Source organism: Azospirillum brasilense, assembly GCF_003349955.1.
Taxonomy (GTDB): Bacteria; Pseudomonadota; Alphaproteobacteria; order Azospirillales; family Azospirillaceae; genus Azospirillum; species Azospirillum brasilense_B.
Map to the genome: position 1 here is coordinate 56,793 of NZ_QLKQ01000004.1, position 55,345 is coordinate 112,137.

Below are 55,345 nucleotides of genomic sequence, written 5' to 3' on the forward strand. Positions count from 1 at the left end.
CAAACAGGCCGTCTCGCCGGTTCCCCGCCCGTGAGCGGCCATTCAAAACGCGCCGGAAGCGCTATTCAAAAATTGGATAGGATGGTCCGTCATTGAATGCCGCCGGCGGGGTGCCGGCGTGCTAGTCCTGACCAGTCGAGGGGAGGTGGACTCCCGGCGCACGGACGGAGGCGGCGATGACGGTGCAGGATCGGCGGACGGCCAAGGTGGCCTTCATCGGCTTCGGGGAGGCGGCGTCGGCCTTCCGCTCCGGCTGGCGGGGCGCCGGGCTGGCGGACACGGTCGCCGCCTTCGACGTCAAGACCGGGTCCGCCGACGCGGTGGTGCGCGCCCGCAAATGGGCGGACTATGTGGCGGCCGGCGTGACCGGCGCCGAGCGGGCGGAGGATGCCCTGGCCGGGGCCGCGCTGGTCTTCTCGCTGGTCACCGCCGATCAGGCGCAGGCCGCCGCCCGCAGCGCCGCCGCCCATCTCGCGCCCGGCGCGCTGTTCTTCGATGGCAACTCCTGCGCGCCCGGCACCAAGCGGGAATCGGCGCAGGCGGTCGAGGCGGCGGGCGGGCGCTACGTCGATCTGGCGGTGATGGCGCCGGTCCATCCGAAGCTCCACAAGACTCCGCTGCTGGTCGCCGGCCCGCACGCCGCCGAGGCCCTGGCCGCCCTGTCCGCCCTGGAGATGAACGCGAAGGAGGCGCCGGGGCCGGTCGGCACCGCCTCCTCCATCAAGATGATCCGCAGCGTCATGATGAAGGGGCTGGAGGCGCTGTTCCTCGAATGCGTGCTGGCCGGGCGCAAGGCCGGGGTGGACGAGGTGGTGCTGGACTCCCTGGACGTCACCTATCCCGGTTTCGGCTTCAAGGAGCGCGCCGCCTACATGCAGGAGCGCGTCATGACCCACGGCGTCCGCCGCGCCGCCGAGATGCGCGAGGTCGCGCGCACCGTCGATGAGCTGGGTTTGGCCGGCGGCATGGCCCGCGCCGCCGTCGACTGGCAGCAGCGTATCGGCGACCTCAAGCTGGACGCCCGCGCCATCGGCGAGAGCGATTACCGGGCGCTGGCCGACGCCATTCTGGCGCGGCTCGACCCGGTCGAGCGGTGACGAACGGTTCGCGCTATTCGGCCCGCGCCGCACGCCGGAAGGCGGCCGGCGTCTTCCCGGTCAGCCTCTTGAAGACGCGGTTGAAATAGCCGGGATCCTGGAAGCCCAGCTCATAGGCGATCATCGCCACCGGTGCGGCGATGTAGACCAGACGGCGCTTCGCTTCGAGCAGCAGGCGGTCCTGCACCACCTCGAAGGCGGAGCGGCCGGCGAGATGCCGGCACAGGCGGTTCAGCCGCGATTCCGTGATCCCCAGCGCGTCCGCGTAGCGCGGGATCGTCCAATGTTCGGTGAAATGGTCCTCGACCAGCGCGCGGAAGCGGGCGAACAGCGCGGTGCGCACGCGCTCCGCCGGGTCGGCGCCGGCCGCCGCCGCGCGCTGGCGCTCCAGCAGCAGCAGGACGCCGCGCAGCAGCCACTCGCACATCGCCGACCGGCCGAGCTGCGGCCAGCGGAACTCCGTCATCAGCTGGTCGAGCAGCGCGGCGACGCGCCCCGCCGCCGCCGGGGCGTCGGTGAAATCGATCAGGCAGGGGCGCAGGAACAGCGCCTCGAACAGCGGCCGGCTCTGCGCGCTGGCCCCGTCGAACAGCATCACCTCGGCCACCGTCAGCACATAGCCGTGGCTGCCCGGCTGGAACTGGAAGGAATGCACCACCGCCGGGGGAACGACGATCACGCAGGGGGCCGCGACCTCCGCCACCCGGTCGTCGATCTGCACGCGCGCCCCGCCGTCGAGCACCGCCACCAGCTGGAACAGCCCGCGGTGGGTGTGGGAGCCGATGCCCCAATCATAGAGGCGGCTGCGGCTTTCGATGTCCTCGATGTGGATGAATTCGGCGTCGGTGAGCCGGGCCTCCTCGCCGTAGAGCGCGAACAGCGGGACCATCCCGGAAGGCGTCTGCGCCAGCCCGTCCGCATGCTGTTCCATGCCGTCCTCCCACGCGCCTTCGTTTGTCGGAAAAGTACAATTTTCCTTCCGCTTCGTCCATTCCGCGAGGCGGGTCGACCCGTTTAGGATGCAATTGTTCGCGACCTGAACGGTTCGCGTCAATCCAAACCAAAAATCGTCAATTGGCCGCCCGCCGCCGCGGGCGTCGGAGGACTGCGCCCGATGTTTCGCTTCGATCCCTACTCACCGGCCGTCGACGCCGACCCGTTTCCTTTCTACAAGACCTTGCGTGACGAACATCCCTGCTTCTGGAGCGAGGAAGCCAACATGTGGGTGCTGTCGCGTTACGACGACATCGTCACCGCGCTGAACGACTGGGAAACCTATTCTTCGGCCAAGGGCAACCTGATGGACGAGATGCCCAACCGCGCCGGCAACACGCTGGGCACCACCGATCCGCCCCGCCACGACCGCCTGCGCAGCATCGTCCAGTTCGCCTTCACCAAGAAGGCCGTGGAAGGGCTGACCGAGCCGGTGCGCGCCTCGGCCAACCGGGCGCTCGACGCCGTGCAGGGGGAGAAGACCTTCGACTTCGTCAGCGACGTCTCCAGCAAGGTCACGGTGGACGTGCTGTTTGGCCTGTTCAATCTGCCGCGCGAGAACGAGCGGATGGTGCGCGACAAGGCCGTGCTGATGGTGCAGTCCGATCCCCGCACCCGCCAGAAGGGGCCGGAGCACCTCGCCGCCTTCCAGTGGATGAGCGAATACGCCAAGGAGCTGGTCGAACTGCGCAAGCGCGAGCCCGGAGACGACCTGATCACCGCCCTGATCCAGGCCGAGGTCGCGGGCGAGAAGCTGGCCGACCGCGAGGTGCAGATGACCATCACCACGCTGATCATGGCCGGCATCGAGTCCCTGTCGGGCTTCCTCGCGATGTTCGCCCTGAACCTCGCCGACCACGCCGACGCGCGCCGCCGGCTCGCCGCCAACCCGGCGCTGATCCCCGACGCCATCGAGGAATCGCTGCGCTTCAACACCTCGGCCCAGCGCTTCCGCCGCTGCCTGCAGAAGGACGTCGAGCTGCATGGCCAGACGATGCGCGCCGGTGATTTCGTCTGCCTCGCCTATGGATCGGGGAACCGCGACGAGCGGCGCTTCGCCAACGCCCATCTTTACGACATCGACCGCAAGCCGAAGGGCCATCTGGGATTCGGCGGCGGCGTCCACGCCTGCCTCGGCACCGCCTTCGCCCGTCTGGCCGCCCGCGTCGCCTGCGAGGAATTCCTGAAGCGCGTGCCGGAGTTCGTCCGGGTGCAGGACCAACTGCCCTGGATGCCCTCCACCACCTTCCGCAGCCCGACCCGCCTCGAACTGGCGGTCGGCTGAACATCTGGGACGACGGCGCGGCTGGGGGAGACTCCGGCCGCGCCGTCGTCCCGGAACACGCTTTTTTAAAAGGAAGTTTCGGTCATGGCGAAGGTCACCTTCATCGAGCACGACGGCCTGGAGCAGGTCGTGGACATCCCGACGGGCTGGACCCTGATGCAGGGCGCGGTGCAAAGCGGCGTCGCCGGCATCGAGGGCGAATGCGGCGGTTCCTGCGCCTGCGCGACCTGCCACTGCTACGTGGACGAGGCGCTCGTCGACTCCCTGCCGCCGCCCAGCGAGACGGAGGAGGAAATGCTCGGCTGCACGGCGTCGGAGCGGCGGAGCAACAGCCGCCTGTCCTGCCAGATCCGGGTGAGCGACGCGCTGGACGGCCTCGTGGTCCGCCTGCCGGAGGCCCAGAGCTGATGGGCGACTCGGCGCAAGCGGACGCGGGAATGGTCGAAGCGGGAATGGTCATCGTCGGGGCGGGGCAGGGCGGCTTGCAGGTCGCCGAATCCCTGCGCGCCGAGGGCTATGACGGTCCCATCACGCTGATCGGGGAGGAGGCTGCGACCCCCTATCACCGGCCGCCGCTGTCCAAGGCGATTCTCGCCGGCACGATGGAGGAGGCGCAGCTCGCCATCCGCGGCGCCGAGTTCTTCGAGCGGCAGCGCATCGCTCTGCTCACTGGCATGCGCGTCGTCGCCATCGACCGCTCCGCCCGGCAGGTGCGCCTGGAGGACGGGCGCCGTCTGGACTATAGCGGGCTGGCGCTCGCCACCGGCGCACGGGTGCGCCGTCTGCCGATTGCCGGTGACGGGTTGGATGGTGTGCTCGGCCTGCGGTCGCTGGACGACGCGCGGCGGATACGCGGGGCGCTCGACCGGGCGGCGCGGGTGGTGGTGATCGGCGGCGGCTACATCGGGCTGGAGGTCGCGGCGGCGGCGCGCAAGCGCGGCCTGGAGGTGACCATTCTGGAGGCCGCGGACCGGCTGCTCGCCCGCTCGGCGACGCCGTTCCTGGCGGGCTTCTACGCCGACCTGCACCGCGGGCAGGGCGTGATGGTCGAGCTGGGAGCCAAGGTCGTCGCGCTGGACGGGGAGGGGGGCCGCGTCAGTGCCGTGCGCACCGCCGACGGGCGCTCGCACCCGGCGGATCTGGTGGTGGTCGGCGTCGGAATCGTCCCCGACACGGCGTTGGCCGAGGGCTGCGGGCTGGCGTGCGACGGCGGTGTCCTGGTAGACGATTGCGCCCGCACCGACGATCGGGCCATCGTTGCGGTCGGCGACTGCACGGCCCGGCGCACCGGCACGGGGGCGCTGCTGCGGCTGGAGTCGGTGCAGAACGCCGTCGAGCAGGGGAAGTCGGCCGCCGCCGCGCTGCTGGGGCGGGAACGTCCTTTCACGGCGGCGCCCTGGTTCTGGTCCGATCAGTATGACGTGAAGCTGCAGATCGTCGGCCTGTCCGCTGCTCACGACCGGATGGTGCTGCGCGGGTCGCCGGAGGAGCGCCGCTTCTCGGCCTTCTATTTCCGCGAGGGCGCCCTGGTCGCCATCGACTCCGTCAACCGCCCGGCGGACCACATGGTTGGCCGCAAGCTGCTGGACCGCAAGGCCGCGCTGACGCCGGACCAAGCGGCCGACGAGACCTTCCCGCTGGCGTCCCTGACGCGCTGATTGCCGTGTCGTGACGCAAAGAAACAGGCCGGTGCAGCGCGCGCTGCACCGGCCTGTTCCGCATGATCCCCGTCCGCCGGGGAACGCATCGGCGGACGGAGACCAACGGAAGGCCCGATCAGACCGCGCTTTCCAGGACCAGCAGGCCGGCCCCGGTGTTGGAGATCGGGATGTGGTAGTTGCTGTGGACCTTCGAGACCCTCTTGCCCAGCGCGCCGCGCATGATCAGCCAGAGGATCAGCTCCGCCCCCTGGGCGCCGGCCAGCCGGACCAGATCGTGGATGGAGTATTTCGCCAGCGCCTCCGGCTCGTCGACGATCTTCTCCAGGCACATCAGGTCGAAGTCCTTGTTGATGAAGCCCGCCCGCTCGCCGTCGAGTTGGTGCGACAGGCCGCCGGTGCCCAGCACGACCACCTTCAGGTCCTTGGGGTAGGACGCCACCGCGCGGCCGATGGCCTCGCCCAGCTTCAGGCAGCGCGCCGGGGTCGGCAGCGGGTGCTGCACCGTGTTGACCGCCACCGGAATGGTGCGGACGGGGCGCTGGGTCTGGTCGGGCCACAGCAGGGCCATCGGCACGGTGAAGCCGTGGTCCACCGCCATCTCCTGGCAGGAGCAGATGTCGAACTCGTCGTTCACCAGCGATTCGATGATGTGCCAGGACAGCTCCGGATCGCCGGGGTAGGGCGGCAGTGGCTTCAGGCCCCAGCCCTCGTCCTTGTTCTGGTACTCCGGGGCCGCGCCGATGGAGAAGGTCGGCATCTTGTCGAGGAAGAAGTTAAGCCCGTGATCGTTGTAGACCACGATCGCCACGTCCGGCTTGACCTCGGCCAGCCACTCGCGGGCCTTGGGATAGCCGTCGAAGAACGGCTTCCAGTAGGGGTCCTCGAAGAGTTCGTTGGCGATGGCGTTGCCGATCGCGGGAATGTGGGAGGTGGTGACGCCACCGACGATCTTGGCCATGGTCTCAGTTCCCCGCCGCCTTGAGCTTCGCCTTGAATTCCTCGACCGTCATGCCGGTCTGCTGCGCGCCGATGTCCTGGACATTCAGGCCGAGCATGCCGATGAACTTGGCGAGGTAGTAGATGTTGCCGCCGGCCGCGAGCAGGGCCAGCGCGTTGCGCTCCCGGATGGCCGTCTTCTGCTCGTCGGTCAGGCCGAACTTGGCGCAGTAGGCGTCCTCGTCGGCCAGGAATTCCTGCCGGGCCGCGGCCTCGTTGAACGAGTAGCACATCTTGTTGAGCGGATAGCCCTTCATGGCCATCCGGCCGTCGAAGATGGTGGTGCCGGGGATCGGCTCGTGGGGTGCGGTCACGGGTGTTTCCTCCTTTTCGTTTCTGTCGCTCGTTTTTGGGCTTATTCGGGCCAGTAAAGCCGCATCGGGTTGTCGACGAGAAGCGCCTTTTGCTTGGCCTCGTCGGTGGCGATGCGGGGGATGACGTCGACCAGATGCCCGTCGTCGGGCATATGCGAGGTCATGTTCGGGTGCGGCCAGTCGGTGCCCCACAGCACGCGGTCGGTGAAGCGGTCGACCAGCAGGCGGGCGAAGGGCACCACGTCGTCGTAGGACGGCGGACCCTGGACGCTCAGCCGCTCGGGGCAGCTCACCTTGCTCCAGACCTTCGGGTTCTCGTCCATCAGGGCGACGAACTTCCGGAACTGCGGGTGGTCCACGCCCTTGGCGATGTCCGGGCGGCCCATATGGTCCACGACGATGGTGGTCGGCAGCTCGCGCAGGAAGGGCGTGAGGTCGTCCAGGTCCGGCGCCTCGAAATAGACCACGATGTGCCAGCCGAATTTTGCGATCTTGTCGGCGATGCCGAGGAAGACCGCCTTGGGCGTCGCGTCCACCAGACGCTTGACGAAGTTGAAGCGCACCCCGCGCACGCCGGCCTCGTGCAGCTCGGCCAGTTCGCCCTCGGTGATCGAGGGGCCGACGGAGGCGACGCCGCGCGCCAGCCCGTTGGAGGCCCTCAGCGCGTCGACCAGCGCCCGGTTGTCCTTGCCGTGGCAGGTCGCCTGGACGATGACGTTGCGCGCGAAGCCCAGCTCGTCGCGCAGGGCGAACAGCTTTTCCTTCGGCGCGTCGCAGGGGGTGTATTTGCGCTCCGGCGCGTAGGGGAAGCGGTCGGCCGGGCCGAAGACGTGGCAGTGGGCGTCCACCGCGCCGGGCGGCGGCGTGTAGGCCGGCTTGCTCGGGTTCGGGTGGAAGGGACGGTAGTCGGCGTCCATGGAAGGCTCCCTTCGGGGAAAAAATCAGTCGGCGTAGACGGTGCCGTCGAACAGCTTGCGGGCGGTGCGCAGCAGGGCGGCGCGGGTCACCGTTCCGGAGCCGTCGAGGTCGAGGACCACGGTCATCTCGCCGGTCGGGTGCTCGACGCTCAGCGTCCGGGTGGCGCCGTCGGGGACCACGGCGAGCGCCGCGGCGGGGGAGCCCGCCAGCGCGCAGGCGGTGGCGACGCTGACCGCGCCGAGCACGCCGATGGAGGCGTGGCAGCGGTGCGGGATGAAGGTCCGGGTGGAGATCGCCCCGCCGTTGGCCGGCGCGCTGACCAGGGTCATCTTCGGCACCGACTTGTCCGTCACGTCGCCCAGATTCATCCGCGGTCCGGCCTGCCGCCGGATCGATTCCAGCCGGGCCTTCAGCGCCGCGTTGCCGTCCAGCTCTTCCCGCGTCTCGTCACCGCGCACGCCGAGGTCGGCGGCGCGCAGCACCACCACCGGCATGCCGTTGTCGATGCAGGTGACCGGAACGCCGTCGATGACGTCCACCACGTTGCCCGTCGGCAGCAGCGCCCCGCAGGAGGAGCCGGCGGTGTCGCGGAACTCGATGGGGATCGCCGCCGCCGTGCCGGGCACGCCGTCGATGCGCGCCTCGCCCCGGTAGGTGACCGCCCCGCCCGGCGTCGGCACGCTCGCCACCGCCACCTGCCCGGTGTTCTCCATGTGGATGGTCACCGGCGTCACGCCGTCGCGGGCGGCGACGAGGCCGCGCTCGATGGCGAAGGGGCCGACGCCGGCCAGGATGTTGCCGCAGTTCTGGGCGTCGGTGACGATGGCCTTGTCCACGAACACCTGAAGGAACAGGTAGTCCACGTCCACGCCCGGCCGTTCCGACCGGCGCACCACCGCCACCTTGGAGGTCAGCGGGTCGGCGCCGCCCATCCCGTCGATCTGGCGCGGGTCGGGCGAGCCCATCACCCGCAACAGGAAGGCGTCGCGCGCCGCCGTGCCGGACGGCAGGTCGTCGGCCAGGAAATACCCGCCCTTGGAGGTCCCGCCGCGCATCCACAGGCAGCGCACGCCGTCAGACATAGCGCAGCCCCTTCGCGGCGAGCGGACCGCGCATGCCGTAGAGGTCGAGGCCGAGTTCGCCGGCGGCGAGCCGCGCCCGCTTCTCCTCCTCCTTGGCCAGCCGGTCCCGCGCCTTCGCCAGCACGTCGGCGGCCTCCTCGCGGCGGACCACGCAGACGCCGTCGTCGTCCGCGACGATCACGTCGCCGGGATTCACCAGGGCGCCCGCGCAGACCACCGGCACGTTGACCGAGCCCAGCGTCTCCTTCACCGTGCCCTGCGCGCAGACCGTGCGGGACCAGACCGGGAAGCCCATGTCGGTCAGCGTCCGGACGTCGCGCACCCCGGCGTCGATGACCAGGCCGGCGCAGCCGCGCGCCTTGGCCGAGGTCGCCAGCAGGTCACCGAAATAGCCGGCATCCGACGGCGAGGTGGTGGCGAGCACCAGGACGTCGCCGGGCGTCACCTGCTCGATGGCGACGTGGAGCATCCAGTTGTCGGCCGGCGGGGCCAGCACGGTCACCGCCGAGGCCGCGAGCTGGGCCCCCGGATAGATCGGGCGGAGGGCGGAGGCCAGCAGGCCCTTGCGGCCCTGCGCCTCGTGCACGGTGGCGACGCCGCAGTCGGCGAGACCGGCGATCACCGCCGGGTCGGCCCGTTCGATGGTTTGGACGACGACGTTCATCACAGCTCATCCACGGTGCGGGGATAGACCGACTGGAAGCCTTCGGCGTAGCGGGCGTTGCGCCCGCCGGCCTGCCCGCCGGAGTTGCGGCGGAAGTGGTTGCCGCGGTTCTGCGCCAGGTTGGTGTAATAATCCCAGAGATGCTCCTGCCCGGCCATGCATTCGATGGCGGCGCGCTTGTTGTCCCACACCTCGGTGATGTCGAGGAAGACGTCCGGCTTCCAGCCCATCTGCTCGGTCTGGTGCGGCTCGAACAGGTAGAGCTGCGGCGCGCCGAGCACCTTCTGGCCCGGATTGTGGCCCCAGGCCTGGGCGATCATCCGGCATTCCATCAGGACCTTGGTCGCGTAGGAATGGTCGGTGTTGTAGGGATCGTAGTGCGAGTGGCTCATCAGGAAGGCCGGCTGCACCTTGCGGATCACGTCGACCAGACGGAACTTGGCCTCGCGGTCGATCTCCAGCGGGTAGTCGCCCAGGTCGAAGAACTGGATGTCGTGGGCGTTTAGCGCCTTGGCGGCGGCCTCGGCCTCCTTGCGGCGCTCCGTCTTCACATGCTCCAGCGTGCAGCCGTCCTGCTTCCACAGCTTGGCGGACTCGCCGCGCTCGCCGTAGGACAGGCAGACGATGGTGACCTCGTAACCCTTCTTCTGATGCAGCGCGATGGCGCCGCCGGCGCGCCACACGAAATCCGCCGAGTGGGCGCTGAGCACCAGCGCTCTTTTGTTCTGTGCCATGAATGTCCGCTCCCAGTCTGGGCATTCCAATTCCGATGGCCCATCATCCGCCGGTCCGGTGGCAAATCCTATTTCGAACTCCCTTCCTTACCATTTGGTTTTGCTATAGACGCGTTTTTCGGTCGGGCCTCGCCATGGGATGCCGGGCGCGGGGACATCTCCGAGGGTGATACGAAGATGTCGCGTCGGGCGTAATCTCATGTCGAATCATGGGGATGCAACATACGGGGCTGTGCTCGAAAGCGCGTTGACGGGTAAGGAAAGGGCTATGTTACCGCCGCCTCGGCGGGGCTCCTTCCCCGCCGGTTAGGCTTATCGCTATTCAAAAAACAAATGGGCTCTTCGACGAACGAATTTCCTCGGCGACGGGCGGGATGATACCCATTCGATCATGAGGGATTAAGGAGCGAGGAGCCGGACCCGCCGCTGCGGGGGGCTCCCGGCCCAGACAAGGGATTTCGGGAGAGGACGCGATGAGGATTTGTGTGGCGGGGGCCGCGGGCGCCTTCGGCGTGAAGCATCTGGAGGCGGTCGCCGCCATCGACGGCGTCGAGGTGGTGTCGGTGGTCGGCGGCGAGCCGGACGACATCGAGGGCTTCGCCAAGGCGCGCGGCATTCCGCATTGGACCAAGGATCTGGCCGAGAGCCTGGAGCGGACCGACGTGGAGGCGGTGATCCTCGCCACCCCGACGCCGGTGCACGCCACCCAGGCGATCCAGTGCCTGGAGGCCGGCAAGCATGTGCTGGTGGAAATCCCGATGGCCGACAGTCTGGCCGACGCGGAGCGGCTGGTCGCGGCGCAGCGGGCCAGCGGTCTGGTCGCCATGGCCGGGCACACGCGGCGCTTCAACCCCAGCCACCAGTGGATCCGCAACCGGATCCAGGCGGGGGAGCTGACGATCCAGCAGATGGACGTGCAGACCTACTTCTTCCGCCGCTCCAACATGAACGCGCTGGGCAAGCCGCGCACCTGGACCGACCATCTGCTGTGGCATCACGCCTGCCACACGGTGGACCTGTTCCAGTACCAGACCGGCGAGGTCGCCAGCCAGGTGCACGCCCTGCAGGGGCCGGCTCACCCGCAGCTGGGCATCGCCATGGACATGAGCATCGGCATGAAGGTGCCGTCCGGGGCGATCTGCACCCTGTCGCTGTCCTTCAACAACGACGGGCCGCTGGGCACCTTCTTCCGCTACATCTGCGATAATGGGACCTACATCGCCCGCTACGACGATCTGTACGACGGCAAGGACAACAAGATCGACCTCAGCGGCCTCACCGTGTCGACCAACGGCATCGAGCTGATCGACCGCGAGTTCTTCGCCGCCATCCGCGACGGGCGCGAGCCCAACGCCAGCGTGGCGCAGTGCCTGCCGGCCATGCGGACGCTCGACCGGCTGGAAAAATCGCTCAACGCCTGACCGGGGAACGCGTCGCCAGCCCCACAGCCCCAGCCTTATGGTTGCTTGGGGCCGCAATTCCCAAAAAAACAAAAGACGGGACGCAAAACAAAAAACGCCCCGTGACGAGTCCCCCGAGGAGGAAACCCATGCCAACCACGCGCAGCGTCGACGTCCAAGCCTTTCTCAACGAGCACCCTTTCTCGCGATACCAGTGGCTGGTGTTCGCGCTGTGCTTCTTCATCGTCCTGCTGGACGGCTTCGACACGGCGGCCATCGGCTACATCGCCCCGTCTCTGACGACGGAGTGGGGCATCGCGCGGCCGGCGCTGGCGCCGGTGCTGAGCGCCGCGCTGTTCGGGCTGGCCTTCGGCGCCCTGTCCGCCGGGCCCCTGGCCGACCGCTTCGGCCGCAAGGCGATCCTGATCGGCTCGGTGCTGGTCATCGGCGCTGCCTGTCTGGCCTCCGCCTTCTCGGGCAACCTGGACCAGCTCGTCATGCTGCGCTTCGTCACCGGGCTCGGGCTGGGGGCGGCGATGCCCAACGCCGTCACGCTGATGAGCGAATATTGCCCGGAGGGGCGGCGCGCCATGGTCACCAACGCCATGTTCTGCGGCTTCCCGCTCGGCGCGGCCTTCGGCGGCTTCCTTGCCGCCTGGATGATCCCGCTGTGGGGCTGGCGCAGCGTGCTGGTGCTGGGCGGGATCGCGCCGCTGGTCCTGGCGGCGGTGCTGCTGGTTCTGCTGCCGGAATCGGTCCGCTACATGGTCGCCCACAACCACCCGGTGGAGCGCATCCGCGCCGTGCTGCGCCGCATCTCCGAGACGGCGGCCGGGGCGTCCGGCTTCGTGATGACCGAGAAGGCCCCGGCGACCAAGACGCGGAACGGCATCGCGGTCGTGCTGTCGCGCGGTTATCTGGTCGGCTCGGTGATGCTGTGGGTCGCCTACTTCATGGGGCTGGTGATCTTCTACGCGCTGATCAACTGGATGCCGATCCTGTTCAAGGACGCCGGGCTGGCGCCGCGCGACGCCGCGCTGATCGCCGCGCTGTTCCCGCTGGGCGGCGTCGGGGCCATCCTGTCGGGCTGGCTGATGGACCGCTTCAACGCCAACCGGATCATCGCCTTCGGCTTCGTGCTGACCTACGGCGCGGTCTACGCCATCGGGCAGGTCGCCGGGAATGTCGGGCTGCTGGTGGTCACGGTCTTCGCGGCGGGCACCATCATGAACACCGCCCAGACCTCGCTGCCGGCGCTGGCCGCCAGCTTCTACCCGACCCACGGGCGGGCCACCGGCGTGGCCTGGATGCTGGGGCTGGGCCGCTTCGGCGGGATCGGCGGCTCGTTCCTGGTGGCCGAGCTGGCCCGCCAACAGCTCGACTTCACCAGCATCTTCGCCATCGTCGCCGTTCCGGGTCTGGTCGCCGCCCTGGCCCTGCTGGTCAAGCAGTTCGTCCATCCCGAGGACCGGTCGAGCGGCACGGGCCGGACCGTCGAAGCCCTGGGGCATTGAACGTCCGCCCCTGGCCCAGACCCTGACAACACCAAGGCGCCCCCGAATCAACGACGAAAAAGCACGGGGGCTTTCAAAACGAGGAGGAAACATGTCCGGAACATTTCGCAAGGCCCTGCTGGGCACCGTTTTCGTCTGCGCCTTGAACGCCGGTTCGGCCTGGGCCGACACGATCAAGGTCGGGGTGATCGCGCCGTTCTCCGGCCCCTTCGCCACGGTCGGCCAGACCTTCAAGCAGGCCATCGAGGTCTATCAGGCCCAGCATGGCAAGACGGTCGCCGGCAACACGGTGGAGTTCGTCTACAAGGACCTCGACCAGGCCAACCCGGCGCAGAGCAAGGCCCTGGCCCAGGAGCTGGTGGTCAAGGAGAAGGTCGGCTACCTCGCCGGCTTCTTCTTCACGCCGGACGCGCTGGCGGTCGCCCCGCTGATCGACGAGGCGAACATCCCCTGCGTGATCTTCAACGCCGCGACCTCGGCCATCACTGAGAAGTCGCCGCGTTACGTCCGCACCTCCTTCACCCTGTGGCAGAACACCGTGCCGCTGGCCGAGCACGTCGCCAAGCAGGGCATCCGCAAGGTGGCCACCGCGGTCAGCGACTACGGCCCCGGCATCGACGGCGAGACCGCCTTCAAGCAGACCTTCGAGAAGGCCGGCGGCAAGGTCGTCGACAGCATCCGCATGCCGCTGAAGTCCACAGACTTCGCCCCCTTCATGCAGCGCATCAAGGATTCCGGGGCGGAGGCCATCTACGCCTTCCTGCCCGCCGGCCCGACGACGCTGGGCTTCGCCCGCGCCTTCAGCGACACCGGCCTGAAAGCGGCGGGGATCAAGTTCTTCGGTCCCGGCGACATCACGCAGGAACCGGACCTGCCGGTGCTCGGCGACGCGGCGGTCGGCATCACCACGACCTTCAACTACAGCCAGGCCCACGACTCCGACCTGAACCGCCAGTTCCTTGCCAAGCACAAGGAGCTGTTCGGCTCGTCCGACATCGTCACCTTCACCTCGGTCGGCGCCTATGACGGCGCGCATGTCATCTACCGCATGGTCGAGGCGACGGGCGGCAAGAGCGACGGGGCGAAGGCGGTGGCGGCGGTCAAGGGCATGGCCTGGGAAAGCCCGCGCGGGCCGGTGCGGATCGACCCCGAGTCCCGCCACGTCACCCAGACCATCTACCTGCGCGTGACCGAGCGCAAGGACGGCAAATTGCAGAACACCGAGGTCGCCGGCTTCCCCGACCAGCCCGACTACGGCTTCAAGGCCGGCAAGTAAGGTCCATCGACGGCCCCTTCCTCCAAGGGAAGGGGCCCGTCCGCGCTGGAGTTCCTGATGGAAACGCTTTTCGGCATCGTGGTGGACGGGGTCGCCTACGGGATGATCCTGTTCATCATCTCGGTCGGCCTGTCGGTCACGCTCGGCCTGATGCGCGTGGTCAACCTCGCGCACGGCGCCTTCGCCATGGTCGCCGGCTACGTCGCCTCCTACGCCGCGCAGGGGCTGGGCCTGCCCTACGCCGTGGGTCTGGTGGCGGCGATCCTGTTCACCGTGCTCGCCACGCTGCCGCTGGAGAAGCTGCTGTACCGGCGCATCTACGGCTCCGCCAACGAGCTGGCCCAGGTGCTGCTGACCATCGGCCTGACCTTCGTCATCGTCGCCGGGATCAACTACCTGTTCGGCCCGACGCTGAAGCGCATCCCGCTGCCGGACGCTCTGCTCGGCACCGTGGCGATCGGGCCGAAGTCGATCCCGGTGCACCGCGCCTTCGTCATCGCCATGGGGGCGGCGACCGTGCTGGGCCTGTGGTGGCTGCTGGAGCGCACCGATTTCGGCATCAAGCTGCGCGCCGCCGTGGACGACCCGAACATGGCCGCGGCGCTGGGCATCCGGACGGAGCGCCTCTACACGGCGACCTTCGCGCTGGGCACCGGGCTGGCGGCGCTGGGCGGCGTGCTGGGGGCGGAGCTGCTGCCGCTGGAGCCCTATTACGCCATCCGCTACATCGTCCTGTTCCTGGCGGTGGTCGCCGTCGGCGGGGCGGGCAACATCCTCGGCTCGGCCGCCGCCGCGCTCGCGCTCGGCATCGTCGACACCGCCGGCAAATACTTAATTCCCAGCTTCGGCGAGTTCTTCTTCTACGCCGCGCTGATCCTGATCCTGTTCCGCTGGCCACACGGCTTCTTCCAGGGGAGGGCCGCCTGATGAGCGGACGTCACATGGGCGCGGTCGCCGCCGACCAGCCTCCGCAGGTCGCGGCGCGCGGTCCCCGGCTGCGCCGGACGCTCGGCGGGGCCGCGGTTCCGCTGCTCGCCGCCGCCGGTCTGGCCGCCTTCTGGCTGTTTCCCAACGACCTCGGCCTGATGACGCGGATCGCCGCGACGGCGCTCTACGTCCTGTCGCTCGACCTCGTGCTCGGCTTCGGCGGCATCGCCACGCTGGGGCAGGCGGCGATGTTCGGCACCGGGGCCTACGCCGCCGGCATCGCCGCCGTGCATCTGGTGAGCGACCCGCTCGTCCTGCTCGCCGTCGGCGGTCTAGCCGGCGGTCTGGTCGCCCTGGTCACCGGCGCGCTGATCCTGCACGCGCGCGGCCTGACGCTGCTGATGCTGACCATCGCCGTGGTGCAGATCGTCCAGGAGGTGGTCAACAAGGCGCGCGATCTCACCGGGGGCAGCGACGGCCTGTCGGGCATCGAGCCGAGCCCGCTGTTCGGCCTGTTCCGCTTCGACATGTTCGGGCGCACCTCCTACCTGTTCGCGCTGGCGGTGCTTCTGGTCGGTGTCCTGGTGGCGCGGCGCATCGTCCGCTCGCCCTTCGGGCTGGCCTGCCGGGGGGTGAAGGAGGACCCGCTGCGCGTCGCCGCGCTGGGCGGCTCGCCGCGCCGCTATCTGGTCACGCTCTACGCCGTCGCCGGGGTGTTCGCGGGGGTGGCCGGGGCGCTGACCGCGGTGACCAGCGGCATCGTCGGGCTGGACAGCGTCAGCTTCTCCTGGTCGGCGGAGGCGCTGGTCATGCTGGTGCTCGGCGGCGCCGGGCGGCTGGTCGGCGCCATCATCGGCACGGTGGCCTTCATGACCATCCATCACGTCATGGCCGCGATCGACCCCTTCCATTGGATGCTGTTCATCGGCCTGTTCCTGATGGGCACCGTGCTGTTCCTGCCGGGGGGCATCGCCTCGCTCGCCGACCGTTTCATCAAGGGGAACCGGGCATGACCGCGCTTCTCGACGTCCAGGGGCTGAGCAAGAACTTCGACGGTTTGCAGGTGTCCGCCGACATCACCCTGGCGCTCCATCCCGGTGAGCGCTGCGCGCTGATCGGGCCGAACGGGGCGGGCAAGACGACCTTCGTCAATCTGGTGACCGGCGTTCTGGCGCCGAGTTCCGGCACCATCCGGCTGGCCGGTCAGGACGTCACCCGCCTGTCGGCCCAGGCGCGGGTGCGCCTCGGGCTGATCCGCTCCTTCCAGGTGGCCCGGCTGTTCCGCTCGATGACGGTGCGCGAGCATCTGGAGCTGGCCGTTCTGGAGCGCGAGCGGAAGACCTTCCGCCTCTTCGCCTCGGTCCGGCGCACGCCGGGTCTGGCCGACGAGGTGGCCGGCCTGCTCGACGGCATGGGGCTGGTCCCGGTGGCGGACACCGCCGTCGGGGCGCTGGCCTACGGGCAGCAGCGTCTTCTGGAGATCGCGCTGGCGCTCGCATTGAAACCGAAGCTCCTGATCCTCGACGAGCCGGCGGCCGGCGTGCCGCATTCGGAAAGCCACCGCATCCTCGACGCGCTGGACCGTCTGCCGGCCGATCTGGCCGTGCTGATGATCGAGCACGACATGGACCTGGTGTTCCGCTTCGCCAAGCGCATCGTCGTGCTGGCGCAGGGCCGCCTGCTGTGCAGCGGCACGGCGAAGGAGATCACCGCCGATCCGCGCGTCCGCGAGGTCTATCTGGGGAGCCGGGCCAATGCGCCGCACTGAAGGAACGCTGGAGATCACCGGCCTGACCGCCGGCTACGGCGAGACCCGCATCGTCGAAGACCTGACCTTCACCGTGCCGGCGGGTGGACGGCTGGCCCTGCTGGGCCGCAACGGCATGGGCAAGACGACGACGCTGGCCACGCTGGTCGGGCAGACGACGCGGCACGCCGGCAGCATCCGGCTGGACGGCGTCGAGCTGGGCGGTCTCAATTCCTCGGCACGGGCGGCGGCCGGGCTGGGCTACGTGCCGCAGACGCGCGACATCTTCCGCTCGCTGACGGTGGAGGAGAATCTGGTCACCGGGCTGAAGGGCCGTCCGCGCTCCGCCCTGGAGGAGGCCTACGCGCTGTTTCCTCGCCTGAAGGAGCGGCGGGGCAACGGCGGCGGCGCGCTCTCCGGCGGCGAGCAGCAGATGCTGTCGGTCGCCCGCGCGTTGCTCGGCCGGCCGACGGTGCTGCTGCTCGACGAGCCGCTGGAGGGGCTGGCCCCGGTGATCTGCGACCAGCTGATGCACGCGCTGGCGCAGCTCACCATCACGCTGATCCTGGTGGAGCAGCAGGTGGACCGGGCCCTGGACTTCGCGCAGAGCGCGGTGATCCTCGAACGCGGCCGGGTGGTGCATGAGGGGGCGGCCGCCGCTCTGCGGGACGACCACGCCCTCATGGAGCGGCACCTCGGCGTCGCTCTGGCGGTGTGAAGGTCTACGGCGTCAGTCGGCGCGGACCGTCCGGTCCGCCGGCCCCGTGCCGACGATGCGCACCCACAGGTCCCGCCACGCCGCTCCCGACGCGTCACGGGGGGTCTGGAAGGTCTCCACCGGACCCGCCAGCCTCCCCGCCGGATCGACGACCGCCCGGATGCCCCAGAAGCCGAGCGACGAGACGCCGGGCATGCCGTAGCGATGGTCGAGCGCCTGGACCAGGGTGCTGCCGGACTCCAGCGGCTGTTCGCGCCAGATGAGGTTGTCCATCGAGAACCAGCGGAAGACCTCGGCCTCCGGGGTCGCCGCGACCGCCGCGATGGCCGGCGAGCGCTGCCGTTCGAAGCGCTCCCATTGGATCTCTCCGTCGCTCAGAACGGAGTGGAAGCCGACCAGCACCGCGTCCGGCGTTTCGGCCACCACCCGGCGCAGCACCGGCTGGAACAGGGTCGGGTAAGCCGTCACCTGGGCGGTGCCGCCGGTCTGCGCCGTGGCAAGCGCCTCGACGCGGTCGTTGATGGCCCAGCCGCCGAGCGTGTAGGCCGTCACCAGGATCAGCGCCGCGCCCGCGATGTCCTGGGCCAGGGCCGCCCGTTTGCGGAGCGCGACGCCGGCCACCAGCGAGACCACCAGGATCAGGCTGTAGATCGGGTCGATGATCGGCATCGCGTTGATGGCGAAGCGCGTGATGGTGAGCGGGTAGAGCCACTGCGTGCCGTAGGAGGTGAAGACGTCGATCACCGGGTGGGTCATCAGCGCCAGGATGGCCAGCCAGATCCAGGCGCGCCGGGCCTCGCCGTCGCCCGACGGGCTGTCGGGACCATGGCGCCGGCGCTGCCAGCGCCAGACCAGCCAGCCGAGCAGAAGCCCGGCGACCGGGCCGAACAGGATGGAATGGGTCAGGCCGCGGTGATGGACCCAGTTGGCGAAGGGGCCGCCGATCCAGCCGGCGGCGACGTCGAGGTCGGGGATCAGCGCGATGCCCGCGCCGACGGCCAGCGCGCGGCGGCCCAGCCGGCGGCGGAAGCCGGCCTGCGCGACCGTGGCCCCGAGAAGCATTTGGGTGACGGTGTCCATGGTCCCTGGCGATGTGGTGATGAACTGGCGTCAGCCGCCGGGGGCGACCGCCAGCATCCGCTTCAACGCGCCGGAGATCTCTTCGACGCGCACCGGCTTGGGCATGATCGCGATGGGGTCCGAAAAGCTCACCTTCAGCTTTTCGGAAATCTCGCCGGTGGCGTAGCCGCTGACCACCACCACGGGCAGGCCGGGTTCCTCGCTCCGCAGGTTGCGGATCAGCTCGTCGCCGGCCATCACCGGCATCCTGAGGTCGGTGACCAGGGCGTCGAAGGAATCGCCCTGCCAGATCCTCAGGGCCTCCTGGCCGTTGAAGGCCGTGGTGACCCGGAACCCCTCGTCCATCAGGCCATGCTCCAGCGCCATGATCGCGATGGCTTCATCGTCGACCAGCAGGATGTGGCGGGGTTCGGTCATGGCGGCTCACCGTACAGAGAAAACACAGTCCCGGGTGCGGGACGATGTGGTCCAGCTCCCGGTACGATTGTAACCGGCGACGCGATGAAAAACAAAGCTGAACGGGCTATGGTTGTTTCCCCGGCCATTTCGGGGGGCTTCTAGCCCTTGTTCGTTCCGCGGGGATGTGTGCATTCTTCCTGCTGGGAACCGGCACGGCGACGCCGGGGGAAGCCTTCACCAAAGGAGGACCCGCGACCTTGAAAATCGGCCTGAGGACGATGCTGATCGCCTGTCTGGGAGGTGTCGGGCTGGCCTTCACGGCCGGCACCGCCGCGATTCTGCAGGTCGAAGCCGGGGAGCGGCTTCAGCGCGTGATCGGTGAGCAGCTGCACCTCTACGCGGGCCAAGTCGCCGACAAGCTCGACCGTGGCATGTTCGAGCGCTACCGCGATCTTCTCGTGGTGACGAGCCTTGAAACCATCCGCGCGACCGACGCTTCCCGCGATTCGCGGCGCGCCGTCCTCCAGAAGCTCCAGGACAGCTATCCGGATTATGCCTGGATCGGCTTCATCCGGCCGACCGGCCTTCTGGAGGCGGCGACGGGCCGTGTCTATGAGGGCATGGACGTGAGCGCGCGCGACTGGTGGAAGCAGGGGTTCGACCGCCCCTATGTCGGCGACGTGCACGACGCGGTGGTTCTGGGCAAGCTTCTGTACGCCAACCGGATGGAGATTCCGCGTTTCGTCGATCTGGCGGCGCCGGTGCGCGACGAGCGGGGGACGCTGACCGGCGTCGTCGCCGCCCATCTGAGCTGGGACTGGGCGTCGGAGGTCGAACGCTCGGTGCTCGGCCAGATTTCCGAGGACGCCGCGGTCGAGGCGATGATCCTCTCCGCCGACGGCACGGTGATTCTCGGGCCCAAGCCCCTGGTGGGCAAGCCGCTGGCCTTCGCGTCGGCGCAAGGGCGGCGCGCCTGGATCGAATCCTGGCCGGACGGGCGCCGCTTCCTGACGAGCGTGGCGCCGACCAAGGGCTACCGGGATTATCCCGGGCTGGGCTGGAGCGTCGTGCTCCGCCAGCCGGTCGATCAGGCGATGGCGCCGGTCACCGAGTTGCGGAACCGGGTGATCGCCTGGGGAATCGCCGCCAGCCTGTTGGCGGTCTTGGTCGGCCATGTTCTGGCGGCGTGGCTGTCGGCGCCCTTGCGCGCGATGTCCAGGGCCGTCGAGGCGGCGGGCACCGACGGCGCGATGCCTGTCCTGCCGCTGACCGGCCGCTACACGGAGGCGGCCACGCTGTCCGGGGCGCTGCACGCCTACGTGAGCGACCTGCAGGAGGCGGACCGGCGGCTCCGCGGCACGGTCGCCGAGAAGACGGTGCTGCTTCGCGAGGTCCACCACCGCGTGAAGAACAACCTTCAGGTGATCTATGGCCTGATGATGGTGGAGATGCGCCGCCTGCCCAAGGGGGACCTGTCGCGGGGCCGCATCGAGGCGCTGGCCGGGCGCGTCACCTCGATGGGGCGCCTGCACGAGCAGCTCTACACCTCCGGCGACCTGATGAACGTCGATTTCGGGACGCACCTGCGCCAGCTCTGCGACTCGCTTCAGGAGCTTCGCCCGAACGAGACGATCGCCATCCACGCCGATGCGGATGACGTGGCCTGCTCCATCGAACTCGCCACGCCGCTCGGCCTGATCGCCAACGAACTCGTCGTCAACGCGCTGAAGCACGCCTTTCCCGAGGGGCGGGGCGGGACGGTGACGGTCCGGCTGCGGGAGGCCGGCCATCGTCTGACGATGACCGTGGCCGACGACGGCATCGGCTGTCCGGACATGCCACCCAAGGGGGGGATCGGCACGACGCTGGTCGACGCGCTGGTCCGGCAGGTCGGCGGCACCATAACCTTCACCTCGCGGTCCGGCTGCGCCGCCACCGTCAGCGTGCCGTTCACCGCCGACGCGAATCGTCCCGTCGCCGTTCACGCCTGATGTGATCCCGGCGTCGGGTGTGTGGCCAAATCATTTCTTGGAAATCCGGACGTTACTGCTCAGTCTTCGCTTGTAAAAGCCGGTGGACCCTCCCATTTGGGACAGATCAAGATTGCTAAGGGGTTCGTTGTTTGCAGCCCCGGCCATCCGCTCTGGGCCTCTTTTTCCCAAAGTGTATTTGATGCCTTCCCGATGACGGGAAGGCCATGGTGTCGGCCGCGGGTCTGCGTGCGCTTTGAGCGCGGCACATCCCGGATTTCAACACAAAACAACAAAGGCCGGCGGGCTTCGTCTTTGCCGGCAAGGGGATTCGCATGACCATCAAGCTTCCGACGACCGGGACGGTCCAGTCCGCCCAGCCCCAGCATCAGCGGCCCGTTCCCGTGGTGGAGCCGGCGTGGGCGCCGGGCTGGCCGCGCCTCACCCCGCGGGAGATTCGAAAGATCGTTCTCGATACCATGGGCTGAGCAGCGGTTCCGTCAAAAAATCCTTTCCACACAAGCCATTGGGGGACAGCCACCCTATGCTCGTCCAGGTTCGCGACAACGATGTGGGGGGCGCACTGCGCGTCCTGAAAAGAAAAATGCAGCGCGAAGGGCTTTTTCGTGAGATGAAGCTGCACCGGCGTTACGAAAAGCCCTCGGAGCGCCGGGCACGGCAGGCGGCGGAATCGGTCCGGCGGCGGCGAAAGCTGCTGCGCAAGCGTTTGCAGCGCGAGGGCTATTGACCGTGGCCACCGATGCCTTAATTTGAGGGACGGCGTCAGGGCCGTCAGCACCCATTCCGGTTCCTCGCCGGACAGACCGTTGGAGACAGGACATAGCTAAACTCTACGATGCGGACCCGGTCCGCGAAGGCCCGCGCATCAATCGGGAAATCACGGCACGCACGGTTCGCCTCGTCGGTGCCAATGGTGAGATGATCGGCGTGGTCTCGCTGCGCGACGCCTTCGACGCTGCGGTCGAGGCGGAACTCGACCTTGTCGAGGTGGCCCCCCAGGCGGAGCCGCCGGTCTGCAAGATCCTCGACTACGGCCGGTTCCGGTTCGAGGAGCAGAAGAAGGCCAACGAGGCGCGCAAGAAGCAGAAGATCATCGAGATCAAGGAGCTCAAGCTCCGGCCGAACATCGATGACCACGACTACGACGTGAAGATGCGGGCGGCGCGGCGCTTCCTCGAAGAGGGCGACAAGGTCAAGATGACCATGCGGTTCCGCGGGCGCGAGATGGCGCACCAGGATCTGGGCATGAACGTTCTGATCCGTGTGCGCGACCAGTTCGAGGACATCGCCAAGGTCGAGCAGATGCCCCGGATGGAAGGGCGCATGATGGTCATGGTCATCGCCCCGCGCTGACCGGCCGACGCGTTCGACAGTCTGTTTGACGGCATGGGGACCGCCCTTCGTGGGGCGGTCCCCATGCGTTTGATGGTCCTGTTTCCGGCACCCGTTCCCATGCCTGCCCCGACGATCCTGCCCCGAGAATGGAGCGGCACCCCCCGGCGCCTTTCGCCAAAGGCCTCGGCATCACCCCAATTATTCACCGGCATCGCTGTACCCGATTGGCACCGGCCCGTGTTTACCAGGGCACGGCTGACCGGGAGTCCTCTCGATGCTGAGCCTTCGCCACGGCCTCGTCGCCTCGTGCCTGCTCGTCCTGCTCTTGTCGGGCGGGGGCCGGGCCCAGCAGCCGGCGAACGCGCCACCCCCAACGGTCACGACCGAGGTGGTGCGCGACCGTGAGGTCACCCCGACCAGCGAATTCATCGGCCGCGTCCAGGCGATCCAGGACTTCGAGGCCCGCGCCCGCGTCGAGGGCTTCATCGAGCAGGTGGCCTTCCAGGAAGGGCGGAACGTCACCAAGGACACGCTGCTCTACGTCATCGAACCGGCCCCCTATCAAGCCGCCGTGGACAGCGCCAAGGCCGACCTCGCCCGCGCCCAGGCGACGCTGCGCGAGGCCCAGCGCGCTTTCCAGCGCGCGCAGGAGCTGCGGACACGCGGTAATATTTCGCAGGCCGACGTCGATCAGGCCCAGGCCGGGCAGGAGACCGCGGAAGCCGACATCATGCAGACCCAGGCCAAGCTGCGGCAGGCGGAACTCAACCTCGGCTACACGCGGATCACCTCGCCCATCGACGGGCGCATCGGCGCCACCGCGATGACGGTGGGCGACCTCGTCAACCCGTCCAGCGGCCCGCTCGCCACCGTCGTCCAGCTCGATCCCATCCGGGTCGTCTTCTCGGTCAGCGACCGCGACGTCCTCCAGGTTCAACGGGCCTCCCCCGATCTCGCCTCCTCCGAAGCGGTGAACCGTTTCGTCCCGGCCCTGCGGTTGGCCGACGGCTCCGAGTATGAGCAGACGGGCAAGGTTTCCTTCGCCAGCAACCGGATCGACCCGCAGACCGGGACCATCCCCGTCTACGCCGATTTCGCGAATCCCAAGGCGCTCCTGCTGCCCGGCCAGTATGTCACCGTCCTGATCCGCCCGGCGAAGACCGAGCGGCAGCCGGTGGTGCCGGTGTCGGCCATCCAGCAGGACCAGCAGGGCAGCTACGTCCTGGTGCTCGACCAGCAGAACCGGGCGCAGCGCCGCCCGATCGAGCCCGGACCGCAGATCGATCAGGTGATCGCCGTGCCCAAGGGCGTCCAGGCCGGCGAGACCGTCATCGTCGGCGGCGCCCAGAAGGTCCGCCCCGGCATGGCCGTTCAGCCCGAACGGGCCTCTCAAACCGCCGAGCAGCCGCGAGGATAGGCGCCCATGCTCTCCGGCCTGTTCATCCGGCGCCCGAATCTCGCCATCGTCATCGCGCTGGTCGTGACCATCGCGGGGGCGCTGGCCATCCTGGCCATCCCCGTGGCGCAGTTTCCACCGATCACGCCGCCCTCGGTGCAGGTTTCCGCCAGCTACCCGGGCGCCAACGCCCAGGTCGTCGCCGACAGCGTCGCCGCCCCGATCGAGGCGCAGGTGAACGGGGTGGAAGGCATGCTCTACATGTCCTCGACCAGCACCGACACCGGCGCCTACACGCTGTCGGTCACCTTCGCGCAGGGCACCGATCCGGATCTGGCCCGGATCAACGTGCAGAACCGCCTGTCGCTCGCCACGCCGACCCTGCCGTCGGAGGTGTCGCGCCAGGGCGTCACGGTGCGCAAGCAGTCGTCCAACATGCTGATGGCCGTCAACGTCTTCTCCCCCGGCGGCCAGTTCGACCCGATCTTCATCTCCAACTACGCCAGCATCAACCTGCGCGACGCCATCGCGCGGGTGCCCGGAGTCGGCGACGCGCAGGTGATGGGCGCGCTGACCTACGCCATGCGCGTCTGGATGGACCCGAACCGCATGACGGCGCTGGGCATCACCGCGGCGGACGTAGTCGCGGCGATCCAGACCCAGAATCTCCAGGCCTCGGCCGGGCAGATCGGCGCCCCGCCGGTCCCCGACGGCCAGCAGCAGCAGCTGACCATCCTCGCCCGCGGCCGGCTGGACGATCCCAAGCAGTTCGCCGCCATCATCGTGCGCACCAACGCGAACGGCGGCGTGGTGCGGCTGGGCGACATCGGGCGGGTGGAACTGGGCGCGCAGAGCTACGGCTCCACCGCCAAGCTGGACGGCGACCCGGCGGCGACGCTGGTCGTCTACCAGTCGCCGGACGCCAACGCGCTGGACGTCGCCAAGGCGGTGCGGGCGGAGCTGGACCGGCTGTCCGGCCGCTTCCCGGAAGGGTTGGACTACGCCGTCGTCTTCGACACCACCGGCTTCGTCAGCGCGACGATCGAGGAGATCGTGCTGACGCTGGGCATCACCTTCCTGCTGGTGGTGGTGGTCATCTACGTCTTTCTCCAGGACTGGCGGGCGACGATGATCCCGACCCTGGCGATCCCGGTGTCGATCATCGGCGTCTTCGCGGTGCTGCTGGTGCTGGGCTACAGCGCCAACACCATCACGCTGTTCGCGCTGGTGCTGGCGATCGGGCTGGTCGTCGACGACGCCATCGTGGTGGTCGAGAATGTCCGGCGCGTGATGGAGGAGCATCCCGACCAGCCCGCCCCCTCGGCCAGCCGCATGGCCATGGAGCAGGTGACCGGCGCCATCGTCGCCTCCACCCTGGTGCTGGCCGCGGTGTTCGTGCCGGTGGCCTTCCTGCCCGGCATCACCGGCCAGCTCTACCGCCAGTTCGCGGTCACCATCACCACCGCCTTCCTGATCTCCGGCATGGTGTCGCTGACGCTGACCCCGGCGCTGTGCGGCCTGCTGCTGCGCCCGCCGACCCCGCCCTGGCGCCCGCTGGCCGCCTTCAACCGCGGGCTGGACGGGGTGCGCGACCGCTACGGCGGCCTCGTCGGCTGGCTGTCGCGCAAGCTGGTGATCGGCATCGCCGCCTTCGCCCTGCTGACCGCGGGGGCCTTCCTGCTGCTGCGCGGCCTGCCCACCGCCTTCCTGCCGTCGGAGGACCAGGGGTATTTCTTCGTCAATGTCCAGCTGCCGAGCGCGGCGTCGCTCAGCCGGACGGAGGCGGTGATGAACGACGTCAACGAGCGGCTGCGCGCGACGCCGGGCGTTGCCCATGTGATCTCCATCGCCGGCTACAGCATCCTCAGCGGCGCCGCCTCCAACGTCGGGCTGCAGATCGCCGTGCTGAAGCCCTGGGGGGAGCGGGGGGCCGACGAGACGGTGGACGCACTGCTGGGCCGGCTGCGGCCGCAGCTCGCCGCGGTGCCGCAGGCGACCATCGCCGCCTTCAACCCGCCGTCCATCCCCGGTCTCGGCAGCACCGGCGGGTTCCAGCTCCAGGTGCAGGCGCTGGGCGGGCAATCGGCGCAGCAGCTCGGCGCGGTGCTGCGCGGCCTGCTGGTCGCCGCCAACCAGGACACGCGGCTGTCGGCGGTCTTCAGCACCTTCAGCCCCGACGTGCCGCACCTGTTCATCGACCTCGACCGCACCAAGGCGGCGCTGCTCGGCGTCTCGCCGGGCGACGTCTTCACCACGCTGCAGGCCCATCTCGGGTCGCAGTACGTCAACGACTTCAACCTCTACGGCCGGGTCTTCCAGGTCCAGGTTCAGGACGCGGCGGAGCACCGGGACGAGGTGGCGGCCATCGACCAGCTGTATGTGCGGAGTTCGTCCGGAGACATGGTGCCGCTGCGCAGCATCGTGACCATCCGCAACACGCTGGCCCCCGACAGCCTCGTCCGCTACGACCAGTTCCTCTCCGCCGCGGTCAACGGCAACCCGGCCCCCGGCGGCAGCTCCGGACAGGCGCTGGCGGCGATGCAGGAGGTGGCGAACCGCACCCTGCCGACGGGCTACGCCACGGAATGGACCGGCCTGTCCTATCAGGAAAGCCGCATCGGCAACCAGACGATCATCATCTTCGGGCTGGCGGTGATGTTCGGCTATCTGTTTCTGGTGGCGCAGTACGAGAACTGGCTGATCCCGCTGGCCGTGCTGCTGTCCGTGGCCATCGCGGTGCTGGGGGCCGGCATCGGCCTGAGCGTCGCCGGCATCGCCAACGACGTCTACGCGCAGATCGGCCTCGTCCTGCTGGTCGGCCTCGCCGCCAAGAACGCCATCCTGATCGTCGAGTTCGCGCGGGAGCAGCGCGCCGCCGGCCACCCGATCATCGATTCCGCGGTGATGGGCGCCCGCCAGCGCTTCCGCGCGGTTCTGATGACGGCTCTGGCCTTCATCCTGGGGGCGGTGCCGCTGCTGGTCGCCACCGGCGCCGGGGCGGCCAGCCGGCGGTCGATCGGCACCACGGTCTTCAGCGGCATGACCGCGGCGACGCTGGTCGGCATCATCTTCGTGCCGGTGCTGTTCGTCGCCTTCCAGCGCCTGACCGAGCGGCTCGTCCCGCACCGCGAGGCGGCGGACGTGCCTGCGAAGACCTCTCCGGCGGAGTGAGTCCGCCACCGGGGCCGTGCGCCGCCTATGCGTCGGACTCCGCGGTGATGCCGTGCTTGCGCAGTTTCGCGTACAGGTTGGTGCGCGACAGGCCGAGGCTGCGCGCCGCTTCGAGCTTGTTGCCCTGCGCGTCTTCGAGCGCTGTGAGGATGAGCGAGCGTTCCAGCTCGTCCATGCTGTCGGCGAGGGGACGCTTGCGCGCCGGCGGTGCCGTGGGCCGGGCGGCGGCGCCGGGAAGGATGTCGGCGAAGTCCCCGGCCAGGATGCGTTCGCCGTCGGTGCGCACATAGACCTGCTCGATGACGTTGGCGAGTTCGCGGACGTTGCCCGGCCAGTCGTGCCCGCGCAGCGCGTCGAGCGCCCCGGGGGTCAGGTCGCGCATCGGCTGGTCGAGGCTCACCGCCATCCGTTCCGAGAACAGCGAGGCGAGGATTTCCAGATCCTCCTTGTGGTCGCGCAGCGCCGGAAGCTGGATCGGGAAGACGTTGAGCCGGTAGTAAAGGTCCGAGCGGAAGGTGCCGTTCCGCATCATCTCCGGCAGCGGCCGGCTGGTGGCGGCGATGATGCGGACATCGACCTTGATGACCTGATTGGAGCCGAGCGGCTCGACCTCGCGCTCCTGCAGCACGCGCAACAGCTTGGCCTGAAGCGGCAGCGGCATGTCGCCGATCTCGTCGAGGAACAGCGTGCCGCCGTGGGCGAGCTGGAATTTTCCGGGCCGGGGCTGGCGGCCGGCCCCGGTGTAGGCGCCGGGCGCCACGCCGAAGAACTCCGCCTCCAGCAGGTTTTCGGGCACCGCCGCGACGTTGACGCCGACGAAGGGACGGTCGGCCCGGTCCGAGGTGGCGTGGATCGCCTGCGCCACCAGCTCCTTTCCGGTCCCCGTCTCGCCCAGCACCAGCACCGCCGAGTTGATCTGGCCCGCCTTACGCACCAGCCGCTTCACCTGGAGCATCGCCGGGCTGAAGCCGACGAGGTTCTCGACCGAGTATTTCGGCGCGCGGCTGGCGGCGAGTTCCTGTTCCATGCGGTCGAGCCGCGATTGCAACTTGTTGAAGCGCTCGGCGATGGGGCGGAGATAGGTCAGGCTGTTCTTCAGGGCGAAGGCGAGGGCGCCGATGATTTCCCCCTGTTCGTCGCGCAGGGGCAGGCGGCTGACCAGCAGCGTGTGCTCGCCGTAGCGCATGATGTCGAGCGGGAAGGAGCGGCCGGTCTCCACCACGTCGCGCATCTGGCTGTGCGGGATGACCCGCTCGACGGGTTGCCCCACCACTTCGGTGAGGGAGCGGATGCCCAGCAGCGCCTTGCGCTTGTCATCGAACCAGACGTGCTTGTCGTTGGACCAGACGATCCGCGCGTCCTTGTCGACGAGAATGGCGCCGTCGATCATCTCGTCGATCATCACCATCAGGGCGCGCGCCGCCGCGAAGTGTTCGTCTGGTCCCGCCGCCATGGCCCGCCTCCCGCCGCGTCGCTTTTGTCAATATTCTGAACACTGTTTGTCAAAATTCAGCACACGACGGAAGCCCTGATTGTGGGGGCTTCAGCGGACGGGTGATCCGATCCCCAGGCAATCCGCCCGTCCGCTTGGCCCAACCCGTTTCCTGGCAACGCTTTCCATCATTGGCACGCCCCTTGCTTTGATTGCACCAAGAAAATATGGGTGCAGCGAACAATTGGTCGAGCGGCAGTCGCAGCGCCATCAGGCAGGGGGGAAGCGGCAAAGGCATGACGCAGCAGCGTGTTGGAATCATCGGTGCCGGGCTGATGGGGCATGGGATTGCCCAGGCCTTCGCCGTCGCCGGGCACCCGGTCGCCATCCATGAGCCCGATCCGGGCCGCCGGGCCGGGATCGTTGAACGGGTCCGCGGCAACCTTGAGACTCTGGGGATGGACAGCGGCGCCGCGGACCGGGTTCGGCCCTGCGAGTCGCTGGAGGACGCGGTCGGCGACGCGGACGTCGTCATCGAAGCGGTCCCGGAGGATCTGCCGCTCAAGCAGCGGATCTTCCTGGCGGTCGAGGCCGCCGCGCCGGCCCATGCGCTTCTGGCGAGCAACACGTCGGTGATCCCGATCACCCGGATCATGGAACCGCTCCGGGACAAGAGCCGTGCGCTCGGCACCCACTGGTGGAACCCGCCGTACCAGATCCCGCTCGTCGAGGTCGTCCAGACCGCCGACACCGCCGACGCGGCGGTTGCCGCGATGATCGGGCTGCTGGCCGCCATCGGCAAAATGCCGGTGCATGTCCGCAAGGACGTTCCCGGCTTCATCGGCAACCGTTTGCAGCACGCGCTCTGGCGCGAGGCCATCGCGCTCGTCCAGAACGGCGTGTGCGACGCCGAGACGGTGGACGCCGTGGTCAAGGCAAGCTTCGGCCGCCGCCTCGCCGTGCTGGGGCCGCTGGAGAACGCCGACCTCGTCGGCACCGACCTGACCCTGGCGGTGCACGAGCATGTCCTGCACGACCTCGACCGGACGCCGGAACCGTTGCCCCTGCTGCGCGACCTCGTCGCGTCCGGGCGGCTGGGCATGAAGTCCGGCGCCGGCTTCCGCACCTGGACGGAGGCGCAGCGGGCCGAGACGCACGCCCGTCTGGCGGCCCACCTGCAGCGGTTGGACGGCGTCGAGCGCGGGTGACCGCGCGCCGTCCCTCCCCATTCGATATCAACCCACTCAGGGAATCTCACATGGCCGCACCACAGAAGGCAGCACAGAAGAAGGTCATCATCAGCTGCGCGTTGACGGGGTCGATCCACACCCCGACCATGTCGGACGCGCTGCCGGTGACGCCTGATGAGATCGTCGAGCAGGGCGTCGGCGCCGCCGAGGCCGGTGCCGCGATCCTCCACCTGCACGCCCGCGACCCCCGCACCGGGCAGCCGACGCCGGACCCGGCGGTGTTCATGCAATTCCTGCCGCGCCTCAAGCAGTCCACCGACGCGGTGCTCAACATCACCACCGGCGGCTCGCTCAACATGACGGTGCAGGAGCGCCTTGCCGCTCCGCTCCAGGCCCGGCCGGAAATGTGCTCGCTCAACATGGGCTCGATGAACTTCGGCATCTTCCCGCTGGCCGACCGCTACCAGGGCTGGAAGCACGACTGGGAGGAGCCCTATCTGCGCAGCACCGACGACTTCATCTTCCGCAACACCTTCCGCGACATCGCCTATATCCTGGAGCATCTGGGCGAGGGCTGCGGAACGCGTTTCGAGTTCGAGTGCTACGACGTCGGGCACCTCTACAACCTCGCCCACTTCGTCGATCGGGGGCTGGTGAAGCCGCCCTTCTTCGTCCAGACGATCTTCGGCATCCTCGGCGGCATCGGCGCGGAGCAGCGCAACCTCGTCTTCATGCGCGAGACCGCCGACCGGCTGTTCGGGACGGATTACGAATGGTCGGTGCTGGCCGCCGGCCGTCACCAGATTCCCTTCACGACCATGGCCGCGGTCATGGGCGGCAACGTCCGGGTCGGGCTGGAGGACAGCCTGTATCTCAGCAAGGGCCGGCTGGCCCGGAACAGCGCCGAGCAGGTCGCGAAGATCCGCCGGATTCTCGAAGAGCTGTCGCTGGAGGTCGCCACCCCCGCCGAGGCGCGCGCCATGCTTGCGCTGAAGGGTGCCGATCAGGTGGCCTTCTGAACCGCGAGGCGCCATTGACATCCAAGACGTCCGAAAGAAAGACCGAGATGCGAAACAGAAACGCCGTCGTCACCGGCTCCACCACCGGCATCGGGCTGGCGACCGCCCGCGAACTGGCCCGCCAGGGCTGCCATGTGATGCTCAACGGCTTCGGCGACCGCGCGGAGATCGACCGGCTGTGCGCGGAGATCGGGGCGCAGAGCGGCACAAGGATCGTCTATTCGGGGGCCGACCTCAGCCGGCCGGAGGAGGCCCGCGCCATGATGGCCGACGCGGCGGCGGCGCTCGGCCCCATCGACATCCTGGTGAACAACGCCGGGGTGCAGCATGTGGCGGCGGTGCACGAGTTCCCCGACGACAAATGGGACCTGCTGCTCGCGGTCAATCTCAGCGCCGCCTTCCACACCATCAAGGCGGCCCTTCCCGCGATGCGCGAGCGCTGCTGGGGGCGCATCGTCAACACGGCGTCGGTCCTCGGCATGGTCGGCGCTCCGCACAAGCCCGCCTATGTGGCGACCAAGCACGGCATCATCGGCCTGACCAAGTCGGTGGCGATCGAGGTGGCCGAACACGGCATCACCTGCAACGCGGTGTGCCCCGGCACGGTGCTGACCCCGATCATCAAGAAGCAGATCGCCCAGCAGGCGCAGGTCACCGGCCTGCCGGAGGAACGGGTTCTCCAGGCCGTGTTCCTCGACCGCATGCCGACCGGCCGGCTGATCCCGCCGGAGGAGGTCGCCGCCGCCATCGCCTTCCTGTGCTCCGACGCCGCCGCGTCGATCACCGGCACCGCGATCCCCGTGGACGGCGGCTACACGACCCACTGACACCCGAACCACGAAGAAAACAACACCCTAGGGAGTGAACCATGCGCAGCACCCGTCTCGCCGGCCTTCTCGCCGGCGCCGCCTTCGCCGCCCTGGCGTCCGGCACGGCCCAGGCCCAGATGTCGGACAACGTCATCAAGATCGGCATGCTGTCCGACCGGTCCGGCATCTACGCCGACATCAACGGCGAGGGGTCGGCGGTGGCGGCGCGGCTGGCCGCCGAGGAGTTCGGCAACGCCATCAACGGCACCAAGGTCGAGATCATCGTCGGCGACCACCAGAACAAGGCGGACATCGCCGCCAACCTCGCCCGCCAGTGGATCGACGTGGAGAAGGTCGACGTCGTCGCCGACGTGCCGAACTCCGCCGCGGCGCTGGCCGTGCAGGGCATCACCAAGGACAAGAAGCGCATCTTCCTGATGTCCGGCCCCGGCTCCACCGATCTGACGGGCAAGGATTGCAGCCCCTATGGCTTCCTGTGGACGTGGGACAACCACGCCGTGGCGTCCTCCACCGCCCGCGCGCTGGTCGAGCAGGGCAAAAAGAGCTGGTTCTTCATCACCGCCGACTACGCCTTCGGCCATTCGCTGGAAACGGAGGCCGCCAACACCGTCAAGACGCTGGGCGGCACCATCAAGGGCAGCGTCCGCCATCCCCTGGCAAGCTCGGACTTCTCGTCCTTCCTGCTGCAGGCGCAGGCCTCGGGCGCCGAGGTGGTCGCCTTCGCCAACGCCGGCGGCGACACCATCAACGCGGTCAAGCAGGCCGCCGAGTTCGGCATTCCCCAGGGCGGCCAGACGCTGGCCGGCCTGCTGCTGAACGTCAACGACATCCACGCGCTGGGCCTCGACACCGCGCAGGGGCTGATGCTGGCGAACTCCTTCTACTGGGACATGGACGACGAGACCCGCGCCTGGTCGAAGAAGTTCGAGGAGCGGACCGGGCGCAAGCCGTCGATGAACCAGGCGGGCGTCTATTCGGCGGTCAAGCATTACCTGAAGGCCGTGCAGGCGGCCGGCACCGACGACGCCGACAAGGTCGCCGCCACGATGCGTGGCATGCCCATCACCGACATGATGATGAAGGACGCGCGGATCGCCGACAACGGCCGGATCTTCAACGACATGTATCTGGCGCAGATCAAGACCCCGGCCGAGTCGAAGGCGGCCTGGGACTACTTCAAGATCCTCAAAACCATTCCCGGCGAGCAGGCCTACATCAACCCGAAGGACAGCGGCTGCCCGCTCGTGAAGTGACGGGGTGATTGTATTCGAAGTCCCCTCTCCCCTCTGGGGAGAGGGTTAGGGTGAGGGGGTTGCGCTTTCGCCGGACGTATCGCCAAGCACATCCCCCTCACCGGCCCTCCGGGCCACCCTCTCCCCAGAGGGGAGAGGGTTATAGAGGCCAAATGCGATAGCTCTGGGTGAGATGACAACCTGACGTGAGGACGGCCGGGGAGCGGGCGCGCTCCCCGGCCAACGGGCGCCATTCCCATATTTTCTTCACGGTTATATACCAAACGTATATAGCGACCGTTGACAGACGCCGGTATGCGCTGTATTCAAACAAACATAGCGAATGGATACGGCCTGATCGGTCCCTGTGACGGAGCCCGCGATGAGACTGCGTGCGTTGGTTGTGCTGGCGATGGGCATCCTTCCGGGTACGCTGCACGCGGAACCCCTGGAATCGAGCCTGCTCGTCCTGACCAGCTACCCCGACGAGCTGGTCTCCCGCTTCGAGGCGGCGTTCGAGCGGGCCAATCCCGGCACGGACCTGCGCGTCCTCTGGAAGACCGGGCGGGAGGCGATGCCGATCCTGCGCGGCGCCGACCAGGGCGGCGTGGACGTCTACTGGACCCCGGCGCTGCGCAACTTCCCATTGCTGCGCGACGAGGGGCGGCTCCGCCCGCTGGACATCGCCTCACCGGGGCTCGATCGCGAGGCCCTGCCGGGCCGCATCGGGGCGCAGACCCTCTCCGACCCGTCGGGCCGCTTCGAGGCGTTCGAGGTTGCCGGTTACGGGATCGTGGTCAACCCGGCCTATCTGGCGGAGCGTGGGCTGCCGACGCCGCGACGCTGGGCCGACCTCGCCGACCCGGCGCTGGCCGGGCACGTCGCCTTCCCGGTGCCCTCGCGGGTCGGCTTCGCCCCGGTGTTGGTGGACATCATCCTCCAGGCCGAGGGCTGGGCGGCGGGCTGGACGCTGCTGCAACGCATCGCCGCCAGCGCGGAACTCGCCGACCGTGGGCCGGGTGTGGGCGACAGCGTGGCCTCGGGGCGGCGCGGCGCCGGGCCGACCATCGACTTCCAGGCGCTGAACGCCCAGGCCGACGGCAAGCCGGTGGAGATTCTCTATCCGGAGCGCACCGCCTGGCTGCCCGCCCACATCGGCGTGACCGCCGCCGCTCCGCACCCGAAGGCCGCCGCCGCCTTCGTCGCCTTCGCCCTGTCGGAGGAGGGGCAGCGGATTATCTTCCACCCGGACATCCGCCGCCACCCGGTCCGCCCCGCGGTCTACCGGGACGCCCCGGCGGGAACCGGCAATCCCTTCGCCGTGGCCGGCGCCTTCGCCTATGAAACGGAGAGGGGCAGCCGCCGGGAGCCGGCGGTCGCCGCCCTGTTCGACGCGCTGGTCACCCGCCGCCAGGACGAGCTGCGCGAGTTGCTGGTGCTGCTGGACGAGGCGCGGATGGCGGCCGCCCGCAAGGGCGATCCCGCGCTTGCCGCGAAAGCGGAGGAGGCGCTGGCCCTCGCCACCGCGGTCCCGGTGACCGAGGACGAGGCCGCAGGCTTGGCTGTTACGGAAGCGCTCGATCAGGACTGGGCGGAGCGCATCGGCAAGGCCCGCGCCGCCGCCACGGACACCGCCCGCGCCGTGCTGGCCGCCGCCAAGGAGCCCTGACCCGTGCGCCGGACCCTCCACGCCCTTCTCGGCCTGTCGGTCGCCCTGTCCGCGACGGCGGGAGCGGCGGTTCAGGCCGCCGCCCCGGCCAACCCGACGCGCGCCGCCTTCGACCAGACCCTGCCGCCGACCGACGAGGCGCAGCGCGTCCAGTTCACCATCGGGCGCATCCTGTTCAACCATGTCTGGACGCCCGGCGGCCCGGACCCGGAGGCCGGGACCAGCGTCGGCCGCGCCCAGGCCGGCGGGCGGGCGCTGGTGCAGAACGGCTTCGCGGGGGAGGGCGGGTTCCACGGGCTGGGGCCGACCTACAACCGGCTGTCCTGCGCCGCCTGCCACATCAAGAACGGGCGGGGCGAGCCGCCGCAGGGCCCCGACGACGCGCTGCGCGCCATGCTGGTTCGCCTGTCGGTGCCCGGCGAGGACGCGCATGGCGGACCCAAGCCGCACCCCGTCTACGGCGACCAGATCAACGACCAGTCGGTGCCCGGCGTTCCGGCGGAGGCGCGCGTCTTCTTCACGTGGCACGAGCGGGTCGAGCGTCTGGCCGACGGCACCGAGGTGCCGTTGCGCGCCCCGGAAATCCGCGTCACCGACTTGGCCTTCGGGCCGCTCGGCGACGAGGTGATGACCTCGCCGCGCATGGGGCCGCCGGTCTTCGGGCTGGGCCTGCTGGAGGCGGTGCCGGAGCGCGCCATTCTGGCGCTGGCCGAGGCGCAGGCGCGCGAGGGCGTGGTCTCCGGCCAGCCCAACCGCGTCCGGGACCGCGAGACCGGGGCGGAGGCGCTCGGCCGTTTCGGGCTGAAGGCCAACCAGCCGAGCGTGCGCCAGCAGATCGCCGGAGCCTTCGTCGGCGACCTCGGGATCACCACGCGCCTCTATCCGCAGCCCAACTGTCCGGAGGCGCAGGACGCCTGCGCCGCTTATGCCACCAAGGACGAGGGGCCGCAGCCGGAACTGTCCGAGGCGATGCTCGACACCATCCATCTCTACACGCTGGCGCTCCAGCCGCCGTCCCGGCGCAACGCGGACGCCCCGGCGGTGCGCCGCGGCGAGGCGGTCTTCGCGGAGGCCGGCTGCGCCCGCTGCCACGCCCCCAGTCTGGAGACGGCGGAGCACCCGCTCCTGCCGGGGCTCGGCGGGGGGACGATCCATCCCTACAGCGACCTGCTGCTGCACGACCTGGGCGACGGGCTGGCCGACCGGCGGCCCGATCACCGCGCCAGCGGGCGGCAGTGGCGCACGGCGCCGCTGTGGGGGCTGGGCCTCGTCCCGCTGATCGCCGACCACCCCGCCTACCTGCACGACGGCCGCGCCCGCAACCCGCTGGAGGCCGTGCTGTGGCACGGCGGCGAGGCCCAAGGCAGCGCCGACGCCGTGCGTGCCTTGCCCACCGCCGACCGCGCGGCGCTGCTGTCCTTTCTCGCTTCGCTCTGATCCACACCTTCCGCTGACGCCCATCCCCTCAGGAGTCCGATGAGACGATTGCTGCTTGCCGCTGCGTCGTCGGCCGTGCTGGCCGCCGCGCAGAACGCCCCCGCCTTGGCTCAATCTGCCGCCCAGTCCACCGCACCCGATGAGCCGGTCTACCGGCTGGGCCAGATCAACGCGACGGCCCAGGCGGCCGGCGGCACCCCGGTCGGCGGTTCCGTCCTGTCGTCGGAGGACATCGCCCGCTTCAACCGCGAGCGGCTGGACCGCGCGCTCGACCTGCTGCCGGGTGTCAGCATCGCCACCACCCGCGGCCCGCGCAACGAGCGCTACGTCACGGTGCGCGGCTACGACCGGTTCCAGGTGCCGCTCTATCTGGACGGCGTGCAGCTCTACCTGCCGGCGGACAACCGCTTCGACCTCGGCCGCTTCCTGACCGGCGATCTGGCCGAGATCCAGGTGGCCAAGGGCTACGCGTCGGTTCTCGACGGGCCGGGCGGGCTCGGCGGCTCGATCAACCTCGTCAGCCGCAAGCCGACGCGCGAACTGGAAGGCGAGTTGCGCACCGGCATCAACCTCGACGCGACGGGCGCCTTCTCCGGCTATCTGACCAGCGCCAGCGCCGGGACGAAGCAGGAGCGCTTCTACGTCCAGGGCGGCATCGCCAAGGTCGAGCAGAATTTCTTCCGCCTGTCCGACAACCACACGCCCACCGCCAACGAGAATGGCGGCCGGCGCGAGGGATCGGAGAGCCGGGACTGGCGGGTGAACGCCAAGTTCGGCGTCACGCCCAACGACACCGACGAGTATTCCTTCAACGTACTGAAGCAGAACGGCTCGAAGGGCGCCCCGCTGCACACCTACGACCCGGCCAGCAGCCAGACCATGCGCTACTGGAAATGGCCGGAATGGGCGGTGCAGAACCTGTCCTTCAATTCGCACACGCAGCTCGGCGACAAGTCCTACGTCAAGACGCGGCTGTTCCATTCGACCTTCGACAACAAGCTCGATTCCTACGACGACCGCCGCTACGTCCGGCAGAGCACGTCGCGGGCCTTCACCAGCATCTATGACGACCGCGCCTATGGCGGCGGCGTGGAGCTTGGCACCGACCTGATCCCGCGCAACACGCTGAAGGGCGCCATCCACGTCCGCCGCGACGAGCACGAGGAATTCCAGACCATCTACGCGCCGCGCTTCCGCGAGCCGAATCAGAAGAGCGTCGAGGACACCTATTCGGTCGCTCTGGAGAACACCTTCCACGCCACCGGGGCGGTGGATGTGGTGGCCGGCGCCAGCTACGACTGGCGCGACCTGCGCAAGGCCCAGGACTGGGACGGCACCAACACCGGCCGCTTCGTCAATTACCCGACGAAGGACATGGACGCGTTCAATTGGCAGGGCGCGGTGATCTGGCGTTACAGCGCCACCGGCGAGACCCACGCCAGCGTGTCCAGCCGCACCCGCTTCCCGACGCTGTTCGAGCGCTTCAGCTCACGCTTCGGCGGGGCTGTGTCGAATCCGGGGCTGAAGCCGGAACGCGCCGTCAATTACGAGATCGGGGCGTCCGAGCAGGTCTTTGGCAACACCCGCCTGGAAGGGGCGGTGTTCGTCAACGACCTGACCGACGCCATCCAGTCGGTCAACATGATCTACAACGGCCAGTCGGTGACGCAGAACCGCAACGTCGGGTCCGGCTTCGACCGCGGCTTCGAGCTGTCGGCGCGCACGCTGCTGTCCGAGTGGCTGGAGATCGGCGGCAACTACACGCTGCTGGTCCGCACGCTCGACGCCGTGGGCACCCCGGAGCCCAAGCCGACCGGCACGCCGACCCACAAGCTGTTCGCCTACGCCGACGTCCAGCCCATCGAGGCGCTGCACGTCGTGCCGTCGCTGGAGGTCTCCTCGACCCGCTGGACCAGCAATTCCGCGCAGACCGCCTACTACCGCACCGGCGCCTACGCGCTGGCGAACCTCAAGGTCTCCTACGAGATCGTCAAGGGGGTGGAGGCGGAGGCCGTGGTCCGCAACATCACCGACCGCAACTACCAGCTCATGGACGGCTACCCGGAGGAGGGGCGCAGCTTTTACCTCGGGGCGCGCTACCAGTTCTGACGCGGAAGAGGCTGGGCTGAGCACGGGGCCTGACCATGGACGTCCTGCGCGCCGGCGATGCGGCGATCCCGGAGGAAAGGGCGGGGCGTGGGCCATGGGCTCCCTGGGCGTTCGCCCTGTCCGCCCTGGCCCATGGCGCCCTGCTGGGTCTGCTGATCGCCACGGCCGAGACACCGGCCACGCCGGTTCCCGAGGCCTTCAGCATCGACCTCGTGCCGGGAAGCGGCGTCGAAGCGGCCGGCGACGCGGGGGGAGGCCCGGACGGTCACGGAGAGTCCGACGCGGAGCCGCCGCCGGCCGCTGCCGCCGCCGAACCGGCGCCGGACCCGGAACCGCAACGGGTCGAGGCCGTTCCGCCTCCCGACCCGTCGCCCCCTGACGGTCCGGATTCCGTTGCGCCGGTTCCGGCCCGCAAGCCGACGGTGAAGCCGGTGACGGCGGCCACCACCCGCGCCTCCTCACCGGCCATCCCGGCACCGGCCACCCCGGCAAAGGACATGGCCCGGAATCGTGACGGGGCCGCCGCCGCAACCGGACCAGCGGCCGGACCAGCGATGGGCAGCGGGATGAACGGCTCCGCTGTGGCGGATGCCGGCGTCGGCAGCGGCGGCGCGGACGCCATGCGCGTCTATCTGGAGGAGGTGCGCCGCCGCCTTCAGGTCCGGCTCGCGGTGCCGGCGGAAGCGCGGCGGCTGCGGCTGGGGGGGACGGTGCTGGTGCGCTTCACGGTGCGGGGTGACGGCAGCGTTCCGGGCGAGTCCATGGCCGTCCTGTCCGGCCCCGGCGTCGCGGTGCTGGAGCGGGCGGCGCTGGAGACGGTCGCCCGGACCGCCCCCTTTCCGCCTCCGCCCAAGCCGGCCACCGTCGAGGTGCCGGTGCTGTTCGCCGTGTCGGTCCGATGAGGTCGTGGTCAGGTGAGGTCGTCGAGGTCCACCCGAAGGGCGTCGGCGATCCGCTTGAGCACATCCACGGAACCGCCCCGCGTGCCGGCCTCGATCTGCGAGACATAGGCCTGCTTGAGACCGGTGGCCTCGGCGAGTTGGGCCTGCGTCATGCCGCGGTGGTCGCGGAAGACCTTCACCGGATGCTCGCCACCCAGCAGACGCTCGGCCACGTCATCGGGGAAGGTTTCCGGTTGTGTGGCCTTGTAGACATCGAAGGCGCGGGTCGCGGTTGCCTCGTCGGCGGCTTCCAGCAATCGTTCATATTCGGCGATGGGCAGAACCGCGAAGGCCGGATTGCCGTTGCCATCCCGGATGATCTGCGCGGAATCAGTCATAGATGCCTCCTCTCGGGCCGATTTCGATGACGATCAGCACCAGCACGCCGGATTCGAGGTCATAAACGATCCGCCAGTCGCCGACGCGGAGCCGGTAGCCGTCCCGGCCCTTCAGCTTCTTCACGTTCCGCGCGTTCGCCGGGTCGGCAGCCACCTCCCGCAGCTTCAGGCGGATCAGCTCCGCCGTGTTGCGCGGCATCCGGCGAAGCGTCTTCAGAGCCGCCGCAGTATAGCGGATCGTGTGCATCGCATAAATATAGCGGTCCGCTATTTACCCATCAAGCGTATCGTTATGTGTCACTGATACTTGGCGTAGACCCAGAGAACGCGGGCGTCCTCGTCCCCGTCCGAGAGCCAGAGATGCGGGGTGCTGGCGTCGTAATACATGGAATCGCCGGCTTCCAGCCGCAGCGGCTCGTAGATCTGGCTGTGAACCACCAGCGTGCCGGAGACGACGTGCAGGAACAGCTCCGCGTCGTACTTGGCCCATTCCGGATAGGCGTCGAGCGAGCGGGCGACGACGGTGGTCATGATCGGGGTCATGACCTTGTTGGTCAGCTCCGGGCAGAGCCAGGCGTTGTTGCAGGTGCCGGTGGGGAAGGGACGGCCATCGCCCGACCGCGTCACCGAACGGCGTCCGGCCACGCGCAGCGTCGGGGTCGGCCCGCCGATGATCGCCGCCGCGTCCATCTCGAAGCCGCCGGCGATCTTCTGGAGGGTGGTGACCGTCGGCGACAGCTCGTTGCGCTCGATCTTGGACAGGGTGGACACGCCGACCCCGGTGCGGTCGGCCGCCTGCTGGAGCGTCAGCCCCAGGCGCTTGCGCAGGTTCTTCAGCCGGACGCCGAGGTCCAGTTCCCCGTCCGCCCCGCTCTGGGAGGCGGAGGTGGCCGCGTCGGGCCGCTCGATCACATCCATTGCCTCGTCCGCCGCCTGTCGTGTCGCGATTCGTCGTACATGCCTGGTCGTCAGGGCGGGCCGCTTCATTGAGGGTCCTCGAACACCAGAACCTTTCCAGGATTCATCATATGGTCCGGGTCGAGCAACGCTTTGATCTGCGTCATCAGCCGATAGCGCGCCGGATCGATGGAGTTGGCGAGCCGTTTGCGGTTGCTGCGGCCGATCCCGTGCTCCGCGCTGATCGAACCATCGCAGGCGAGCGTCGCCGTGTCGACGATCTCGTTGATTTGCGCCGCCGCCGCCTCGAACGCGTCGCGGGAGGGAAAGGCGTCGTGGTCGAAATGGATCACCGCGTGCAGGTTGCCGTCGCCGACATGGCCGACGAACAGCCGCCGCGCCTGCGGGAAGGCCTCGCGCACGCCGCGCTCCGTCTCCGCCGCGAAATCCCCCAGCCGGTCGAGCGCCACCACCGTGTCGTAGGAGACGCTGATGCCGGCCACCTTGTTCGCCTCCGACACCGAATGGCGCAGGCGCCACAGCGCCTCGCGCTGCGCGCCGCTCTTGGGAATCACGGCGTCGGCGACGAGGCCGCGTTCCAGCGCGTCGGCAAGGCACTCCTCAAGAATCGAGGCCAGATCCATGGCGGCGAAGCTGTCCTCCGCCTCGATGAGCACGTACCAGGGGTGCGGCTCCGCGAAGGGCAGGGTGCAGCCGGGGATGTGGTCGAGCACGAGCTGCATCTGGGAGTGCGACATGACTTCGTAGGCGCTGACCCGGTCGCCGAGGCGGGAGCGGACGGCGGCCAGAAGCTCCAGCGCCTGGTCGAGATGGCCGGCGCCGGCCATGGCGGTGGCGCTCGCCTGCGGCTGGGGGAACAGCTTCAGCACCGCCGCCGTGATGATGCCCAGCGTGCCTTCCGCCCCGATGAACAGGTGGCGCACGGCGTAGCCGCTGTTGTCCTTGCGCAGCCGCTTCAGGTCGTTCATCACCGAGCCGTCGGGAAGCACCACCTCCAGCCCCAGAACCATGTCGCGCATCGGTCCGTAGCGCAGCACCGCCGTGCCGCCGGCGTTGGTCGCGATGTTGCCGCCGATCTGGCAGCTCCCCTCCGCGCCCAGGCTGAGCGGGAAGAGGCGCCCGGCCTCCTGCGCGCGGGCCTGCAGGTCGGCCAGGATGCAGCCCGCCTCCACCGTCATGGTGTTGTCCAGCGCGCTGACCTGCCGCACCCGGTTCAGCCGGTCGAGCCGCAGCACCACCGCCTCGTCCGAGAAGGGCGTGGCGCCGCCGCACATGCCGGTGTTGCCGCCCTGCGGCACGATCGTCCCGCCATGCTCGCGCACCAGCAGGACGGTCGCCGCCACCTGCTCGGTGTCCGCGGGGTAGACGGCGCACAGCGCCGTGCCCTGGTAGCGGCCCCGCCAGTCCCGCGTCAGCGGTTCGAGATCCGTCGCCTGCGTGACCACATGGCGCTCCCCCAGGAGCGTACGCAGCGACGTCAGCAGAGCCTGTGGGTCACGCATCGGGCAGGTCCTCGTGGCTTCGGGGCCGGGGTGAAGGGAGCCGGGCTGGCGGTGGGAGGCCGGGGCAAAAATCGGTGTCGCGAACAATCGGCTGGCGCGATCGGACGTTGACGATATTGTCACTCGATGTCTAGCATACGAAAAACTGTTCCCAAAAAGATAATTTTTGTCGGAGCGGCATCCAATGGTCCTATCTTGCGCATCGTGCGGCGTGGGCGTTCTCTTCCATGAAGCGGCGAGATCGCCGTGACCGCGCCGCTCAACATCGCCGAGGCCCGGCAGCGGGCGCGGTCCCGCCTGCCGCGCGGCTTGTTCGAGTACATCGATCGCGGCACCGAGGACGAAACCGGCATCGCCGCGTCCAAGACCGCGCTCGACAATCTCGCCTTCAAACCGCGCGTGCTGGTGGACGTGTCGAAACGGGACGCCGCCACCCGCCTGTTCGGGGTGAGCCAGCCCATGCCGCTGGTGGTGGCGCCAACCGCCGTCGCCGGGCTGGTCTGGTACGACGGCGAGGTGGAGCTGGCCAAGGCCGCCGCCGCGGTCGGCATTCCCTTCTGCGTCTCCACCCAGTCGATCACCTCCATTGAGCGGATCGCCAGGGAATCCGGGGCGCGGCTGTGGTTCCAGCTCTACGTCTGGCGCAAGCGCGAGCGCGCTCTCGATCTGGTGCGGCGGGCCGAACGGGCGGGGGCGGAGGCGCTGGTCCTGACCGTCGACACCGCGGTGACTCCCAACCGCGAATACAACATCCGCAACGGCTTCGGCATTCCGATCAAGCCGTCGCTGCGCGCCGGGCTGGACTGCCTCGTCCATCCGCGCTGGTTCGCCGGGGTCTTCGTCAAATACCTGCGCAACGGCGGCGTGCCGACCTACGCCCACTATCCCGACGAGTTCCGCACTGCGCTGGGCCGGGTCGCCGTTGGGGACGAGATCAGCCTCGCCCAGGATGTGGGGTGGGACGACGTGCGGACCCTGCGGGACGCCTGGCCGGGCACGCTGATCCTGAAGGGCGTGCTGCGCGCCGACGACGCGGAGAGGGCAGCCGAGCTGGGGGTGGACGGCATCGTCGTGTCCAACCACGGCGCCCGCAATCTGGACCACGCCATCCACCCCGCGCGCTGCCTTGCGGACATCGCCGAACGGGTCGGCGACCGGCTGACCGTGCTGGCGGACGGCGGGGTGCGGCGGGGCAGCCATGTCGCCGGCTATCTGGGGCTGGGCGCGCAGGGTGTGCTGCTCGGCCGCGCCGTCCTCTATGGGCTGGCGACCGGTGGGGCGGCGGGAGCGCAGGCGGTGCTGGAGCTGTTCCGGCGCGAACTTCTGACCATCATGGGCTTCCTCGGCGCTCCGACCTTGGCCGACATCAGGGGAACGGTGGAACGGCCACGTTGACGTGTGCTGGAGCGCCGTTTTTATCGGATCGTCCTTTTTTGTCCATTATACGATTTGTTGTTGCAGCGAAGGGAAAAATAAGGTCACATCTCTTTCGTCGGAAGCGGGCGGGGCCGGGATGAAGGTCCCATAAGCGACATTTCATCGTTCCGCTCCCTCCGGCACGGCCCCGGCACCACGCCGGGCGTGAGTTCAGGCACGGATTTCCGGCGCCACGCCGGTCTTTGTCGATTTCATCGAACTCTTTTCATCGTCTTTTTTCCGATCGTCCCAAACCGGCTTCCCGCATTGCGGGGGCAAGGCCGCCCTGCGGCCTCAGCACACCGCCAGGCCATGCTTCAGGCAGCACGCCTCAAACGCCACGCTTAGGAATCCCGAGGACCCCATGGCACTCACCCATTCGGAGATCAGCGGCCTGTTCAGCGCCATCGTCACGCCGCTGACGGTCGACGGTTCCGTCGACATCGCCGGCCTGAAGCGGCTGGTGCGGCACCAGCTCGACGCCGGGGCGTCCGGCATCGTGCCGATCGGCGGCACCGGCGAGTATCCCGCCCTGTCGCGGGACGAGCGCAAGCGCGTCGTCGCCGCCTGCGTGGAGGAGGCCGGCGGGAAGCCGGTGATCCCCGGCGTGCTGTCCACCGGTTTCCAGGACGCGGTCGAGGCCGGGCGCGACTTCGCCGCCGCCGGAGCCGCCGCGGTGATGACCGTCACCCCCTATTACGCCGCCGGCACCCAGGAGGGCATGCGCGCCTATTTCCGCGCCTACCGCGATGCGGTGGACCTGCCGGTCATGCTGTACCAGATCCCGCGCCGCACCACCGTGGCGGTCACCGCCGAGGGCGTGCAGGCGATGGCGGAGGACGGCTCCATCATCGGCATGAAGTTCTCCTCCTACGACATGCCGGAGTTCATCAAGACGATGAAGTACGCCGGCGACAAGATCTCCGTGCTGAGCGGCGAGGAGCCGCTGTTCGCCACCCACGTCGCGCTGGGCGCGCGGGGCGGCGTGCTGGCCTCGGCGACCATCTACCCGCGGATCTGGCTGCGCATCTTCGAGCTGGCGCGCGCCGGCAAGCTGAACGAGGCGCTGGCCGAGCAGACCCGGATCGACCCGGTGGTGAATTCCATCTTCCTGGAAACCAACCCCGGCCCGCTGAAGGCCTTCATGGCGATGGCCGGCATGCCGGTCGGCGGGGTGCGGCTGCCGCTGACCGCGCCGACCGCCGAAACCACCGAGAAGCTCCAGGCCGTCGCCCGGCACGCGCGCGACATCGCGCTCGCCTGACGGCCGAAAGGACCATTTCGGGCGCTCCCTCCCCCGGAAAGCGCCCCAACAACGCGAAGCCGCGGCGGCGGCCGGTCAACGAACACGGAACGGCCTGAGCACAGGTAAAGACACACACGTCACGACACATCCGGTCGGACAGCCCGACGGACCACAAGGGAGACGGACATGGTGAATCGCAGGGAACTGGCTGGGTTTCTGGGCGCCGGCGCGGCGGTCGGGGCTTTCGGGGCCACCATGGCGGCGGGCATCGCCCCGGCCGCGGCGCAGGAGGGCGGCAGCTCCTTCGACCGGGTCCTGAAGGCCAAGAAGCTGCGCATCGGCGGCGTGGCGACCGGCGCCCCCTGGATCATGAAGGACCAGACGACCGGCCAGTGGTCGGGCCAGTTCTGGGACATCGGGTCGGCGCTCGCCGCCGACATGGACGTCGGCATCGAGGTGGTCGAGACCACCTGGGGCAACGCCATCCTCGACCTCCAGGCCAACAAGATCGACGTCATGTTCGGCATGAACCCGACGCCGAAACGCGCCCTGGCTGTCGACTTCACGGTCCCGGTCTACAACAGCGCCCTGGTGGTCATCGCCAAGCCGGGCTTCGAGCCGAAGAGCTGGGCCGACATGAACAAGCCGGAGGTCAAGATCGCCGTGGACGTCGGCTCGGCCCACGACCAGGTGGCCAGCCGCCTCTGCCCGAACGCCCAGATCATCCGCTTCAAGTCGCTGGACGAGGCGACGCTGGCCGTGCGCAGCGGCCGGGCCGACGCCCAGTCGATCTTCTGGATGGGCGGCGTGCGCGCGGTGAAGCGCGACCCGTCGCTGGGCAAGGTGATCGTGCCGCGCCCGATCTTCGGCTCCACCTCCAACGCGGCGGTGCGGCGCGAGACGGACAAGACCCTGCGCGACTTCGTGAACACCTGGATCGTCTACGCCCAGGGGCTGGGCCTGATCCGCGAGGCGGTGGTGAACAGCCTCGCCAAGGTGGACATCGCCATGAGCGACATCCCGGAAGGCATCACCTTCTAAAGCGAACGTCCGTTCGCTTTAGAGTCACATCGCCTCACTCGCCGGCGGGCTTCGGCCGCACGTGCGGCCGGGACCGCCGTCGCGGTCCAAAGCGGATTGCAATCCGCTTTGAAGGAACCTGTCGACGGACCTGGGTTCCGATGACGCACGGCGGCCGGCCCCGCGGGGAGACGGCCGCCGTTCCGAAGCTTTGCAAGCAGGCCCGCCATGTACACCTTCAACTTCGAGATGCTCTGGGGATACCGCTGGCTGTTCCTCAACGGCACGCTGGTCACCATCGGCCTGACGGCCGCCGTCGTCGTGCTGGGCCTGCTGCTCGGGCTGGTCGGCGGGCTGGCCCAGCTCTCGCGCTTCGCGGTGCTGCGCTGGATTTCCTGGGCCTACATCGAGCTGTTCCGCTGCACGCCGCTGCTGGTGCAACTCCTGTGGTTCTACTACGCGCTGCCGATGCTGACCGGCATCCAGATCGACGCGATCACGGCCTCCGTCCTCACCCTGTCGCTCTACGGCGGGTCCTTCTACGCGGAGGTGATCCGGGGCGGCGTGGTCTCCATCGAGGCCGGACAGACGGAGGCCGGGCTGGCGCTCGGCATGACGCCGGCCAAGGTGATGCGGCGCATCGTGCTGCCCCAGGCGGTCAAGCGCATGATCCCGCCGCTGATGAACCAGTCGATCATCCAGTTCAAGAACACCTCGCTGGTCTCGGTGGTGGCGGTGCCCGACCTTCTCTACCAGGGGCAGGTCGCCGCGACGGACACCTTCCGCCCGCTGGAGGTCTACACCATCGTCGCGCTGATCTACTTCGTCGTGCTGGTCCCCCTGACGGCCATCGTGAAGCGGGGCGAAAAGCAGCTCCAGACCGGTCATTAAGGTCCGGGTCACGGACGTTCCCCCGGCGATCCAACGCGAGAGGCCCTTTTCCATGAGCATTCCCAAGATCGAAGTCGCCGGGCTGAGGAAGCAGTTCGGCGAGCTGGTCGTCCTGCGCGACATCAACCTGAAGGTTGATTCCGGCGCCGTCGTGGCGCTGATCGGTCCCTCGGGGTCGGGCAAGTCCACGCTGCTGCGCTGCCTCAACCTGCTGGTGGTGCCGAACGGCGGCCGGGTCCGCATCGGCGGCGACGCCTTCGACTTCGAGACGGGCAAGGCGCTGCCCCGGCCCAAGGCGCAGGCGAAGTTCCGCTCCAACACCGGGATGGTGTTCCAGCACTTCAACCTGTTCCCGCACATGACCGTGCTCGGCAACGTGATGGAGGGGCCGGTCTCCGCCAAGAACATGCCGAAGGCGCAGGCCGAGGCCATCGGGCGCCGGCTGCTCGCCAAGGTCGGGCTGGCCGACAAGGCCGACGCCTACCCGGACCGGCTGTCCGGCGGGCAGAAGCAGCGCGTCGCCATCGCCCGCGCGCTGGCCATGGAGCCGGAGGTGATGCTGTTCGACGAGGCGACCTCCGCCCTCGACCCGGAGCTGGTGTCGGAGGTGCTGGGGGTGATGCGCGACCTCGCCGCCGAGGGCATGACGATGATCATCGTCACCCACGAGATCGCCTTCGCCCGCGAGGTCGCCGACCGGGTGATCTTCATGCGCGACGGCGTGATCGTGGAGGAGGGGCCAGCGCGCGACGTCATCGACCGGCCGCAGCAGGAGGCCACCCGCGCCTTTCTCAGCCACTTCCACACACGCGGCTGAACCCGGGGGCTGACCCGGCGTTATTCCTGTTCGGGCAGTCGGAAGGCGGCGACGGCGTCGCGGAACCCTCCGAGGAAATCCTGCGCGAGGGTGGACAGCGACCGCTGCGCCGAATGCAGCACCGCCATTTCGAAGGTGATGGCCGGCTCGAAGGGGCGGATGGCGACGCCGCGCCCCGCATACTCCTGCGCCGTGAAGGGATCGACGATGGAGATTCCCGCACCGGCGGCGACCATGGCGCAGGCGATCATGGTGAGCTGGGTTTCCACCCGCATGGTCCGAGCGACACCGTGCTCGGCGAACATCGCGTCGATGGAATAGCGCATCAGCGTGGCGGCGCCGAGCGCGATGAAGGCCTCCCCCGCGAAGTCCTCCGGGACCAGCCGCTTGCGCGCGGCCAGGGGATGGTTGCTCGGCACCACGGCGACCGCCCGCACCCGCGGCATCCGCTCGCACAGAACCGTCGCGTGCTCCACCGCCGACTGGCCGAAGCCCAGCTCGCACTGGCCGGCGGCCACCCAATCGAGCACCTGCGGGGAGCTACTGCCCCACAGCGACACGTCCACCCGCGGCCGCTCCTCAAGGAAACGGGCGACGAAGCGCGGCAGGAAGCCGATGGCCATGGCCGGCATGGCGGCCACCCGCAGCGTGCCCGCCCGCCGCTCCTGCAGGTCGCGCGCCGCCTGCTCGATCCGCTCCAGCCCGACGAAGGACCGCTCCACCTCCTGATACAGCGACATCGCCTCGCTGGTCGGCGCGATGCGCGAGCCGCGCCGCTCGAACAGTGTCAGCTTCAGCGCGTATTGCAGGTCGGCGATCAGGCGGCTGACCGCCGGTTGCGAGATGTTCAGAAGCTCCGCCGCCGCGGTGATTCCGCCGGTCAGCATGACGGCGCGGAACGCCTCGATCTGGCGGGGATTGAGCATTCCGGTGCCGTCAAAGGGTGTCAGATGCGTTGCAGCATAACATTCAGTTATAGACACCACAAACAATTCGATTTGACGATTATGCCAGCGGGGCGCGACGCTCCGGGGGTGCGACAAAACGCGCACCGCTGGGAAACGAACCAGAACAGGAGAGGGACAGATGCGAGCGTTGGTGTACGGCCTGATGGCAACCGCCGCCCTGGGATGCGGTGTCGCGCAGGCGCAGCAGAAGACCCTGTATGTGGCCGCCTACGGCGGGTCCTTCGAGCAGACGATGCGCAAGGACATCATCCCGGCCTTCGAGAGCAAGGCGGGCGTGAAGGTCGAGTATGTCGCCGGCAACTCCACCGACAACCTCGCCAAGCTCCAGGCCCAGAAGGGCAACCAGCAGATCGACGTGGTGATCCTGGACGACGGTCCGATGTACCAGGCGGTGGCGCTGGGCTTCTGCGCCGACATCGCCAAGGCGCCGATCTACGACGACCTCTACGATCTGGCGAAGATCCCTTCGGGCAAGGCGGTCAGCGTCGGCGCGGTCGGCACCGGCATCGTCTACAACAAGAAGGTCTTCGACGAGAACGGCTGGGCCGCCCCCGCCTCCTGGAAGGACATCGAGGACGCCAAGTTCCGCAAGAAGCTGGTCGTCCCGCCGATCAACAACAGCTACGGCCTGCACGCGCTGGTGATGATGGCGCGGCTCGACGGCGGCGGCGAGAAGTCCATCGATCCCGGCTTCAAGGCCTTCAAGGACAAGGTGAACCCGAACGTCCTCGCCTACGAGCCGTCGCCGGGCAAGATGACCGAGCTGTTCCAGAGCGGGCAGGCCACCGTCGCCGTCTGGGGCTCGGGCCGCGCCAAGGCGCTGGCCGACACAGGCTTCCCCGCCGCCTTCGTCTACCCCAAGGAGGGCGGCGTCGTGCTGGCCTCGGCGGCCTGCGCCATCACCGGCAGCAAGCAGGCGGCGGAAGCCCAGCAGTTCATCCAGCACATGCTGTCGCCCGAGGTGCAGACCGTGATGGCGACCGGCGCCGGCTTCGGCCCGGTCAACAAGACCGTCACCCTGACCGCCGAGCAGCAGGTGGGCATCCCCTACGGCCCCGAGCAGATGGGCAAGCTGCTGGTGGTCGACTGGGACACCATCAACGCCAACCGCGAGGCCTGGAACAAGCGCTGGACCCGCGAGATCGAGCGCTGACCGCAACCCCCGGCCCGCGTCAACGGCGGGCCGGGACTTCCCAGGCTCCTTGGTGGGAGACGACGCCATGCCTTACCTAGTCCTCGACCGCCTGACCAAGCGGTTCGGCCCCTGGGTCGCCGTCGACAACATGTCCCTGACGGTGGAGAAGGGGGAGCTGGTCTCGCTGCTCGGCCCGTCGGGCTGCGGCAAGACCACGACGCTCCAGATGATCGCCGGCTTCCTCGATCCCAGCGCCGGGCGCGTCACGCTGGACGGCGCCGACCTGCTGGCCAGGAAGCCCAACGAGCGCGGGCTCGGCATCGTCTTCCAGAGCTACGCCCTGTTCCCCCACATGACGGCGGCGGAGAATGTCGCCTTCGGGCTGGAGATGCGCGGCATCCCGCGCGCCGACCGCGACCGCATGGTGCGCGACGCGCTCCAGCTCGTCGGGCTGGGGGCCTTCGGCGACCGTTACCCGCGGCGCATGTCCGGCGGCCAGCAGCAGCGCGTGGCGCTCGCCCGCGCCATGGTCATCAAGCCGAGCCTGCTGCTGCTCGACGAGCCGCTGTCCAACCTCGACGCCAAGATGCGCGAGGAGATGCAGATCGAGCTGCGCCGCATCCAGCGCAGCGTCGGCACCACCATGATCCTCGTCACCCACGATCAGGCGGAGGCCATGGCCCTGTCCGATCGGGTGGTCATCATGAACAAGGGTCGGGTCGAGCAGGTCGCCGCCCCGCAGGACGCCTACGACAACCCAGCCAGCGCCTTCGTCGCCAACTTCCTTGGCCGCACCAACCTGCTCCAGGGCACGGTGCGCCGCGACGGTGCCGGGCGGCGCATCGACGTGGCCGGGACGGCATGGCCGGTCGCGGCGGAGCTGCCGGACGGCCCCGGCCTGCTGACCGTGCGGCCGGAGAAGGTCCGCTTCGTGGACGGCGCCGGCGTGCCGGGCCTCGTGCGGGCGCGGGTCTTCCAGGGCACCCAATGGCTGTTCGAAATCCGCACGGAAGCCGGCGACCTGACGGTGATCCGCCAGCACGACGGCCAGACCCTGCCGGCGGAGAACGAGCCGGTCATGGTCGGCTGGCGGGCGGAGGACATGCGCGTGATGGCGGGTGAGGCATGACCGCCGTGGACGCTCACAAATCCATGATGGAGTCTTCGGACGCGGCGTCGAAATCGGCCCCGCCGGACCGGCCGGAGCGGCGTCCGCTGGCGCCCTACCTGCTCAGCCTGCCGGCGCTGGCGCTGTTCGCGGTGCTGCTGCTGGTTCCGCTGGTCATGACCGGGCTCCTGTCGCTGAACAGCTTCGGATTCTACACGGGCATCGAGGACGTCTGGCAGCTCGGGAATTACATCGACATCGTCACCGACGACTATTTCCACGAGATCTTCCTGCGCACCTTCCGCATCGCCGTGGTGGTGACCCTGCTCTGCGCCGTGCTCGGCGCGCCGGAGGCCTACATCCTGCGCCGCATGCGGTCGCCCTGGCGCGGCCTGTGCCTGCTGGTCGTCCTGGGGCCGCTGCTGATCTCGGTGGTGTCGCGCACGCTCGGCTGGGCGCTGCTGTTCGGCTCCACCGGCATCATCAACACGGCGCTGATGGCGGTCGGGCTGATCGCGACGCCGATCGAGTTCATGTACACCGAGACCGGCGTCATCATCGCGCTGACCCACGTGCTGGTGCCCTTCATGGTGCTGTCGGTCTGGGCGTCGCTGCAGCGTCTGGACCCGCAGGTGGAGAACGCCGCGCTGTCGCTGGGCGCCAAGCCCTTCACCGTGCTGCGCCGGGTGGTGCTGCCGCAGGTCGTGCCGGGCATCCTGTCGGGGTCGATCATCGTCTTCGCGCTGGCCGCCAGCGCCTTCGCCACCCCGGCGATCATCGGCGGGCGGCGGCTGAAGGTGGCGGCGACGCTGGCCTACGACGAGTTCCTGAACACGCTGAACTGGCCGCTGGGCGCCGCTATCGCGATCCTTCTGCTGCTCGCCAACATCGTGATCATCGTCGGCTGCAACCGGCTGGTCGAACGTCGCTACAAGCAGGTGTTCGAATGAACCGCAACGGCCCCGTCGCCCTGGTCTTCCACATGCTGTTCCTGGCCTTCCTGCTGGCGCCGATCCTGGTGGTCTGCGTGGTCGCCTTCACCTCGCAGGGCTATCTGTCGCTGCCGACCGAGGGTCTGTCGCTGCGCTGGTTCAAGGCCATCGGCGACAATCCGGAATTCGCGCGGGCCTTCCGCGACAGCCTGCTGCTGGGGGCGGTCAGCTCCACCATCGCGGTGGCCTTCTCGGTCCCGGCGGCGCTGGCCATCGCCCGCCACCAGTTCCGCGGGCGCGAGGCGATCACGGCGCTGTTCCTGTCGCCGCTGATGGTGCCGCACATCGTGCTGGGCATCGCCTTCCTGCGCTTCTTCACGCAGATCGGGCTGGGCGGGACCTTCGCCGGGTTGGTGCTGAGCCACGTGGTCATCATCCTGCCCTTCGCGCTGCGGCTGATCCTGGCGGCCTCCACCGGCATGGACCGCTCCATCGAGAACGCCGCGGCCTCGCTCGGCGCCACCTCCTGGACGACCTTCCGGCGGGTGACGCTGCCGCTGATTCTGCCGGGCGTGGCGAGCGGCTGGGTGCTGGCCTTCATCAACAGCTTCGACGAGGTGACGATGACCGTCTTCATCGCCTCGCCCGAGACGACGACGCTGCCGGTGCGTCTCTTCCTCTACATCCAGGACAACATCGACCCCCTGGTCGCCGCGGTGTCCGCCTCGCTGATCTTCATGACGGTGGCGGCGATGCTGGTGCTCGACCGGCTCTACGGGCTTGAGCGGCTGCTGGTCGGCCGCGGACAGGAGTGAGCGTCACCATGACCGAGAGAACGAGGTCCGACTGCGACGTCGCCGTGATCGGCGGCGGGCTGGTCGGGTCGGCCATCGCCTGGGGCCTCGCCCAGCAGGGGCAGACGGTCGCCGTCCTCGACGAGGGGGACGTCGCCGTCCGCCCGTCGCGCGGCAACTTCGCCCTGGTCTGGGTGCAGGGCAAGGGGCTGGGCCTGCCGGAATACGCCGGCTGGACCAAGATGTCCTCCGACACCTGGACCGGCTTCGCCGAGCGGCTTCAGGAGCAGACCGGGATCGACGTGTGCTACCGCCGGCCGGGCGGCTTCCTGCCCCTGCTGTCGGAGGAGGAGATGGAGCGGCGCGCCGGCCAGCTCCGCCGCCTGCACAACCAGCCGAACGTCGTCCGCTACGACTACGAGATGATGGACCGCGCCGCCGTGGCGAAGGAGATGCCCTTCATCGGCAAGGACGTGGTCGGGGCGAGCTATTGCCCGCTCGACGGCCATTGCAACTCGCTGAAGCTGCTGCGCGCGCTGCACAGCGGGATGAGCCTGTCCGGGGTCTCCTACCTGCCGCATCACCGGGTGGAGCGGATCGAGCCGCGCGATGGCGGGTTCCGCATGGTCACCGCCTCGGGGGACGAGGTCCGCTCGGGCAAGGTGGTCATCGCCGCCGGGCACGACGCCCGCCGGCTGGCCCCGATGGTCGGGCTGGACGCCCCGGTGCGGCCGGAGCGCGGCCACGTCATCGTGACGGAGAAGACCGCCCCCTTCCTGAACTTCCCGGTCGGCTTCATCCGCCAGACCGACGAGGGCGGGGTGATGATCGGCGACAGCTTCGAGGATGTCGGGCTCGACACCACCGTGCGCAACGGCGTCACCTCGACCATCGCCGACCGCGCGCTGCGCATCTTCCCGCTGCTCGGCAAGCTGAACGTGGTGCGGACCTGGGCGGCGCTGCGCGTGCTGACCCCGGACGGCTTCCCGATCTACGAGCAGTCCACCACCATGCCCGGCGCCTTCGTCGCCACCTGCCACAGCGGCGTGACGCTCGCCGCCAACCATGCGCTGGCGCTGGCGACGCACATCGCCGCCGGCACCCTGCCCGACGAATTCTCGGCCTTCAGCGCCCGGAGGTTCCATGTTCCAGCGGTTGCCTGACGCGGGCGGAGAGCGCGTCTCCTTCACCATCGACGGCCAACCGGCCGAGGCGCTGTCCGGCGACAGCGTCGCCGCCGCCCTGATCGCCAACGGTGTCGGCGCCTGCCGGACCACCCCGGTGTCCGGCGCGCCGCGCGGTCCCTACTGCATGATGGGCGTGTGCTTCGACTGTCTGGTGACCATCGACGGCACCGGCAACCAGCAGGGCTGCCAGATCCGCGTCCACCCCGGCATGCGGGTGGAGACCCAGAACGGCAAGCGGGAGATCGAGCGGTGACCGACCTGAAGCCTCGTTACGATCTGGCGGTGATCGGCGCCGGCCCGGCCGGCCTTGCCGCCGCCACGCTGGCCGCAACGCGCGGCCTGTCCACCGTCCTGCTGGACGAGCAGGCGGCCCCCGGCGGCCAGATCTACCGCGCCATCACCCGCTCGCCGGTGAGGAATCCCAACGTCCTCGGGACCGACTACTGGCACGGCGCCGATCTGGTCGGGCCGTTCCGCGACAGCGGCGCCGATTACCTGCCCGGCGCCGCGGTGTGGAGCGTCTCGCGCACGCTCGACATCGGCCTGTCGCGCGATGGTGCTGCGCGCATCCTGCCGGCGCGGCACGTCATCCTGGCGACCGGCGCGCTGGAGCGGCCCTTCCCGGTCCCCGGCTGGACGCTGCCGGGCGTGATGGGGGCGGGGGCGGCGCAGATCCTGCTCAAGACCTCCGGCCTCGTCGCCTCGGGCAACGTGGTCATGGCCGGCAGCGGGCCGCTGCTCTGGCTGCTCGCCTGGCAGTATCTGCGGGCCGGCGCGCGCATCGACGCGATCCTCGACACCACGCCGCGGGAGAACTGGCGGCAGGCCATGCCGCTCCTGCCGGCCTTCGCCCGTTCCGGCTATGTCGGCAAGGGGCTGAAGCTGCTGCTTGAGGTCCGCCGCAAGGTCAAGGTGATCGGCAACGTCTCCGCCCTGCGCGCCGAGGGCGACGGGCGCGTCCAGTCGGTCGTCTATCGGCAGGGGAACGGGGCGGAGCAGCGCCTTCCGGCCGACACGCTCCTGCTGCACCATGGGGTGATCCCCAACATCAACCTCGCCAACGCCACCGGCTGCGCCCAGTCCTGGGACGAGGCGCAGCGCTGCTGGGTGCCGGACGTCGACGGCTGGGGCGCCACGTCGGTGGAGGGAGTCGCCATCGCCGGCGACGGGGCCGGCATCGGCGGCGCGCTGGCGGCGGAGCACCGCGGCCGGCTGACGGCGCTGGACGCCCTGCACCGGCTGGGCGCCATCGACCGCGCCACCCGCGACCGCGACGCCGCCCCGCACCGCGAGGCGCTGGACCGGGCGCTGCGCGGCCGCGACTTCCTCGACGCGCTCTACCGGCCGGGCAAGGACTTCCGCGTCCCCGCCGACGACACCATCGTCTGCCGCTGCGAGGAGGTGACGGCGGGGCAGGTGCGCGACGCCGTGAAGCTGGGCGTCAGCGGGCCGAACCAGACCAAGTCCTTCCTGCGCTGCGGCATGGGGCCGTGCCAGGGGCGGCTGTGCGGCCCGACCGTGGTCGAGGTCATCGCCGACGCCCGCGGCGTCTCCCCGGCGGAGGTCGGCTACTACCGGCTGCGCCCGCCGGTGAAGCCGATCACGCTGGCCGAACTCGCCTCGCTGCCCAAGGCCGAGGACGAGGTGGCCGCCGTGATGCACCACTGACGGGGCAGGGGGACGCCATGTCGGAGCCGGACGTCATTATCGTCGGGGGCGGCCTGCACGGCTGCTCCACCGCGCTGCACCTCGCCCTGCGCGGGGTCCGGGCGCTGGTGCTGGAGAAGGACCACATCGGCCGCCACGCCTCCGGCGTGAACGCCGGCGGGGTGCGCCAGCTCGGCCGCCACGCCGCGGAGGTGCCGCTGTCCGTCGCCTCCATGGCGCTGTGGCACGGCATCCGCGACCTCGTGGACGACGACTGCGGCTTCGAAAGCCACGGCCAGCTCAAGGTCGCGGAGACCGAGGCGGAGCTGGACTCCTGCCGGGAGCGGGCGGCCCAGCTGACAGCGCTCGGCTTCACGCACGAGGAGGTGGTGGATCAGGCGGAGCTGCGCCGCCTCGTCCCGGCCATCGCGGAGCATTGCCTCGGCGCCCTGGTGTCGCGCCGCGACGGCGCGGCCATCCCCTATCGCACGACCTTCGCCTTCAAGCGCAAGGCGGAGAGCCTGGGCGCCCGCTTCCACGAGGGGGCGGCGGTGGCGCGGGTCGCCCGCTCGGGCCGCAATTGGCGGGTGGAGACGGCGGATGGCGCGGCGCACGAGGCGCCGGTCCTGGTCAACTGCGCCGGGGCCTGGGCCGACCGGCTGGCCGCCCAGCTCGGCGAGCCGGTGCCGCTGGAGGTCATCGCGCCCATGCTGATGATCACCGCCCGCGTGCCGCCCTTCCTGAAGCCGGTGGTCGGGGCGACGGGCCGCACCCTGTCCTTCAAGCAGTTCCCCAACGGGACCGTGCTGATCGGCGGCGGGTTGCTGGGCCGCGCCCACCGCGACGAGAACCGGACGGACCTCGACTTC

54 protein-coding genes (2 of these 54 only partly in view) are annotated in these 55,345 nt (G+C 69.3%); 39 read left to right on the plus strand and 15 right to left on the minus strand.

The features are described 5' to 3' along the window. Both DXK32_RS02950 and DXK32_RS02955 read left to right on the plus strand, forming a co-directional pair. On the plus strand, positions 1-34 hold the 3' portion of the coding sequence (locus tag DXK32_RS02950) for a LysR family transcriptional regulator (RefSeq protein ID WP_114857157.1). 1,193 nt of this gene lie to the left of the window's left edge; 34 of the gene's 1,227 nt are visible here — the last part of the coding sequence; its start codon lies beyond the left edge, outside the window; it ends in the stop codon at positions 32-34. Between the two features lie 142 nt (positions 35-176). Next, entirely contained in the window at positions 177-1,097 is a 921-nt protein-coding gene (locus tag DXK32_RS02955) for an NAD(P)-dependent oxidoreductase (RefSeq protein WP_114857158.1), read from the plus strand. Between the two features lie 13 nt (positions 1,098-1,110). Here the strand turns inward: DXK32_RS02955 and DXK32_RS02960 are convergent, their stop codons facing one another. Further along, the gene (locus DXK32_RS02960) at positions 1,111-2,028 is read right to left on the minus strand and encodes a helix-turn-helix domain-containing protein (RefSeq protein ID WP_114857159.1); all 918 of its coding nucleotides are present in this window, start codon (positions 2,026-2,028) and stop codon (positions 1,111-1,113) included. Positions 2,029-2,211: 183 nt separating this feature from the next. Here DXK32_RS02960 and DXK32_RS02965 point away from each other — a divergent pair, with 183 nt between their 5' ends. The 3 genes from DXK32_RS02965 to DXK32_RS02975 all read left to right on the plus strand — a co-directional run bounded on the left by DXK32_RS02965 (position 2,212) and on the right by DXK32_RS02975 (position 5,033). Further along, a complete protein-coding gene (locus DXK32_RS02965; RefSeq protein ID WP_114857160.1) occupies positions 2,212-3,375 on the plus strand; it encodes a cytochrome P450 in 1,164 nt (387 codons plus the stop codon). Positions 3,376-3,459: 84 nt separating this feature from the next. After that, entirely contained in the window at positions 3,460-3,783 is a 324-nt protein-coding gene (locus tag DXK32_RS02970) for a 2Fe-2S iron-sulfur cluster-binding protein (RefSeq protein WP_114857161.1), read from the plus strand. 29 nt (positions 3,784-3,812) lie between these two features. Next, a complete protein-coding gene (locus DXK32_RS02975; RefSeq protein WP_114857232.1) occupies positions 3,813-5,033 on the plus strand; it encodes an NAD(P)/FAD-dependent oxidoreductase in 1,221 nt (406 codons plus the stop codon). A gap of 118 nt (positions 5,034-5,151) precedes the next feature. Here DXK32_RS02975 and DXK32_RS02980 read toward each other — a convergent pair whose 3' ends face one another. The 6 genes from DXK32_RS02980 to DXK32_RS03005 are packed head-to-tail and all read right to left on the minus strand — an operon-like array spanning position 5,152 to position 9,744. Further along, the gene (locus DXK32_RS02980) at positions 5,152-5,994 is read right to left on the minus strand and encodes a class III extradiol dioxygenase family protein (protein WP_114857162.1); all 843 of its coding nucleotides are present in this window, start codon (positions 5,992-5,994) and stop codon (positions 5,152-5,154) included. A gap of 4 nt (positions 5,995-5,998) precedes the next feature. Then, positions 5,999-6,346, minus strand: coding sequence for a protocatechuate 4,5-dioxygenase subunit alpha (locus DXK32_RS02985; RefSeq protein ID WP_114857163.1), 348 nt, complete (start codon positions 6,344-6,346; stop codon positions 5,999-6,001). A 41-nt stretch (positions 6,347-6,387) separates the two neighbouring features. Beyond that, entirely contained in the window at positions 6,388-7,263 is an 876-nt protein-coding gene (locus DXK32_RS02990; protein ID WP_114857164.1) for an amidohydrolase family protein, read from the minus strand. 24 nt (positions 7,264-7,287) lie between these two features. After that, entirely contained in the window at positions 7,288-8,346 is a 1,059-nt protein-coding gene (locus DXK32_RS02995) for a 4-oxalomesaconate tautomerase (protein WP_114857165.1), read from the minus strand. Continuing rightward, positions 8,339-9,010, minus strand: coding sequence for a 4-carboxy-4-hydroxy-2-oxoadipate aldolase/oxaloacetate decarboxylase (locus DXK32_RS03000; RefSeq protein WP_114857166.1), 672 nt, complete (start codon positions 9,008-9,010; stop codon positions 8,339-8,341). The genes DXK32_RS02995 and DXK32_RS03000 overlap by 8 nt, the downstream gene beginning before the upstream one ends. After that, the gene (locus DXK32_RS03005; protein ID WP_114857167.1) at positions 9,010-9,744 is read right to left on the minus strand and encodes a PIG-L deacetylase family protein; all 735 of its coding nucleotides are present in this window, start codon (positions 9,742-9,744) and stop codon (positions 9,010-9,012) included. The genes DXK32_RS03000 and DXK32_RS03005 overlap by 1 nt, the downstream gene beginning before the upstream one ends. A 473-nt stretch (positions 9,745-10,217) precedes the next feature. On the opposite strand from DXK32_RS03005, the gene DXK32_RS03010 reads away from it, so the two are divergent. The 7 genes from DXK32_RS03010 (at position 10,218) to DXK32_RS03040 (ending at position 17,326) form a co-directional block, all read left to right on the plus strand. Beyond that, on the plus strand, positions 10,218-11,165 hold the full coding sequence (locus DXK32_RS03010) for a Gfo/Idh/MocA family oxidoreductase (RefSeq protein ID WP_114857168.1): 948 nt from the start codon (positions 10,218-10,220) through the stop codon (positions 11,163-11,165). Positions 11,166-11,293: 128 nt separating this feature from the next. Next, on the plus strand, positions 11,294-12,658 hold the full coding sequence (locus DXK32_RS03015) for an MFS transporter (RefSeq protein ID WP_114857169.1): 1,365 nt from the start codon (positions 11,294-11,296) through the stop codon (positions 12,656-12,658). A 91-nt stretch (positions 12,659-12,749) separates the two neighbouring features. Beyond that, positions 12,750-13,934 carry an ABC transporter substrate-binding protein gene (locus tag DXK32_RS03020; protein ID WP_114857170.1) on the plus strand — a complete coding sequence of 395 codons (1,185 nt, stop codon included), beginning with the start codon at positions 12,750-12,752 and terminating at the stop codon, positions 13,932-13,934. A gap of 57 nt (positions 13,935-13,991) precedes the next feature. Then, entirely contained in the window at positions 13,992-14,861 is an 870-nt protein-coding gene (locus DXK32_RS03025) for a branched-chain amino acid ABC transporter permease (RefSeq protein ID WP_014198978.1), read from the plus strand. Beyond that, positions 14,861-15,874: a branched-chain amino acid ABC transporter permease gene (locus DXK32_RS03030; RefSeq protein WP_114857171.1), complete on the plus strand. Its 1,014-nt coding sequence runs from the start codon at positions 14,861-14,863 to the stop codon at positions 15,872-15,874. The genes DXK32_RS03025 and DXK32_RS03030 overlap by 1 nt, the downstream gene beginning before the upstream one ends. After that, the gene (locus DXK32_RS03035; protein WP_114857172.1) at positions 15,871-16,629 is read left to right on the plus strand and encodes an ABC transporter ATP-binding protein; all 759 of its coding nucleotides are present in this window, start codon (positions 15,871-15,873) and stop codon (positions 16,627-16,629) included. Before DXK32_RS03030 ends, DXK32_RS03035 begins: the two co-directional genes overlap by 4 nt. Next, a complete protein-coding gene (locus tag DXK32_RS03040) occupies positions 16,616-17,326 on the plus strand; it encodes an ABC transporter ATP-binding protein (RefSeq protein ID WP_114857173.1) in 711 nt (236 codons plus the stop codon). Before DXK32_RS03035 ends, DXK32_RS03040 begins: the two co-directional genes overlap by 14 nt. Before the next feature lie 12 nt (positions 17,327-17,338). Here the strand turns inward: DXK32_RS03040 and DXK32_RS03045 are convergent, their stop codons facing one another. Beyond that, positions 17,339-18,406 (minus strand): metal-dependent hydrolase, encoded by a 1,068-nt coding sequence (locus tag DXK32_RS03045; protein WP_114857174.1) that lies wholly within the window; start codon positions 18,404-18,406, stop codon positions 17,339-17,341. A 30-nt stretch (positions 18,407-18,436) separates the two neighbouring features. Continuing rightward, positions 18,437-18,823 (minus strand): response regulator, encoded by a 387-nt coding sequence (locus tag DXK32_RS03050; RefSeq protein ID WP_114857175.1) that lies wholly within the window; start codon positions 18,821-18,823, stop codon positions 18,437-18,439. A 239-nt stretch (positions 18,824-19,062) separates the two neighbouring features. Between DXK32_RS03050 and DXK32_RS03055 the strand changes: the two genes are divergently transcribed. From DXK32_RS03055 to DXK32_RS03075, 6 genes are all read left to right on the plus strand, one after another. Next, on the plus strand, positions 19,063-20,796 hold the full coding sequence (locus DXK32_RS03055; protein WP_247876945.1) for a sensor histidine kinase: 1,734 nt from the start codon (positions 19,063-19,065) through the stop codon (positions 20,794-20,796). Positions 20,797-21,110: 314 nt separating this feature from the next. Further along, positions 21,111-21,263: a hypothetical protein gene (locus DXK32_RS31980; protein WP_162801045.1), complete on the plus strand. Its 153-nt coding sequence runs from the start codon at positions 21,111-21,113 to the stop codon at positions 21,261-21,263. Positions 21,264-21,319: 56 nt separating this feature from the next. After that, positions 21,320-21,523 (plus strand): 30S ribosomal protein S21, encoded by a 204-nt coding sequence (gene rpsU, locus DXK32_RS03060; protein ID WP_014198985.1) that lies wholly within the window; start codon positions 21,320-21,322, stop codon positions 21,521-21,523. Positions 21,524-21,615: 92 nt separating this feature from the next. Continuing rightward, the gene (gene infC, locus DXK32_RS03065; RefSeq protein WP_035673684.1) at positions 21,616-22,149 is read left to right on the plus strand and encodes a translation initiation factor IF-3; all 534 of its coding nucleotides are present in this window, start codon (positions 21,616-21,618) and stop codon (positions 22,147-22,149) included. Positions 22,150-22,405: 256 nt separating this feature from the next. Next, positions 22,406-23,548, plus strand: coding sequence for an efflux RND transporter periplasmic adaptor subunit (locus tag DXK32_RS03070; RefSeq protein ID WP_114857177.1), 1,143 nt, complete (start codon positions 22,406-22,408; stop codon positions 23,546-23,548). A 6-nt stretch (positions 23,549-23,554) separates the two neighbouring features. After that, positions 23,555-26,698, plus strand: coding sequence for an efflux RND transporter permease subunit (locus DXK32_RS03075; protein WP_114857178.1), 3,144 nt, complete (start codon positions 23,555-23,557; stop codon positions 26,696-26,698). A 25-nt stretch (positions 26,699-26,723) separates the two neighbouring features. Here DXK32_RS03075 and DXK32_RS03080 read toward each other — a convergent pair whose 3' ends face one another. Then, positions 26,724-28,151: a sigma-54 interaction domain-containing protein gene (locus DXK32_RS03080; protein ID WP_114857179.1), complete on the minus strand. Its 1,428-nt coding sequence runs from the start codon at positions 28,149-28,151 to the stop codon at positions 26,724-26,726. Between the two features lie 275 nt (positions 28,152-28,426). On the opposite strand from DXK32_RS03080, the gene DXK32_RS03085 reads away from it, so the two are divergent. The 8 genes from DXK32_RS03085 (at position 28,427) to DXK32_RS03120 (ending at position 38,518) form a co-directional block, all read left to right on the plus strand. After that, complete coding sequence (locus DXK32_RS03085) at positions 28,427-29,338, plus strand: 3-hydroxyacyl-CoA dehydrogenase family protein (RefSeq protein WP_114857180.1); 912 nt, start codon at positions 28,427-28,429, stop codon at positions 29,336-29,338. A 50-nt stretch (positions 29,339-29,388) separates the two neighbouring features. Beyond that, positions 29,389-30,339 (plus strand): 3-keto-5-aminohexanoate cleavage protein, encoded by a 951-nt coding sequence (locus DXK32_RS03090; protein WP_114857181.1) that lies wholly within the window; start codon positions 29,389-29,391, stop codon positions 30,337-30,339. A 47-nt stretch (positions 30,340-30,386) separates the two neighbouring features. Further along, complete coding sequence (locus DXK32_RS03095) at positions 30,387-31,166, plus strand: 3-hydroxybutyrate dehydrogenase (RefSeq protein ID WP_114857182.1); 780 nt, start codon at positions 30,387-30,389, stop codon at positions 31,164-31,166. A gap of 41 nt (positions 31,167-31,207) precedes the next feature. Next, positions 31,208-32,422, plus strand: a complete 1,215-nt coding sequence (locus DXK32_RS03100) for an ABC transporter substrate-binding protein (RefSeq protein WP_114857183.1) — start codon at positions 31,208-31,210, stop codon at positions 32,420-32,422. A 361-nt stretch (positions 32,423-32,783) separates the two neighbouring features. Then, positions 32,784-34,070: an ABC transporter substrate-binding protein gene (locus DXK32_RS03105; protein ID WP_114857184.1), complete on the plus strand. Its 1,287-nt coding sequence runs from the start codon at positions 32,784-32,786 to the stop codon at positions 34,068-34,070. Positions 34,071-34,073: 3 nt separating this feature from the next. After that, a complete protein-coding gene (locus tag DXK32_RS03110; RefSeq protein ID WP_114857185.1) occupies positions 34,074-35,507 on the plus strand; it encodes a di-heme oxidoredictase family protein in 1,434 nt (477 codons plus the stop codon). Positions 35,508-35,546: 39 nt separating this feature from the next. Beyond that, entirely contained in the window at positions 35,547-37,616 is a 2,070-nt protein-coding gene (locus DXK32_RS03115) for a TonB-dependent receptor plug domain-containing protein (RefSeq protein WP_247876946.1), read from the plus strand. Between the two features lie 35 nt (positions 37,617-37,651). Next, entirely contained in the window at positions 37,652-38,518 is an 867-nt protein-coding gene (locus tag DXK32_RS03120) for a TonB family protein (RefSeq protein WP_114857187.1), read from the plus strand. A gap of 8 nt (positions 38,519-38,526) precedes the next feature. On the opposite strand, the gene DXK32_RS03125 is transcribed toward DXK32_RS03120, so the two are convergent. The 4 genes from DXK32_RS03125 to DXK32_RS03140 form a co-directional block, all read right to left on the minus strand. After that, complete coding sequence (locus DXK32_RS03125; RefSeq protein ID WP_014199001.1) at positions 38,527-38,895, minus strand: helix-turn-helix domain-containing protein; 369 nt, start codon at positions 38,893-38,895, stop codon at positions 38,527-38,529. After that, positions 38,888-39,142 (minus strand): type II toxin-antitoxin system RelE family toxin, encoded by a 255-nt coding sequence (locus DXK32_RS03130; RefSeq protein ID WP_114857188.1) that lies wholly within the window; start codon positions 39,140-39,142, stop codon positions 38,888-38,890. Before DXK32_RS03130 ends, DXK32_RS03125 begins: the two co-directional genes overlap by 8 nt. Positions 39,143-39,192: 50 nt before the next feature. Next, complete coding sequence (locus tag DXK32_RS03135; RefSeq protein ID WP_247876947.1) at positions 39,193-39,813, minus strand: helix-turn-helix domain-containing protein; 621 nt, start codon at positions 39,811-39,813, stop codon at positions 39,193-39,195. 65 nt (positions 39,814-39,878) lie between these two features. After that, positions 39,879-41,315, minus strand: coding sequence for an FAD-binding oxidoreductase (locus DXK32_RS03140; RefSeq protein ID WP_114857190.1), 1,437 nt, complete (start codon positions 41,313-41,315; stop codon positions 39,879-39,881). Between the two features lie 246 nt (positions 41,316-41,561). On the opposite strand from DXK32_RS03140, the gene DXK32_RS03145 reads away from it, so the two are divergent. The 5 genes from DXK32_RS03145 to DXK32_RS03165 all read left to right on the plus strand — a co-directional run bounded on the left by DXK32_RS03145 (position 41,562) and on the right by DXK32_RS03165 (position 46,705). Next, positions 41,562-42,710 (plus strand): alpha-hydroxy acid oxidase, encoded by a 1,149-nt coding sequence (locus DXK32_RS03145; RefSeq protein ID WP_247876948.1) that lies wholly within the window; start codon positions 41,562-41,564, stop codon positions 42,708-42,710. 385 nt (positions 42,711-43,095) lie between these two features. Next, the gene (dapA, locus tag DXK32_RS03150; RefSeq protein ID WP_114857192.1) at positions 43,096-43,995 is read left to right on the plus strand and encodes a 4-hydroxy-tetrahydrodipicolinate synthase; all 900 of its coding nucleotides are present in this window, start codon (positions 43,096-43,098) and stop codon (positions 43,993-43,995) included. Between the two features lie 168 nt (positions 43,996-44,163). After that, a complete protein-coding gene (locus DXK32_RS03155; RefSeq protein WP_114857193.1) occupies positions 44,164-45,018 on the plus strand; it encodes a transporter substrate-binding domain-containing protein in 855 nt (284 codons plus the stop codon). Positions 45,019-45,225: 207 nt separating this feature from the next. Then, complete coding sequence (locus DXK32_RS03160; RefSeq protein WP_114857194.1) at positions 45,226-45,888, plus strand: amino acid ABC transporter permease; 663 nt, start codon at positions 45,226-45,228, stop codon at positions 45,886-45,888. A 52-nt stretch (positions 45,889-45,940) separates the two neighbouring features. Beyond that, a complete protein-coding gene (locus tag DXK32_RS03165; RefSeq protein WP_114857195.1) occupies positions 45,941-46,705 on the plus strand; it encodes an amino acid ABC transporter ATP-binding protein in 765 nt (254 codons plus the stop codon). Between the two features lie 20 nt (positions 46,706-46,725). Here DXK32_RS03165 and DXK32_RS03170 read toward each other — a convergent pair whose 3' ends face one another. Further along, positions 46,726-47,631, minus strand: coding sequence for a LysR substrate-binding domain-containing protein (locus tag DXK32_RS03170; protein WP_114857196.1), 906 nt, complete (start codon positions 47,629-47,631; stop codon positions 46,726-46,728). A gap of 160 nt (positions 47,632-47,791) precedes the next feature. Here DXK32_RS03170 and DXK32_RS03175 point away from each other — a divergent pair, with 160 nt between their 5' ends. The 8 genes from DXK32_RS03175 to DXK32_RS03210 all read left to right on the plus strand — a co-directional run. Further along, positions 47,792-48,826 carry an ABC transporter substrate-binding protein gene (locus DXK32_RS03175; RefSeq protein ID WP_114857197.1) on the plus strand — a complete coding sequence of 345 codons (1,035 nt, stop codon included), beginning with the start codon at positions 47,792-47,794 and terminating at the stop codon, positions 48,824-48,826. A 67-nt stretch (positions 48,827-48,893) separates the two neighbouring features. Next, a complete protein-coding gene (locus DXK32_RS03180; protein ID WP_114857198.1) occupies positions 48,894-49,937 on the plus strand; it encodes an ABC transporter ATP-binding protein in 1,044 nt (347 codons plus the stop codon). A 23-nt stretch (positions 49,938-49,960) separates the two neighbouring features. Next, entirely contained in the window at positions 49,961-50,866 is a 906-nt protein-coding gene (locus tag DXK32_RS03185; RefSeq protein WP_348981586.1) for an ABC transporter permease, read from the plus strand. Then, positions 50,863-51,663: an ABC transporter permease gene (locus DXK32_RS03190; RefSeq protein ID WP_114857200.1), complete on the plus strand. Its 801-nt coding sequence runs from the start codon at positions 50,863-50,865 to the stop codon at positions 51,661-51,663. The genes DXK32_RS03185 and DXK32_RS03190 overlap by 4 nt, the downstream gene beginning before the upstream one ends. Positions 51,664-51,671: 8 nt before the next feature. Continuing rightward, entirely contained in the window at positions 51,672-52,805 is a 1,134-nt protein-coding gene (locus DXK32_RS03195) for an NAD(P)/FAD-dependent oxidoreductase (protein ID WP_114857234.1), read from the plus strand. Then, a complete protein-coding gene (locus DXK32_RS03200; RefSeq protein WP_114857201.1) occupies positions 52,786-53,082 on the plus strand; it encodes a (2Fe-2S)-binding protein in 297 nt (98 codons plus the stop codon). The genes DXK32_RS03195 and DXK32_RS03200 overlap by 20 nt, the downstream gene beginning before the upstream one ends. Next, the gene (locus tag DXK32_RS03205) at positions 53,079-54,497 is read left to right on the plus strand and encodes an NAD(P)/FAD-dependent oxidoreductase (RefSeq protein ID WP_247876949.1); all 1,419 of its coding nucleotides are present in this window, start codon (positions 53,079-53,081) and stop codon (positions 54,495-54,497) included. Before DXK32_RS03200 ends, DXK32_RS03205 begins: the two co-directional genes overlap by 4 nt. A 17-nt stretch (positions 54,498-54,514) precedes the next feature. Next, positions 54,515-55,345: the 5' portion of an NAD(P)/FAD-dependent oxidoreductase gene (locus DXK32_RS03210; protein WP_114857202.1), read on the plus strand. Its footprint extends 297 nt past the window's final position; 831 of the gene's 1,128 nt are visible here — the first part of the coding sequence; the start codon lies at positions 54,515-54,517; the stop codon falls past the right edge of the window.

Coding starts and splice junctions, on each gene's coding strand:
- DXK32_RS02955 (WP_114857158.1), top strand. CDS start 177: ATGACGGTGCAGGATCGGCGGACGGCCAAGGTGGCCTTCATCGGCTTC.
- DXK32_RS02960 (WP_114857159.1), bottom strand. CDS start 2,028: ATGGAACAGCATGCGGACGGGCTGGCGCAGACGCCTTCCGGGATGGTC.
- DXK32_RS02965 (WP_114857160.1), top strand. CDS start 2,212: ATGTTTCGCTTCGATCCCTACTCACCGGCCGTCGACGCCGACCCGTTT.
- DXK32_RS02970 (WP_114857161.1), top strand. CDS start 3,460: ATGGCGAAGGTCACCTTCATCGAGCACGACGGCCTGGAGCAGGTCGTG.
- DXK32_RS02975 (WP_114857232.1), top strand. CDS start 3,813: ATGGTCGAAGCGGGAATGGTCATCGTCGGGGCGGGGCAGGGCGGCTTG.
- DXK32_RS02980 (WP_114857162.1), bottom strand. CDS start 5,994: ATGGCCAAGATCGTCGGTGGCGTCACCACCTCCCACATTCCCGCGATC.
- DXK32_RS02990 (WP_114857164.1), bottom strand. CDS start 7,263: ATGGACGCCGACTACCGTCCCTTCCACCCGAACCCGAGCAAGCCGGCC.
- DXK32_RS02995 (WP_114857165.1), bottom strand. CDS start 8,346: ATGTCTGACGGCGTGCGCTGCCTGTGGATGCGCGGCGGGACCTCCAAG.
- DXK32_RS03000 (WP_114857166.1), bottom strand. CDS start 9,010: ATGAACGTCGTCGTCCAAACCATCGAACGGGCCGACCCGGCGGTGATC.
- DXK32_RS03005 (WP_114857167.1), bottom strand. CDS start 9,744: ATGGCACAGAACAAAAGAGCGCTGGTGCTCAGCGCCCACTCGGCGGAT.
- DXK32_RS03010 (WP_114857168.1), top strand. CDS start 10,218: ATGAGGATTTGTGTGGCGGGGGCCGCGGGCGCCTTCGGCGTGAAGCAT.
- DXK32_RS03015 (WP_114857169.1), top strand. CDS start 11,294: ATGCCAACCACGCGCAGCGTCGACGTCCAAGCCTTTCTCAACGAGCAC.
- DXK32_RS03020 (WP_114857170.1), top strand. CDS start 12,750: ATGTCCGGAACATTTCGCAAGGCCCTGCTGGGCACCGTTTTCGTCTGC.
- DXK32_RS03025 (WP_014198978.1), top strand. CDS start 13,992: ATGGAAACGCTTTTCGGCATCGTGGTGGACGGGGTCGCCTACGGGATG.
- DXK32_RS03030 (WP_114857171.1), top strand. CDS start 14,861: ATGAGCGGACGTCACATGGGCGCGGTCGCCGCCGACCAGCCTCCGCAG.
- DXK32_RS03035 (WP_114857172.1), top strand. CDS start 15,871: ATGACCGCGCTTCTCGACGTCCAGGGGCTGAGCAAGAACTTCGACGGT.
- DXK32_RS03040 (WP_114857173.1), top strand. CDS start 16,616: ATGCGCCGCACTGAAGGAACGCTGGAGATCACCGGCCTGACCGCCGGC.
- DXK32_RS03045 (WP_114857174.1), bottom strand. CDS start 18,406: ATGGACACCGTCACCCAAATGCTTCTCGGGGCCACGGTCGCGCAGGCC.
- DXK32_RS03050 (WP_114857175.1), bottom strand. CDS start 18,823: ATGACCGAACCCCGCCACATCCTGCTGGTCGACGATGAAGCCATCGCG.
- DXK32_RS31980 (WP_162801045.1), top strand. CDS start 21,111: ATGACCATCAAGCTTCCGACGACCGGGACGGTCCAGTCCGCCCAGCCC.
- rpsU (WP_014198985.1), top strand. CDS start 21,320: ATGCTCGTCCAGGTTCGCGACAACGATGTGGGGGGCGCACTGCGCGTC.
- DXK32_RS03070 (WP_114857177.1), top strand. CDS start 22,406: ATGCTGAGCCTTCGCCACGGCCTCGTCGCCTCGTGCCTGCTCGTCCTG.
- DXK32_RS03075 (WP_114857178.1), top strand. CDS start 23,555: ATGCTCTCCGGCCTGTTCATCCGGCGCCCGAATCTCGCCATCGTCATC.
- DXK32_RS03080 (WP_114857179.1), bottom strand. CDS start 28,151: ATGGCGGCGGGACCAGACGAACACTTCGCGGCGGCGCGCGCCCTGATG.
- DXK32_RS03085 (WP_114857180.1), top strand. CDS start 28,427: ATGACGCAGCAGCGTGTTGGAATCATCGGTGCCGGGCTGATGGGGCAT.
- DXK32_RS03090 (WP_114857181.1), top strand. CDS start 29,389: ATGGCCGCACCACAGAAGGCAGCACAGAAGAAGGTCATCATCAGCTGC.
- DXK32_RS03095 (WP_114857182.1), top strand. CDS start 30,387: ATGCGAAACAGAAACGCCGTCGTCACCGGCTCCACCACCGGCATCGGG.
- DXK32_RS03100 (WP_114857183.1), top strand. CDS start 31,208: ATGCGCAGCACCCGTCTCGCCGGCCTTCTCGCCGGCGCCGCCTTCGCC.
- DXK32_RS03105 (WP_114857184.1), top strand. CDS start 32,784: ATGAGACTGCGTGCGTTGGTTGTGCTGGCGATGGGCATCCTTCCGGGT.
- DXK32_RS03115 (WP_247876946.1), top strand. CDS start 35,547: ATGAGACGATTGCTGCTTGCCGCTGCGTCGTCGGCCGTGCTGGCCGCC.
- DXK32_RS03120 (WP_114857187.1), top strand. CDS start 37,652: ATGGACGTCCTGCGCGCCGGCGATGCGGCGATCCCGGAGGAAAGGGCG.
- DXK32_RS03125 (WP_014199001.1), bottom strand. CDS start 38,895: ATGACTGATTCCGCGCAGATCATCCGGGATGGCAACGGCAATCCGGCC.
- DXK32_RS03130 (WP_114857188.1), bottom strand. CDS start 39,142: ATGCACACGATCCGCTATACTGCGGCGGCTCTGAAGACGCTTCGCCGG.
- DXK32_RS03135 (WP_247876947.1), bottom strand. CDS start 39,813: ATGGATGTGATCGAGCGGCCCGACGCGGCCACCTCCGCCTCCCAGAGC.
- DXK32_RS03140 (WP_114857190.1), bottom strand. CDS start 41,315: ATGCGTGACCCACAGGCTCTGCTGACGTCGCTGCGTACGCTCCTGGGG.
- dapA (WP_114857192.1), top strand. CDS start 43,096: ATGGCACTCACCCATTCGGAGATCAGCGGCCTGTTCAGCGCCATCGTC.
- DXK32_RS03155 (WP_114857193.1), top strand. CDS start 44,164: ATGGTGAATCGCAGGGAACTGGCTGGGTTTCTGGGCGCCGGCGCGGCG.
- DXK32_RS03160 (WP_114857194.1), top strand. CDS start 45,226: ATGTACACCTTCAACTTCGAGATGCTCTGGGGATACCGCTGGCTGTTC.
- DXK32_RS03165 (WP_114857195.1), top strand. CDS start 45,941: ATGAGCATTCCCAAGATCGAAGTCGCCGGGCTGAGGAAGCAGTTCGGC.
- DXK32_RS03170 (WP_114857196.1), bottom strand. CDS start 47,631: ATGCTCAATCCCCGCCAGATCGAGGCGTTCCGCGCCGTCATGCTGACC.
- DXK32_RS03175 (WP_114857197.1), top strand. CDS start 47,792: ATGCGAGCGTTGGTGTACGGCCTGATGGCAACCGCCGCCCTGGGATGC.
- DXK32_RS03180 (WP_114857198.1), top strand. CDS start 48,894: ATGCCTTACCTAGTCCTCGACCGCCTGACCAAGCGGTTCGGCCCCTGG.
- DXK32_RS03185 (WP_348981586.1), top strand. CDS start 49,961: ATGATGGAGTCTTCGGACGCGGCGTCGAAATCGGCCCCGCCGGACCGG.
- DXK32_RS03190 (WP_114857200.1), top strand. CDS start 50,863: ATGAACCGCAACGGCCCCGTCGCCCTGGTCTTCCACATGCTGTTCCTG.
- DXK32_RS03195 (WP_114857234.1), top strand. CDS start 51,672: ATGACCGAGAGAACGAGGTCCGACTGCGACGTCGCCGTGATCGGCGGC.
- DXK32_RS03200 (WP_114857201.1), top strand. CDS start 52,786: ATGTTCCAGCGGTTGCCTGACGCGGGCGGAGAGCGCGTCTCCTTCACC.